This is a genomic window from Finegoldia magna ATCC 29328, from assembly GCF_000010185.1.
In the GTDB taxonomy this organism is placed as follows: Bacteria; Bacillota; Clostridia; order Tissierellales; family Peptoniphilaceae; genus Finegoldia; species Finegoldia magna_H.
Genome location: NC_010376.1, coordinates 1 through 57,671, shown reverse-complemented (window position 1 = coordinate 57,671; position 57,671 = coordinate 1). Strand labels below are relative to the sequence as shown.

Here is a 57,671-nt window from a genome sequence, read left to right as displayed (position 1 = left end):
TCCAGTGCCTGCTGCTTCAGAGTCTTCAACCTTTAATTCAGGAATTTCAACCCAAGCATTAGGATTTACATAGTAAACCTTATCGTCTTTGTTTTTAAAGTCTTTGTTTGGTTTAATTGTAACTTTGATATATCTGTTTTCTGTATTGTCTTTTAAAATGTCTTTTAAGCCACCGTCTTTTGCTTCTTTTCCTTCAGCTTCTTTTAAGAATAGTGGTTTGTCGCCAGCCTTGTTAAGAGCTTCGTAGACGTTCTTGTAAACTGTAATTGGTATATCAAGTTCTTGTGGGTCTTTACCATTTGTAAAAGTAACCTTAGCCTTGACATTCACTGTGCGAACAAGTTCTTCTGTGTCGGCTCTTTTCTTTTCGTTTACAAGATTGAACACATCTTCGTCTGACTTTAATTCATTTCCAGCTTCATCGAATAGTTTTATTTCAGTTCCTGCTGGAAGTGGTTTTACTTGGTCTTTTTCTCTCCAAACAAGTTGTTTCTTTAACTGTTCAATAGTAGGAGCAAAGTCGTTAGTCCATTTTCCATTAGGATCTTTGAATGCTTCTGTTCTTACTAGGCCAGATGCTGATAAGCCTGACCATTCGAAGTATGCTGTAAATTCGTGAGCTTCGTTTATGATTGTGTTTTTATTTAATAGTGGTTTGTTGTCCCATTTAGTAAATTTCTTGCCAGTTTCTGGTGTTACATAATACTTGCCAGCAACTTTTTCTTCGCCGTCTTTAAGTTCTTGTGGAACTGGAAGCAAATCTGACTTAAGTCCTTTGATTACATCGTAGTGTAATTCTTTTACAGATTTTCCGTCCTTGTCAGTGAACGCTCCACCCTTGTCTTTTTCATCAATCTTGTATGTCACTCTGACATAACCTTTCGGTGGATCAACATTTCCTGGAACTTCTATTACTCTTACGTCTTTATAATAGAAGGTAATTTCTTTTTTACCTGTGCCGTTGATGCCTAAGAATTCATTTGTTTTTTCATTTACATCAAAGAATAGTTGTTGTTGTGGTGCACTTACAAGTTTCCAACCTGGTATTTGCCTATAGTTTCTTGCGTCGTAGTGACGGTTACCATTTTTAACAAGTTCTTGTTTAATAATAGCCGCACCATCTTCTGTTTCTTTGCCTTTAAATCTTTCATCTATATAGTTGACCTTGTATTCACGTTGTCTGAATGGTCTGTAGAAGAAGTGGAATTCATTTCCCTTGTAAGCAGGGTTATCAATCATTTCTCCTGTGTTAGGATCTTTGATCTTTTCTGGTTCTATACGTTGGTTTTGGAAGTAGGTGTTGTTGAATTTGAATTCATCATTATATTTTTTATATAATTCTTTGATTTTTTCATCTGTTGTCTTTTCTAATTCTTCATTAGGAGCAAGGATTAATGTTTCGCCTTGTTTATCCCCAACAGTTGCTGTGTAGTAACCAGTCCTCTTATCTTCTAGCCATTCTGTTATTTCCTTATCTTTTTTACAATCCTTGTCTAGAATGTGATGAACAACTTTTACGTCTACTCTTTGGTTTGGATTCCAAATAGCTTTCAAATACACTGGTCCTACAACGTCATTTCCGAATGTATAAAGTTCTGGTACCCCATATTTATCACGATAAGAAGTGTCAACTTCATCTGTATAATCGCCCTTATTATCTTTCTTGTAACGAACGACTTCCCAACCCATAAAATCGTAGCCTTTTCTTTCAGGTTTTACTGGTTCTACAAGTTTTTGTCGTTGGATTACTGTAAAGATTTGCTTGCCATCTTTTGTTGTAGGTTCTTCTTTTAAATAGCCTTTTTTCGCATAGGTGTTGACTTCTTCTTGTCCAATGTCACCTTCTTGGATTTTCTTGCGTTCAGTTGTTAAGTTCTCTTCTTTAATATTTCTTAATTTTCCACCGTTCGGATCAAATGTTACTTTCCACTTGTAATCTGGTTCTCCCCATTTTGCGTAAAGGTTAACTGGGTGGAAAGGCATTGTTTCTTTTGGATTTTCCCAAACAAGTTTTGTTCCTGCTGGGTCTAGTGCCCATCCTTTGAATACCATTTGATCTGAAAGATTGTCCGGTCTTTTAACCTTTAGTTTGCCATCTTTTGGATCAGTGAATACAAGATCTGTTAGTCCTAGTGTTTGTAGGTTTTTAGGATCGTCCAAGAAGTTTTTCGGGTCATCTTTAAAATACTCTTTATCTTCCCTATCTAGTTTTGAATCTACCAAATCAGGGCTCAAAACCTTTAATGGAAATTCGTAGAAAGTATCTAATGAGTTAGTAGGTTTAAAATAACTATCATCCCTAATAATTGATGGGTCGTAATTAAATCTCAATGGATACTTGTTACGAGTGTAGTGGAATTGAAGATATCCGTTTTCTGTAAATTCTTGACCATCTTCCTTTACGTCCCCAAATTCATCGGAATCGCTAAAAAAGTGTGATATAAAATCTAGTTGACCTATAGGAAGTTTAGTTCCGTAGTTGTTATAGTATGACCCACAAGTGTTAGGAGTGATTTCATCACGCTCATCATTTAAATCATTAATTCTTTCCTCATTCACACGGCCATCTTCCTCGCTTCCCTCTGCAATTGTTGGCCAAGCGCTTCTAGGGTTATATCCATAAGGCGTGAAGCCTGTAACTTTCGGATACTTGTGGCCATAGTCAGAAGCTTCTGTATCCGCCTTGGTTCTAACAAGGTCGTAGCGTATAATGGTTTCGCCTTTCTTGAAACCGTCCATCCAAAAGTCCATGTGGTGTGGGATGGATGGCGAATCCTGTTTTATACCGAAGGAAAGAGTTTTAAAATCGAACCACTTCAAATCTATGCTTGTTCCATCACCCTTATCTATCGGTTTCGCATAGCCGCCCCACGAATCGTAGTTTGCCATGTCCAGGAATTCGTCGGCATTTAATCTATAAGGTGGCGTGTCTAAATGCGTCGGCCAATTTGGCCTAGTATAGTTTGGTCCCCAACCAAAACTTTGATAACCAGGAGTGAATCCTTTGGTTTGTTTGGCATCGTTAGGCCACTTATACATCATCTCATTGAATCTTGCCTTGTAGTGGTATGGCTTACCAGGGCCGCCTAACATGACAGCTTCTCCTTTTGCCTTGTCGTATCCCCAAATTTCAGGGTAGATGGTGTTTTTTTCAGGTTGTGCATTGGACTTTGTAAAGTATAGGTCGTAGACTTGTCTGTCGTAGTATATGTTGTAGACAGTCTTGCCTGTTGCATCCACAGACTTAACTAGGTTTACATTTGCAGGGTCCTTGTTTTGGTCGGCCGTTAAATCTTTGTTGTAAACATAGAACTTGTTTAGAAAAAGGTCATGTCCACGATTAAATTTTGTGCCGGCCCATATCTTATTTAGACGAGCTTGGTCTAGGTCTGGGAATTTTAATCCATTTACAGGTTCTTTATCGAGTTCCGGTCTCATACCTGTGTCTTTGTCCTTATAGACACGAGTGCTCATATAGTCGTACTTATCTTGTAGTGATGCACCATCGGCATGGTCAGCCTTTTCTGCCCAGAATTGGATTGCGTAGTCTGCCTTTTTCTTGTCCTCCCACACTGCTGTGAATTTTAATCTTTCTCTTGATTTTATATCCGTGCCCAATAAAAGTGCTGGCATTTTAAGATGAACATCAAGGTCAAGTGCAGGTTTTCCGTCGGCTTTATTAATAATTTGTCCCTTTGGATAATTTTTACCATCTTTATCCTTTATCTCGTGTGATGGCATCCAACCTTTGAATACGCAACCTTCTTTTGTCGGGATATTTTCCTTTTCTATTTTTGGAATTTCTTGGTCATAGTAATAAGTTCTAGTTGGAAGAGCTGTTCCACCCATTGTGTCGAAATCCACGTTGTAGTGTGCACGATTGTAGCGGTATTCCAACATGAAATCTGTCGCATCTTCTGGAACTCTCATTGTAATGAAATCTGATTCCGGCACGAATCCTCTTCTATCGTTTTCATTCAATGGACTTACTTCCATCGTAGAACCAGTATTACCATTTTGTGTTGTAATCTTTTCTGGCTTATCTTCTCCACCAGGATTTGTATATTTCGTAAAATCTTTCATATCTTGGAAGAGGTGCTTTATTTTTATTGAATTTGACTTTGCCTTGTATCTGAAGTCTTCATCTGCAGAATATTTCAATCCATTTGTTTTATCGCCTGTTTCGTTTTTACCATTTGCTGCATTTTTTACAGTATCGTAGGTGATTGTAAATGTGTCATCTAGATGTGACTTATCATATCCCGCAAGATCAGGCAATGTGATTTCTTTCTTCACCTTAGCTTTTTCTTCTGGTGATGCGGCTTCTCCCACGCTTGCGATGTAAGGTTGGTAATTTATCTCGTACTTGTCGCCTTTTTGAACCTTGTATTCTTTGCGCAAAGTGTAGATAGCCTGCTGTTTTGGATTTTCAATCAAATCCGCTGCCGTCTTCCCCTCTTCTGGTTTTGCCACCTTAACAGGTGTTTTGTTGTTTATGATTTCGCTTCTATTATTTGACAAATTATCGTGATTACCATTTGCTGCCAATAAGTGTACTGGCATTGATGTCAAAATCATTATAAAAGTCATTAAAAAGCATAGAAATCTTCTAATTTCTTTTCTAATCGAATGTCTCATAACACCACTTCCTAAAATTTATTTTAAAATAATTTTGCCTATAGTTAGGCTTATCATACTTATATCACAAAATCAGTGTTTTTTCAAGATTTTGTATTGGTATTCAATGTTTTTTTTTGAAAATATAATGTGAAATAAAAATCTATCGGAATTTTCTGCAATAAATTTTCACAATTAATTTTAAATTTTCAAGAAATATGTAACCGTTTGTATTTGGAAAAATTTAGGAAATTATTTTTTTGAAATAAAAGTTCAATTTATCTTGTCACATTATATGATATGCTTTCTATTATTCTTATATTAATTTGTACTCCGCGTTACAACGTGCAAAAATTTCTTGTATAAAAATTAGTATTATGTTTAATTTTTTGCAATAAATTTTTCCACGAAAAAAGGACTCCATCAAAGAGTCCTCATTAATTATTTCCATCACTTAAAATATCCAAATAATGTTGCAATCTTTCATTTAAATACTTTGAAAACAAATTCTCCATTGTCTTTGTGCTGTGCTTTTCATGATAATCATCAAAAGCTTTGTAGTAAGTCAATCTATCTTTGAATTTAATATCAATTGGTGGATATCCTGCCTTCATCAATTCCAAATTCACCAGAAGCCTACCAGTTCTGCCATTTCCATCTATAAATGGATGTATGCTCTCAAACTCAATGTGAAAACGCGCGAGTTTTGAAACAATATGTTCAGTATTTTTCTTATAATTGTGCATAAGTTCGTTCATTTTCGGCTCAATCAAATACGGTTGAACAGGTTCATTGGTAGCGCCCATAATTTTTACTGGAACTCTACGGTACACGCCACGGTCTTGTATTTTGTCCGATAATACCAAATAATGAATTTGCTTAATCACATTTTCATTCAAATCCGCCTCTTTTTCCACAAGCTCTCTTACAAAATCAAAAGCCTCCTTGTGACCTATAACTTCCAAGTGATCTTTCAAAGGTTTCTTATCAATCGTAAGTCCTTTTAAAACCAAATCAGTCTCTCTCAAAGTCAAAGTATTTCCTTCAATCGCATTTGAATTATAAGTGTATTCAACTGCAAATTCTTCGTTCAATCTGGCTACTTCCCCTTCAGTCAAACGCCTTTTCTTATCCAACTCTTGTTTTTTTAAATCAATTTGAGAAAGCAAGCTGTTCGTTGATTTGTATCGGCTGTCGGAAGGTTTTTGTGCATCAATCGGTATCTTCCATAGTCTTCCATCTTGAAAAGCTCCATCAATTTTGCCTTGAGCACACAACGCTCTCACTCTTCTATCTGAAATTTTCCATTTTTCTGCAACTTGTTTTACAGTTAAATACACACATATCCCTCCAATCTTTATTTAATTATATATTCTTATCGGAATAATAACAACCTTATCGGAATAATACACTTGCATTTATCGGAATGATAGATTCTCCCAAGAAAAAAAGAGCCCCTTTAAGAGCTCTCATTATATCAACCTATTTTACTTCTTCAGCGCTTTCCCATAAACCATGGATATTGCAATAACTTAATGCGAATACTTTACCTGGTTTAGTAGATTTTACATAAGCGTGAGCGTGTGGTTTAGTGAATACTTCGCCTTCACCATGAGCTGCTGCTTGGTAAGATGCTACTTCTACTGGGAATTTTTCTCCTTCTGGTTGGAAGAATACTTTAATCCATGCAATGTGGTGTTCGAATGTGTTTGGGTGTTCGATTTCTTCACCTACGATTGCGCATACTTTAAATCCGTCATCTTTTTTATCAATATGAATTACTGGAACGTGTTTTTCTGCTTTCCAATCTCCAGATTGAACTGTTTCTGTTAATTTAGCCATTATATTACCCCCTATAAAATTTCTTACAGATTATTTATACCCCAATTACACTAAACTAATCATTAATTACATCTGGGTTTAATTCTTCAAGTCGGTTAATATTTTTATTCAAAAGCATCATAACGCAAATGATAAGAAGAATAGTTCCACAAATCACAAATAACAGCCCAATTCCTCTGCCATTTCCCACTCCAATGATTTTTGCGATGAAAGTGTCAGATAATTTGCCGCCTTTTATCAAGAGTGGGTTGAACACATTATCCGCCAAAAAACCAGCCAAAATAATCGCTATAGGAGTGATAATCTTCATCAGACAATCGACCAATGAACCAACTCTTCCAAGCATTTTAGTTTCTATTTTCAACTGCATCAGTGAACCGAAAGTTCCATTCGCATAAGGAGTAGGAATCATAAATAAGAAAAATCCCACAGCAATCACAACCCAACTGTAATTTATTCCCATAACAACCAAACCAATTGAGCAAATTATTAAACTAAGGAAAATCGATCTTACCTTGTTTTTTTCGCTTGGAATTGCTCCCGAAATTACTCCACCTAACACCATCGCAATTCCCGACACAGAGTTTACAAGTCCGTATATTTTCGTATCGAAATTACTCATTACCAACGGACCAACCAAAACCATAGCTATATTTGCCACAAAATTCAATATTGAAAACACGACTATTATTTGTATAAATCCTTGCTTTTGTTTCAACACTTCAAAAGCTATTTTCAAATCACTTACAATTGTCTTGGTAAAATTAGATTCCTTAACTTCTTCGATTTCTTGCTCGATTTTTTGTGGTAAAATCGTCAAAATAGCGACGAAGAAAGTTACAAAATCAATCGCAAATAATCCCGTAAGTCCTATAAATGGAAATAACGCACCTGCAATCAACGGCGCAAGCATATTTTGAATTGCTCTGATAAGTTGCATAAAACCATTTGCGCGTGGAATATCCTTCTTTTCAACCAAAAGTGGAATTGTCGCATTAAATGCAGGATTTTGAAATGTTCCTAAAGTTTGCGACAAAAATGTCAATGGATACACCATCCACACTTTCATACTTCCCGTCGCAAGTAAAATCATAAGTATAACTTTAAGTACAGCATCAAGTGAATCGGTTAACACTATAATATGTTTTCGTTGTTTTCTGTCTGCCATTGATCCTGCAAATGGCGCAAATATAATTCCCGGTAAAATTTGTACTAAAAACGTCATCGCAAAAGTCGTGGCACTTTTTGTCATCATGAAAATCCACAACGATAATCCAAATGATGAAATTCCCGACCCAAGCATAGACACAAATTGCCCAAACCATACCACCATAAATTTTTTAAATTTTTCGTTCATTAGAATCCCCTATATTGTAATTTCATCCTTGCTTTTTTCATAAAATGATAAGACACTGCATATAAAAGTATCAAATTCAACACAATTTTCTTCATATCCGCTTGATTTCCCACAATTATTTTTCTGATTTCTTGTGTTATTGTGAGTTTGTAGCCAAATATCAAAAACGCTGTTGTGATAAATCCAGTAAATGATGCGACACGTTCGTAAATAAATGTGAGTGCCATGAATAAGAAGAACACGCCATACATTAGAATTAATGAAAAGATTATCGCTAGTATTAAATTAGGCTTGAATTGTATTATCCCATTTAATCCATTTCCCGATAATGTAATCACAATCGCAAATAAAATCGCCGCTTTTACTAACCACACAATGCTTCTTTTGAAATAAATCATCGTGATGCTGGTTCTAGATGAAATCATATTAATCAGCCCGTCGCTTTTGATTTCAAATTCTATGGATTTAACGAGTTCAAATAATACTGTTTGCAACAAATACCATATCAAAAAATACGTGAACGATTCGTTGTTCCAATTGTCCGTTGATTTTAGCATAAATGAAACGCCTGCAAGCATGATAATATCCGATATTAGCTTTGAGAAAAATTCTATCTTATAGTTTTTGTTTTCATCGATGTATTTTCGTAATTCTCCGTATTTATATCCCATACAAATTACCTCTTTTCATGCTTTTTTGAATGTTTTTGTCGTATGAAATCTTGACCAAAACGGACAATACAACAGCTTGTATCAAAAGTTGTACTATCAAATCATATCTCACATTATTCAGTTGTAATTGTGTGAAGATTGTACGTGCATTGTTAAATGGGAATATTATTTTATTAATAAATAAAAGCAATTTATTGTTGACTTTTACTGTAATATCTCCGAAAAACAACATATATGTTTCTGCCAAGGCGACAAAACTTCCAAGTCTTTTATATAATAATGTGAAGCTTGATAAGAAAGTGCCCAATTGATAAAGTATGAACACAGACACAACCATCACTAAAATCATTATAGGAATGTGGTTGAATTTCGAATAATCAAAGTCTACTGATACAAATATCAGTGTGAATATCACGATTACTTTTATCGTATTCATCAAACATTCCACTAAATTTCTGTACAAAACAACAGATAGTATCCCCGTTTTTGATTGGACAATTAATATCAGTGTTCTGTCTGTTATTTCGTTTTGTATCAAAAATGTTGGTGATTCAATCGCATAAGTCGCATAATACCACAATATCATCATCAAAAACACGATTTCTTTTTCTTTTACAAACAGTCCATCTATGATGAAAAGTGACATCAAAAGCACTGCGATGTTTGCAAATATGACGTTGAATTTATATTTTTTGATTTCTGAGAAATCTCTGTTAAATTCCAATAACAATTTACTAAACATTTGAAATCACCCTGAAATACACATCTTCTGCCGTCAAAGATTCTTTTCTCATGCTTATGATGTCACAGTTTTTAAGTAGAAATTCCTTCTCAGCTTCATCGTAAACCGACAATATAATTGAATTGTCGGTAAATTCGTATTTCGTTTTCTTCAAATTATCTAGTAGATTTCTGTCGGTGTTTTCTATTTCAATGATGTCTTTTTGTAAATCTTTTGAATCAAACAACTGTTTGGATGGTTTATCCAGTACAATTTTCCCTTCATTTATTAGAATTAATCTGGAGTTGATGTTTTTCATAAATGATAGGTCGTGACTTGTGAAGATGACTGTCTTTTGGTCTTCAACTGCTATTTTGTGTAGGAAATTCAACAAAATATTCATGCTATTGATATCCAAACCATTGGTAGGTTCATCTAAGCAAATTATGTCGGGATTGGTTAGAAGTGTCACTATGAGCGAAAGTTTTTGACGATTTCCTTGCGATAATTCTGATACTTTTTTGTCTTTGAATTCTGTAAAATCGAGTTTGCTCATCAAATTATGCACTTCATCTTCATTGTAATTAACGTGGTTTAGTCCGAGAAAATACATGATGTTTTCAGTGGCTGTTAAATAATCGTAATATCCTCCACCACTTTCAAGTACAAGTTTGGTGTGTTCTCTGATTTTAGAATTTTTGTTGGATATATTATCAACACTGCATTCTCCTTGATCTTGGTACAATAATCCACACAAAATCTTGATTAGTGTGCTTTTCCCTGAGCCGTTTTTCCCTATAATTGAAACTATTTCGCCCTTTTCTATTTGTAAATTCTCAACGTCAAGTACAGTATTTCCGTCGAATGATTTTTTAATATTATTAAATTGTATATACATTTGTTGCCTCTTATCTATGTAAAATGGCACCCATTACAGTGCCATTTATATTATTTGTCGTATTTTTCGATGTCATCGATTACTTTGCCGATGTATTCTATGGTGTCTTTGAGTGGTTTATCTGTTGTGATGTCTACTCCTGCAGCTTTTGCGATTCCCACAGAATCTTCTGTAGAGCCTAATGCCAATGCTTTGAGCCATCTGTCTGCTGCTGGTTTTCCTTCTTCTACAATCATTTTGGATACTTGTGTCCCGATTGTTAGTCCTGCGGAGTATGTGTATGGATACAATCCCATGTAGTAGTGAGGTTGTCTCATCCATGTTAATTCCGATCCTTCGTTGATTTCAACGTCTTCTCCCCAGAATTTTTGTAGTGTTTCTTTGAAGATTCTTGACAAATCATCGGCTGTGAATCCTTCTTTTTTATCGATTAGTTTGTACACTTCTCTTTGGTAGTATCCTTCGATGAAGTGTGTGACGAAGTTGTGGAAGTAGGTTCTAGAGATTATTTGTCCCGACAAGTATCTTCTTTCTTGGTCAGTTGTTGCTTTTTCTAACAAGTATCTGCTCATGATGAGTTCGTTTGTTGTGGATGGTGATTCCACGAAATACATTGATGGGTCGTTGTCCAACACGTTTTGTGTTTTTTGTGAGATGTAGGATTGTCCTGCATGTCCCAATTCGTGCGACAATACGATGGCTTCTGTTAGTTTGCCAGTCCAAGATATCAACACGTATGGGTGTGCCAAGAATGGCGATGCGCAGAATGCTCCTGTTGATTTTCCGAATGTGTTTACGAAATCAATCCATTTTTCGTCAAATGCACGATCGAGCATTTTGGAATAATCTTCTCCTAGGATTGATAGACCGTCTTTTAGTAAATTCCTTGCATCTTCAACTGAAATGTTTTTAGAGAATGAGTTTTCCACATCTAGCTTCAAGTCCATGAATGTAACTTGGTCCAAATCGTATTCTTTTTTGATGATTTGGGCGTATTTTCTCATGTGTTTCGGAAGTTCTTGCATGATTACATCTAGTTGTCTGTCGTACAATTCACGAGAGATGTTTTGTCTGTCCAACAAGAAATCTATCACTGAATCGTATCCTCTTAGTTCACTTTCTGCCTTTTCTGCTTGGCAATGTGACAGATAAATCATCGCTGTTGTGTTTTTGTATTTTGCAAGTTCGTTGTAGAACACTTCGTATGATTTTCTTCTCAAATCTGTGTCAGGGTCGTTGTCGTAAACTCCTTCGAACAAATTGTAAGTCATTTCGTATTTTTTGCCATTTACTTCGAAATCAGGGAATGTGATGTCGTGAATTTTCGTTGTGTTGTAGATTTCGTAGAATGAGCTAAATGTTTGCGAGAATTTGCTTATAGCATTTTCCACTTCTTTGGATAAGATGTGTTCTTTTTTCTTCAACAAATCGTCGATGTATCTTGTATTGTTGGTGTCGTTTTTCACTTCTTCAAGTGTTTGTTCGTCAACTTGTACGAGTTCTGTTTCAAAAAAGCTCATTTTGTTTTCGATATCTGCGATTTTTGTGAATGTAGCCATGGCTCTTTTTTGGGACTTTTCGTTGTGGCCGTCTGCTTCCACATCAAGTGATGCGTAGTGTGCGATGCGGTCGATATTAGCCACGATATCTCTGTAATCGTCCATTGCGTTTTTAATGATGTCTGCTGATTTGAGTTTGTTTTCGTAATTTTTCTTGAAATCATCCGCCATCAAATCAATTGTCTTCACTGCTTTTTCGAATTCTTCTTCTGTTTTATATAGTGCCGATAAATCCCACATGTATTGTGGGTCTGCTTCTTCTCTTTTGCAATATTTTAGTATATCCATTAGATTGCCCAGTTTCCTTCCTTAAATACTTCTATTTCTTTGCCGTCTGCTGTAGTTCCAACTATTCTCATGTCTTTTGATCCAACCATGAAATCCACGTGAATCAATGAATCATTGATTCCATTTTCCTTCAATTCATCATCTGTCATGTCCACTCCTCCTTCTACACAAGTTGGGTAAGCTTGGCCAAATGCAAGGTGACATGATGCGTTTTCGTCGTACAATGTTTTGATGAATGTGACGTTTGATTTAGAAATTGGTGATTCGTAAGGAACAAGTGCCACTTCTCCCAAGTATTTTCCATTTTCGTCAGTGTCGAACATATTCTTCAAAGTTTCCTTGCCAACTTCTGCATCGAAGTCCACAACTTTTCCATTTTTAAATTCAAATCTCATCTTGTCGATTGTGTTGCCACCGTAATTCAATGGTTTGGTGCTGTAAACAACGCCGTTTACCTTGTCTTTGTGAGGTGCTGTGAACACTTCTTCTGTTGGAATGTTTGGAACAAAAACATTTCCGTAATTATCTGTAGATTGTGCAGCCATCCACACGTGTCCTTTTGGAAGTTCGATTGTCAAATCAGTTCCCAATGAGTTTGTGTAGTGAAGCTTCACGAATTGGTGTTTGTTCATAAACTCTGCGTGTTTGTCCATTGTGTCCAAATGTTCATCCCACGCTTTGATTGGATCTTCTGTATCAGAACGTGTTGCCTTGAAGATTTGATCCCACAATTTTTCTACAGCTTCTTCTTCTGAAAGTTCTGGGAATACTCTCTTCGCCCAGCCAACACTTGGAGCTGCGACAACACACCAGCTGTTGATGTCATTCATTGTGTATTTTTGAATTGGTTTCATCTTTTCAGCAAAAACCTTGGATCTCATTTGAACTCTGTCGGCATCCACGCCCTTCAAATTTTCAGGATCTTGGCAAGATACAGATATCACACCTGCCTTTTTTTCAAAATAGTATTTGGATTTTTCTACGATAAAATCTGGAACGTCCTTCAACGCTTCTTCTGATGCGTTTTCGTAGTACATTCTGTTGATTTCATCGTCATTCCACTCCATGATAACTTCGCTTGCGCCTTTTTCGTAAGCGTATTTTACCAAAAGTCTTGCAAAATCAGCTCTCTCAACTGCGCAACGAATCACAAGCGGTCTATCGTTTGCATTGATTCCTTTTTCAATTATCAATCTTGCGTAATTGTTTAGTTTTTTATCAAAATTTTCCATTATATTCCTCCTTATATCACTAATAATATTATATGGTTTTCCCGATATTTTTTCAATTTTATGGAAATAAAATATTTGTTAAATACGTAAAAATACTTGTTTTTGATTGACTTTAAGCTGTTCTTATACTAAAATCTAGTTATATATGAAAGGATGAATTTATGATTAAATACGCAATTTTTGATATGGATGGAACTTTAATCAACTCCATGTACAAATGGAACCGAGTTATCTTGGATTACATTGACGATTTGGGAATAAAACCTGATGATGATTTTATCAAGAAGATCAAAACCAAAACACTTTTGACATCTATTGATTACATTCACGAAACTTTTGATATTAAAAAAACCACAGACGATGGTTTGAATTTTATATATTACACAATTAGAAACGGATATATGAACGAATTTGATTTGAAGCCGGGCGTTGTGGATATGCTCGAAAAGCTAAAATCTATGGGTATTAAAATGTGCGTTGCAACTGCAACAGAAGACCATTTGGCAATTCCTGCTCTTGAAAAACAAGGGATATTGGATTATTTTGAATTCGTGCAAACTTGTAAATCCGTAGGTTACCACAAATACGAAAACGAGTATTGGAATAATGCTCTTGAAAAATTAGGCTCTAATGTTGACAACACAATTGTATTTGAAGATGCATTGTACTGCATCGATACGGTTGACAAGATGGGATTTAAAGTCGTGGGAATTACTGACGAATCCACTGTCAATGATTACGATGTGATTGATGAAAAAGTCGAGCAACACATCGAATCATACGATGAATTGGACTACGATTTGTTCAAATAGGAGATGGAATGAGTAAAATAATTTACATGTTCATATTGTCCATGCTTCCTGTCTTGGAAATCAGAGGGTCGATGATTTACGCACTTGCAAACAACATCAACCCAGCACTTGCATTCTTCTTGTCTGTGATTGGCAACATCTTGCCGATACCATTTTTGATTTTGTTGACACAAAAAGTACTACAATGGTTGGATACAATCGACACTTTCAAACCATTTGTGGATTGGATTAACAAAAAAGCACAAGAAAAAAGCAAAACAATCGACAAGTACGGAAGATTGGGGCTATATATTTTGGTGGCAATCCCACTTCCTGGAACAGGCGCTTGGACTGGCGCATTGGTGGCATCATTTTTGGGATTGAGTCCTAAAAAAAGCATGCTTCCAATAACACTTGGAGTTATCACAGCGGGAACTATCGTGATGCTTTCAACAATGGGTGTGTTGAATGTAATTAAATAATGACAATCAAAAAAAGACCTTCGTAGGTCTTTTTTTAGATTTCTCTTTTTTGTTTGTTCAAATACAAATACGCCAACACTATTATTCCCAACGAGAATAAAATCATCATTCTTTCGTCTTTGCTTCCTGATTCTGGGAGTTTTTCATCGACGTGTTCCTTCTTTTCTACCACAAGTGATTTCTTGGATAAATCAGATTGCGACAATACTACATCGAACTCACGAACTTGTCCTTCTATCAAATGAACTGCGCCGACTCCATTTTCTGTCAATCTATCTTCATTATTCACTGTAAGCACGTAATTTCCAGGAAACAAATTGTCGAACACAACTTTTCCTTCTTCGTTCGTGTACTGGAATGCATACATATCTGTTCTTCTGTCTTTTAATGAAACGAGGACTTTTTCTTGTGGTTTGTCTGCTTTTTTCACGTTGATTATAAGTGCTGATTCGAACTCTTTTTTCATTTTTTCGTTTATTTGTGAACTGTAGATTGATTCTTCGGAGTTCGGATTAATTTCGATGTCATCTATCTTGAAATTGTCATGTTCTTCAAAATATTCGCTCATTTTGTCGACATACACTTCGTATTTGCCAGTATCTTCCACTTCAAAATGCGCATATCCGAACACATCTGTTTTTGAGATGTATTTTTTATTTCCAGATTGTAATCTGACTTCTATTTCTTTGAGGGCAATGCCGTATTTATCAGTAATCCTATAGGTTACCTTGTAGGTCTTATCCTTGTCTTCCTTGGTCTTTCCAAATATAGTCTTGGTATTCACGACATTGTTTTCGAGTGTGATGACATCTTCATCGAAGAAATATCCCGACGGAGCAGACACGATTTTTATCGTGTGTTCAGTAGGAGCAAGCCCACGAAATTGGATTTCTCCTTTCTCGTTGGTTTGGTTCTCACGAGATTTCCCCGTCTCGACATCCGTCACAATTAGCTCTACCTTTGGTATAGGTCTGCTTTTTTTATCCAAGACTGTGATTTTGAATGTAGCGTTGTTTTCGTCGAGCACTTGTTTTACGGCAAATGACAAGTTCGCTTTGAAATTTTGCATTATTTTCTTGCTGACACTATCGTTTTGATGTCTATTTGGATTTATTATATTGTCTATCTTATCTATTTCAGATGCATTGGTGATTTGCGGTATCATCATTATCACCACTAGAACGAATAGTATTTTCTTCAAAATTTTCATAACACTTCTCCTATTTAATAATATATCACAAAAGAAGCGTGTTTTCTTGTATTTGCATAAAAAAATCGCACGATATTATCGTGCGACTTTTCTACTCTATTTAATCAATTCTTTTACAACTGATTCATCTATTGAGTTTTCTCCACCAAATACATTAACTTTTTCAAATTTTGAGTCTTTGATAGCTTGTTTTGTGCTTTCTGGTACTTCGTTTGATTCTGCTAATAATATTGGGCAATCAATGGAGCCTATTACTAAGCTGTCTGCAAAGTTTGTTCCGTTTGCGATGTTAACTTCTGATCTATCTTTGAAGCCGTATTCGTAAATTTTCTTTGCTGTTTCGTAACGGTTTGCTCCGGCAATTCTTGTAGCGTTTGGTAGTTTGTTTGCTACTTCTTTGGAGATTGTCTTTTCTCCTCCTACAATTATTGCTTTATTGATTTGTTTCAATACTTCTTGTGTTGCTTTTGGTATGTTGTTTGGTTGTACAAGTAGTATTGGCATGTTGTTTTTGTTTGCTAGTGGTGCTACTGTCAATGCGTCTGCGAATGTTTCTCCGCTTGCGATGACCGCTTGTGTTGTTCCTGTGCGTTTGATTATTTCTTGTGCAATCTTAGCGCTTGTTTCGTATCTGTCAGATCCAGCTATTGTTTGTACGTTGTATTTTGATAGGCTGTTTTTAGCTTCATCTACTGATTGTTCTCCACCTATTACAACTACATTTTTTGCTCCTAATCTCTTGATTTCTTGTGCTACTACTGAGTCTAATTGATCTTTTTTAACTAGCAAGATTGGTGCTTTTAATGCTTTTGATAATGCTGATGCTGATAAGCTGTCTGCGAATTTTTCGTAGTTTGCTATGATTACTGTTTCAGCAGATTTGTAGTATTTCTTGGATACTTCTACTGCTGTGTTGATTCTGTCAACTCCTGCAACTCTTGTTGTTTCTTTTGTTGTTTCTTTTGTTGTTTGAGCTGGTGTTGGTGTTCCAGGTACACTTGGTGTTGGTGTTGGTGTTGGTGCTGGTGTTGGTGTTGGTGCTGGTGTTGGTGCTGGTGTTGGTGTCACTGTGCCAGGTTGATCTGGATCTTTGTCGCCAGGTTTGTCACCAGGTTGATCTGGATCTTTGTCACCAGGTTTGTCGCCAGGTTTTTCTGGCTTTGCTGGATCTTCTTTGCCAGGTTTTTCTGGTTTTGCTGGGTCTTCCTTGCCTGGTTTTTCTGGTTTTGTTGGATCTTCCTTGCCTGGTTTTTCTGGTTTTGTTGGATCTTCTTTGCCTGGTTTGTCGCCTGGTTTTTCTTCACCTGGTGTTGTTCCCTCACCTGGTTTTTTGGAATCATCTTTCTTTACTAATATTTTTGCAGTTACTTTGAAATCGCTAATATTTTCAATTTTTTTGTCAGATTCTAATACACCTTCAATAATATAATCTCCTTCTTTTTGTTCATATAATGGTGTAGATTTTGTCCATTTAATTCCAATTTCATTTTCTACTTCTTGAACAACTGGTTTGTCAACAGAAGGTGCGTACATATCTAATCTTTTATCTGTTTCATTGATTATTCTTCCCACAAAATATTTTTCTTCTATGGATTTTCCATAATCAAATGTCTTTTCAGTTACATTTCCTTCTTTGTTCAAGCTATATTCTAACTTTAATTTATCGTCTTTTATCGTTACTTTTATTGTTTCGTTGATTATTTTTCCACTAACTGAAGGTTTTAATGTGTAAGTGCTTGCATTTTTTAATCCCGAAAACTCAGCTATGCCATCTTTTGTATTGGCTGAAAGCTCTTGATTCCATATTAGTGATGGTTTAAGTTTTACTACTGTTCCGTCAACAACTGGCTTATTGCTATTATCCAATATCTTGAATTTTAATTTTTTATCCTTATATCCTAGATTGCTTGTTTCTTTTTTATTGGCAACTTCCTTTTTAACCAATACACTCGTTTTTTTCGGCAATTCTTTTATTACATCTTCATACTTAGGAGCATCTTTTAACTTATACTCTTTTGTTACAAGCAATCTAACTCTGGTATTTCCCCATGGTTGTTGAATTATTGTGTATTTTGCATCGTCTTGTTCTTTTTGCGGAACTTGTTGTTCTTCTATTTCTTGATTATCACTACCAAATACAACAATATTTGGGTTTAGCTTTTTAAATTCTGATTGTGGAATTTTATTGTTAGTTAATGTAATTTTTTCTAATTTTTTCAATTTAGTTAAAGGTGTCAATTCGCTTATATTATGGCTTGAAAAACTCAATTCTTTTAGTTCCACCATATTTTCTATTGGTTTTAGTGAATTAATTTTTGGTGTTTCCTTGTCCGTAACATAATTATATCTAAATTGATTGCTAATATCTAAGAATCTTAGATTAGTCAAATCTTTTAACGCTTCAATATTGTCAATATTATTGTATGCAACACTCAGATACCTTAATTCTTTTAACGATTTTAATGGACTTAAATCTGAAACGTTAGTTGAGTTAGCGTGTAGCGATCTTAGTTTAGTTTTATCCGCGAAATTAGCTAAACTTCCCAATGAAGTTCCGTGTACATCGGCTTGTTCAAGATTTTTCAAATTTTTCAAGAAATCAAAGTTTTTAACTTCGTAGTTATTTCTTATATCCAAGTATCTGATTTTTGTTAAGTCTTTTAATGGGCTCAAATCTTTAATAGGTTGATTTACCAATGAAATCCATTCTAAATTAGATGCGTATTCTAGCCCTTTAATAGATTTGATTTGTACCTTTATTTCACTAGTATTATGACAAGTGCATTCTTCAGGAGAAAGATAAATAAGATGTTTCATCATTTCTGCTGTAACGCCTTGTGTATCATCTCCTTTTCTGTGATAAAGTGCATTTATTGTTTTTCTTAAATTTGCATCTTCTACTACATTTTCTCCATTAAACAATTTTTCTTCATTGTTTTTTATATACTCATTGTCAATGTCTAATGAGTGTTCTGGCATAACTGCACTCCAGTCATTATAAGATTCATCTTTTTTCTTTTCTTGTTTTATGGTCACTTTTGCGGTTACCTTAAAGTCATTGATATTGTCAATTTTTTTGTCAGATTTTAAAGTTCCTTCAAAGACGTAAGTTCCTTCTTTTTGTTCGTATGCTGGTGTGGAATTGTTCCATTCAATATTAAGACTTTCAGTAATTTCCTCAGATTTGTTTGCATCTTCTTTGACTTCGTATGGTTCTAATCTCTTAGCTGAAGGGTCAATTATCCTTCCAACAAAATATTTGCTGTCAATTTTATCCCCATAATCAAAGTTTTTTTCTGTAATATTACCAGCATTATTTAATGAATAACTTTCTTTTAATTTGCCTTTTTTTACAGTAAATTGTAGCTTTTCATTGATTTCTTTTGTAGCTGGTTTTAAAGTGTATGTTGTTCCATCAACTAATTTTTTAAATACGGCAATTCCTTTTTCAGTCTTTGCAGTTAAAAATGGGTAAATAGCTTGAAAAACTGTCGTTAATTTTACTTCAGTTCCATCAACAACAGGCTTATTTTTGTCATCGAGTATCAACAGTTTCAATTCCCCATCTTTGAATCCAAGATTTTCTAGCGAGTTATCTTCTTTTGAATTTGATTGGATTTTCGCTTTTATTGTTTTTGGTAAGGCGTTCTTTAATTCCTCCAATTTTGGCGCATCTTTGTGTTCATAACTTTTTTCAAAAATTTGTTGAGTTGATTCTGGTTTATCATTTAGACTTATGATTTTTAACATTGAATCTTCTGGTTTGCTTTCTGGTTCTGTAGTTTTTTTAACTTCTTGAGGTTGCTTACCTAATATTTCTATATCTGAATTTAGTTTTTTAAATTCAGAGTCTTTGATTTTGTTATTTGTCAATGTCACTTTTTTTAATTTAGTTAACTTTGTCAATGGTGTGAGGTCTGATACATTGTGACTTGAAAATGCCAACTCGCTAAGTTCTGCTAATCCTTCCAATGGTTTTAATGAATCTATCATTGGTCTTTCAACGCCAGCAATATAATCAAATCTATTTTGATTGCTTATATCTAAGAATCTTAGATTAGTCAAATCTTTTAGCGCTTCAATATTGTCAATTTTGTTGAATGACAAGTTCAAATATCTAAGTTCTTTTAAGTCTTTGAGAGGTTTCAAATCCGAAATTTTACAAGATTGCAAATTTAAACTCCTCAATTTAGACTTTCCAACAAAATTAGATAAGTCTACGTGATATACCTCATGCATATCAACTTGTTCCAAGTTATTTAATTTTTTTAGAAATTCAAAATCTTTTACTTTATCATTGTTTCTTATGTCAAGAAGTCTGATTTTAGTTAAGTCTTTTAATGGGCTCAAATCTTCGATTGGCTGATTTACCAATGATGCCCATTCCAAATTTGTCGCATATTCAATTCCCTTTAATGATTTTACTTGAAAATCCTTTTCACCAGGATTGTGTGCTACGCATTTTTCTGGAGAAAGTTCAATTATATGTTTCATCATTTCTGCTGTAACATCTAATTTTTTTAAATCCCCTTTTCTTTTGTACATATAATTGACAGCTTCCCTTAAATTAGGGTCTTCAACTACATTTTCCCCATTAAATAATTCATCCTTGTGAGAATCAATATAAGATTGGTCAACATCTAATAGTTTAGTCGGTAGCTTTGCATTCCAATCGTTATATCCTTCTTCTGCTGCTATTGCCATTACAGATGTATTAAAAACCATCAGAAAAGCAATAATAATAGATAAAATTTTTCTCATATTCTCTCCTTTATTTTTTATTATAAACCACTAAATTTATACTTCTTGTGGTATTATTAATTCGATTCAATATTTTCTATAAATATATAATAAATTTATTCTAAAATATTCCTTAATATTTTAACATTAACAATTATTATTTTATATTAATCATTTATTGTAATTTTAAATAAATTACCAAAAAAACAATACATTTTTGTTTAATAAATGTATAAGTTTTTTAAATAACTACGATTTTCAGCCATTGTTATTTGAAATTTATTTATTTAATATTTCTATAAATAAATCTATTTTTGCGCAAAAAAATCGCACGATATTATCGTGCGACTTTTTAACTCTATTTAATCAATTCTTTTACAACTGATTCACCTATTGAGTTTTCTCCACCAAATACATTAACTTTTTCAAATTTTGAGTCTTTGATAGCTTGTTTTGTGCTTTCAGGTACTTCGTTTGATTCTGCTAATAATATTGGGCAATCAATGGAGCCTATTACTAAGCTGTCTGCAAAGTTTGTTCCGTTTGCGATGTTAACTTCTTTTCTATCTTTGAAGCCGTATTCGTAGATTTTCTTTGCTGTTTCGTAACGGTTTGCTCCTGCAATTCTTGTAGGGTTTGGTAGTTTGTTTGCTACTTCGTTGGAGATTGTTTTTTCTCCACCTACTATTATTACTTTGTTGATTTGTTTCAATACTTCTTGTGTTGCTTTTGGTATGTTGTTTGGTTGTACAAGTAGTATTGGCATGTTATGTTTGTTTGCTAGTGGTGCCACTGTCAATGCGTCTGCGAATGTTTCGCCACTTGCGATGACCGCTTGTGTTGTTCCTGTGCGTTTGATGATTTCTTGTGCAATCTTAGCGCTTGTTTCGTATCTGTCAGATCCAGCTATTGTTTGTACGTTGTATTTTGCTAGGCTGTTTTTAGCTTTATCTACTGAGTGGTCTCCACCTATTACAACTACATTTTTAGCGCCTAATCTGTTGATTTCTTGTGCTACTACTGAGTCTAATTGATCTTTTTGTACTAGCAAGATTGGTGCTTTTAATGCTTTTGATAATGCTGATGCTGATAAGCTGTCTGCGAATTTTTCGTAGTTTGCTATGATTACTGTTTCAGCTGAGTTGTAGTATTTCTTGGATACTTCTACTGCTGTGTTGATTCTGTCAACTCCTGCAACTCTTGTTGTAGCTTTTGTTGTTTGAGCTGGTGTTTTTGGTGCTGGAGTTGGAGTTCCAGGTACACTTGGTGTTGTTGTTCCTGGGTTAGCTGGGTTTTCCTTGCCTGGTTTTGTTGGATCTTCTTTGCCTGGCTTTGTTGGATCTTCTTTTCCTGGTTTTGTTGGATCTTCTTTGCCTGGCTTTGTTGGATCTTCTTTACCTGGCTTTGTTGGATCTTCCTTGCCTGGTTTTGTTGGGTCTTCCTTGCCTGGTTTTGTTGGATCTTCTTTACCTGGTTTTGTTGGATTTTCTTTACCAGCTTCTTGAATCTTAGCAATTTCATCTTTGATTTCTTTAGCTAATTTATCAACTTCTTCTTGAGTTGCGTCTTCTTTCTTAGTTAAGTCTTCAGCTTTTTTGATCAAATCTTGTAATGCTTTTTGTTGTTCGTCAGTTAATTTAACTTCCTTCTTGTCTAACAAGTTTTGTGCATCTTCTTTTTGACCGATAAGTTGTTTCTTATCAACTTTCTTAACTTCTTTTTCTTTAATCTTAGCCAAAGCATCTGTCAATTTCTTGTTAACTGCATCAACCTTGTCTTGTGGTTGTTGTTCGGTAATAGCAGTTTTTGCTTCTTCGATTAATTTTTTAAGTTCAGCTATTTGTTCATCAGTTACATCGTATTTTTCAGAAACTGATACTATTGAATTTGCTTTCAACATATTGTCTGCCAATTCTTTTGTATTAACAGGGTCTTTTTCATTAGGGTCTTTTCTGTTGATTACAACTTCTTGTAATGTTTCGTTTCCAGCATCGTCGTATGCTTTGATTTGGAATTTGTTTTCGCCAACTTCCAATGGAACTTCTACTTCGAATTCTCCGTCAACGCCTTCTTTAAGCTCGAAGTTATCCCAAGTCTTGTCAACTCTTGAAAGCATATTTCCGTCAAGATACATTTCCAAGTAAGTCATGTTTTCGTGACCTTTTACTTTGATCTTAGCCATTGGAGCTTTTTCATCTTTGTGTTCTACAGTGTATTCAACTGTTGGAGCAACGAAGTCTTTTCTGATTCTTCTGATGATAGTATCTTGGATGCCATCTCCTCTGACATTTTCACCTTCAGCTTTGATTTGCAATTCGTAAACAGATCCATCTTCTAAGTTAGAGATATCTAATTCGTGATCGAATGAGAAATTGCTGTCTCCTTCTTTGTTAACTTTGATTTCTTGAACTTCTGTTCCTTCAACCTTCTTACCATCTTTTGTGATAGTCAATGTCAAATGATCTAATTGTTTGATCTTAGTTACATTACCTTTCACATGGATCTTCTTGTAAGCATCAGGGTTTTTTTCATCTTCGTATTTACCAAATGCTGCATAGTAATCAGGGTTTTCAACTTTGATTACAGGTAAGTTGTAAACTGTTTGATCTTTTACTTCTTGTTTTTCTTCAGGTTTTTCTTCTGGTTTTTCTTCTTTCTTTTCTTCAGCTTTTACGATAACTGGAATTGTGTAGTAAATTTTCTTACCGTCAATTTTAACTTCTACTTTTAATCCAAATTCACCAGGTTCTTTTGTATCAACATTCTTAACTATTCTAACCTTTGCGTCTTTTGGTAAGAAGTCAAGGTGTGCTTTTACTTGTTCTGTTATAAGAGGTTTATCCCCAACTTTCAATTCAATTGGTTTAATCGCTTCAACTTTAACTGGAACTGTGTAGTTTGTTTGTTCTTCGCCATTTTTAACTGAAACTACAATCGTAAATTCGCCAGGTTTTTCTGTGTTTTCAATATTTCTTAAAATCTTGAATTCTGCATTTTCAGGAATATCTTTGACTTTTGCTTTGATTTGTTTTTTAACTTGTTCTTCTGTTGGAACTGGATCACCAACCATTATTTTAATTGGATCGATTTGTACATCAGAAGATTTAACTTGAGTGTCAACATCTTTTCCATCTACATTTCTTGCATTATCCCAAGCGTAAATGCTTAAGTTAGCCAAGTCAAATCCATCAGCTATTTTGAATTCATAAGAATAATCTCTTACGATTCCAATATCATCGTATCTATGATCTTCTCGAACTTGTTGTTCGTGCCATTCACCAGTTTTAATGTTTTCATATCCTACGCTAAATACACCTGATCCGTCGTCGTGTGCAGTTACAGTTATAGTTCCTTTTTCTGGATTGTATGTGCCTTTTAATTTAGGTGCTGTGTTATCTAATACTATGTTGTATTGATATTTTTGTTCCTTAGCATTCTTGTAGTCTACATGACCTGTGATTTGGTAGATGTAATTTCCTTCTTCAACAGGTTTTCCTTTTGAGTCTTTGAAATCCCAAGCAGCTCCACCAGGAACGTATTCGAATCTGTATTGGTTGTCTCCACCTTTGTACAATCCATTTACTTTTAGAAGAATTGGGTCGATGAATAAGTTTCTCAATGTTTTGCCATCTTTGTCCAAGATGTCGTATTTTACATCAAGAGCGTTTCTCATAATTGTGATTACTGGTGCAACTTCAACATTCATTCCTTCTTGTTTATTTGAATTTACGAATACAGTTGGTTTGCCATCGACATTCCAAGCGTTCCAGTAGTTCCATCCACCTTTTTCTTGTCTTCTCATAAATCCTGATTTGTCTATTCCACCATTATCATATACTAATGGTTTGTAGTTAACTTTGTCGCTGAAATCAGGCATGTTATCCAAGAATTGTGGTTGTGACCAATTTCCTTTAAATCCAGTATAAGGAACTGAAAGTGTAGGATGATCAGTGTCTGATTCGAACATTACATATCCTTGTGCAAATTGGTTCTTGTCAATTTTGTCTGTAGATATTGTTGCAGTGTAAGTTACTTCACTTTTAGCTTTTACCGTAACTTTTGGTAATGTTTCTTTTTTTACTTCGGATGAATGTTCAGTGTATCTACCATCTTTAACTTCATCTTTTAATGAGATATATTTTGGTGTAAATGTGATGTCCTTATCAGAGTAGTTTTTCAATTTGAATGTTGCTTTGAAGTCTTCACCAACTTCACCTAATTCCAATTTACCGTCTGGTTTTGTATCTTTTCCACCTGTAGCTGTTACAGTTACATATGTCTCAGCAACATTTTTAAGGTTTACAAGTCCTGCACCTTGTTGTTTTGGTGTGTAGTATGAAGCGCCTTTTACTTCTGTGTCTTTTATTGGAGTTGCTGTGTTCATCATTACCAAAACTGTCAAGAATTCTTGCCTTGGATCTGGTTTACCATCTTTTCTAACTAACAAACCATCTTTGTACAATCTTTGCATTACTAATGCACTTGCACCTGCAACTTGTGGAGTTGCCATTGATGTACCACTCATCATTGTGTATTGGTTATTGTTAATTGTTGAGTAGATTTGTCCACCAACACCTGCGATGTCTGGTTTCAATCTCAAATCAGGTGTTATTCCCCAAGATGAGAACTCACTCATTTGTCCAGCTTTTGGGTTTGCAACAGATTGTACTTTTGTGATGTTGATTAGTTGATTTGGTTTTTTTAATAATTCAATTAATTTTAATCCGTCATCATGACTAATGAATACTGAAGGGAAATCTTTGTTTTCCATGCCAGACATAAATGATAAGTTACTGCCATCTTTAGAGTTAAAAATTATGATACCTTTTGCACCTAATGATGCAGCTAATTCAGCTTTGTCATTAAAGGATGCTCCTCCTCTTTCCGCAAGGACGATTTTATTTTTAACTACTTTGTCACCGTAATCTTTCTTTTGATCATTTCCTTTTCCAACATAAACGAATGGTAGCATTCCTGTTGTTGTCTTTTCGTTTTCGCCTTCTGCAGTACCTGTAGGAATCTCAACGACTTTGTCATTATCTTTATATTCAACAACTCTTCCTCTCATATTTATGTTTTCCATAGATGCTACTGAATATGATGGATCTGCAACTGCAGGGTGTCCTGTAGTACCAAAGTCAGGGTTTATCGCTAAGTTAGTCTTTCCTTCGCCGCCCCAGTTTGTAACACGGTCATTACCCATAGCAACTGCGCATACAACGCCGGCTTTTTTGGCTCTCTTGAATGCATCGTTTGTAGGAGATACTCCTTCTCTACTGTAACCTGAACCCATTCCCAAACTCATGTTCAATACGTCTGCACCAAGTTTTACGGAATCGTCAATCGCTTTCAACCATACTTCTTCGTAAACTGTAGATACTAATGCATCGTTGCTGAACACCTTCATCGCTAATAATTGTGCATTTGGTGCTACTCCTCTTACTCCTCCAGTTTCTGTATTACCATTTGCAGCAACTATACCAGCTACGTGCATTCCGTGATATCCACCGATACCAGAATCTCTGATTTCTTGAGATTCATCAGCATAGTTGTATCCATAAGGAATCTTGTTGCTGAACCATTTACCTTTTAATTTGTTTGCATCAATAACTTTCTGAACGTCTTCTTTGCTCTTATATTTTTGAAAATCATTAGATTCTAATTGAATATCCTTGTGAGTAGGATCCACACCAGTATCTATAATACTAATTAACATTCCTTGTCCAGTAAAATTGTATTTACTGTCCCACAAAGTATCAGCCTTAATCATTTTTGGAGCTGAAGCCAAAGATGGAGATGCTCCTACTTTTGGTCTTTCGGCCTTCATTTGAGTTGTGACTTTTTTAACTCCTGGTTGTTTTCTCAATTTGTCGATGTCTTTTGCTTTTACTTTTGCTGAGAAGCCTGTGATAACTGCAGAGAATTCATCGTCCTTGTCAACTTTAACGTTTTCTTTCTTCAACTTAGTTTCGATTTTTTCTGAAGTTTTCTTTACCTCTGCTTCAGATGCCTTCACAGCTTTTGAGAATCTCGCACTTTTTACGTTTGGTTCTCTTTCGATAGCAGTCTTGTCACTTGTTTCTACGATTACTTTGACTTCTTGGTCTGCCTTTACGCCTTGTTCTTGAAGTTTAGCATATGTAGTACTGTCTGTTTGGTTAGTTGCAAATGTTGTTGCACTTGGTAATGCCAATGAAAACAATAACACACCAGCTAAAAACTTTTTGGAATATGGTTTCATATTTCCCTCCTATTTCTTATATGCAAAAACGGCAAGAAATTTGCGATTTTGCTCATACCATAATTTTACTTAACTAGCTAAAAAATGTCAAACTATTTATAAATTTCAAAATTAATAAATATACTTCTATCGTTTTCATTAAAATAATGAATTAAAATCTTATAATCCGTAAATTAACTTGTTTTATCGAGACAAATTACTGATAAATTTTATTACTCATTGTTTTTATATTGTTTAACTGAATAATAATGAGTAAAATGGTCGAGTTTGTTACATTATTTTCCATAAATATTTTTCGTATAAATTGATGTTCAAAATCTGTTACCATAAAATTTTCAAATTTTGTTACTATAAACCACTACATAAATACTCTATAATAGAAAAACAGGAGGACGATATGAACACTAAAAAAATTACTACAGCAGCGATTTTTATAGCGCTTACAACTTTTTTCACAATGATAGTCAAAATTCCTGTGTCACCTGCGATGGGTTACGTTAATCTCGGAGATTTCATTATATTATTATCCACTGTCGCATTTGGACCAATTATCGGAATGATTGCCGCTGCGTTTGGATCAGCCTTGGCGGATTTATTGCTCGGCTATGCAGCATTTGCACCATTTACATTCGTTGTCAAAGGTTTGATGGCTCTTGTAATGGGATTGTTCTTGAAAAAAGTCAACAATCAAAAAACATCCACAGTTCTAACTGCGGGAGTTATCTGTGAATTGGTGATGGTTGTTGGATATTACTTCACATCTGTAATTCTTTACGGAAACAAAACAGCAATCGCTACAATTCTTCCAAACTCAGTACAAGCCGCTGTGAATTTTGTGATATTCGCACTTATTTGGAAGAGATTTTTGAAAATAACAGAATCTATGTTGAAAAATTAAATACAAACCAAAAAAACACAGCCTGTCACTAATTGTGATGAGCTGTGTTTTGTTTTTTGTCATTTATATATTAATAATCCCAAAACTTAGAATCATAACATACCACCTTAAAATTTCTAATGGACTGTATGAAAAGGCGCATAGAACAATTATAAAAATTATATGTGGAATTGCGAGTAAAATGCATAAAGTAACCACAACCCAATTTTTCTTTACAAACAAGATTGCAAAGATAACTAACCACGCCCATATTGAAAATGGTATAAACATCGTAATTTCAGCAAAGTAATTACTTTCAAAAAAGTTAATTACACTATTTTCACTTGGATTATGAACAATTGTTATTATAATTCCAATCGTAAAAATTAACACCGAAATTATTGTGCCTATATAAAAAATTTTTTTCTTACTTATATCCTTCATTGTCACACCTCTTATTTTGTATTAGAAACCATGTGAAGAATTTTCTGCCTTTATCTTATGTAAAAATATTATTGTATTAATTTAAGAAAACGTTTTTATTTTTGTTAATTTTATTTTATCATGTTTTTATATTGATGTAAATAATTTTCTTTTGTTTTATTTTGTCTATTTTTAAAATCATTTAATGACGCAAAATGTTTTATAAATCTGTATGTTTACATATTCTACAAACCAAAAAACACAGCCTGTCACTAATAGTGATAAGCTGTGTTTTGTTTTTTGTTAAATACGAAAAGTATCACGTGTGCGAGGATAATTCCACACACTACATCTATAATGCTGTGTTGTTTGACAAGCATGGTGCTGATGCAAATTCCCACACTCCACAACAAGAAAAAAGCCTTCGATTTCTTGTTGTCTTTCAATATTTTTCTGAATTGATTGTAAATTATCACGGTTGTCGATACGTGGATGCTCGGACACACGTTATTCGGGGCATCAATTCCCTGAATTTTTCTGATTATCCACGAACAAATATCATTTCCAGTGATGTCTGTAACTCTGATGTCAAGTGCTGTCGGATATATCACATAAATTATCAGTGATATAAACATCGCAGCAAACATCGGGATGATTATGTTGTATAGATTGTCGTACGATTTTTTCTTTAATAGATAGACAAATGGTATCACTAGCATCAAAAACCACGACGAGTAAATAAGTATCGCAGGTTTATAAAAAGGAATGTAGTCGTCTAGTTTCGAATATACTATGTGATAATTTCTGTTGGGTATTTTTTCCATTGAAAAAAACCACACCAAATAGACCGCATAGACTGCTAGTATGAATTTGAGTGGGTTTTGATCGTAAATTCGTTTAATGTTTTTCATTTTAATAAAAGTTTCTTCTTTGATATCCTCTTGCTATCGCTATGATTGGCTTGTAGTCTGTGATTTGCGATAGAATTTTGTTTTTCACAATGTCCACAATTTCCTTGTCTTCCATTTTTTCATCGATGTCTACTCTGATGTCGAATATCATCTCGTCGCCTTCTTTTTTCGGACAAATTCTAAAATCGTTCAATATCCAATCTTCGTTGACATCTTTGATGATTTTTTCGACAATTTCGTGTAAATTTTGAACTTTCGGATTGTTGACTGCCAACGGATCCATGTGAATTGTCGAATACACGCCCTTTTTCTCAATCAAATCCCTCTCGATTTGGTCTACTAATGAGTGAAGTTTGATGAATTCTTCAGAGCTGTCAACTTGGACATCCGCAGTTATGAAAATGTAACCTGGACCGTAATCGTGAACTCTCAAATCGTGTGCGCCGTAAATTCCGCCATATGATGTGATGAAATCAGTGATTTCACGTTCGAATTTTGCGGATGCACCCGTTCCCAAAAGTTTGTCCACAGTGTCTGTTATCATTTCGTATCCGTTTTTGATGATGATAAGTCCACCTAAAAGTCCGATGTATGCATCTATATTAAGTGATGTCAATTTGAACACAACAACTGAGATAAGTACGATGGATGTTGAAATACAGTCGCTTCTTGAATCGACAGATGTTGCCATCAACAAATCGGAGTCGATTTTCTTGGAAATTTTGTGGTAAAATTTGCTAAGCCAAAACTTCGCCACAATCGCTATTATTAGAACTACCAACGAGTAGACGTTGAATGTGATGACTTCCGGATGGATAATCTTTTTAAATGATGCAACTACAAGTTTAATACCGATGTAGATGACCAAAATCGTAATCAACGACGAGAAGATGTACTCCAATCTCGAGTGACCGTACGGATGTTTCTCGTCTGCAGGTTTCGTACTCATACTGAAACTTAGAACCATAAGAACGATGCTGAAACAGTCCGACAAGTTGTTGATGGCATCGGCCATTATCGCGATGGAATTGGTCAATAATCCTATTATTAGTTTTGTTGAAAACAAGAATAGGTTGATGAATAATCCCACTGCGCTGCTCAAATTTCCGTAAGATCTACGAGTAGCGAAGCTTTGCGTGTCTTCGTAATTTCTCACAAATTTTTGAATCAAATAATCTATCATAAATTCCTTCCTTAAAATATAATTATCATATTATTATATCAAAGTTTGGCAATAATTTTCAAAATTTATTAAAATTTTACAGTTTCCTTCAGAATAATCAACTTGTCTCCTGCGTTTAACGTGACACTTCCCGTAGGAACGATGATTTCGCCGTTTTTTCCCTGAATCATCACCACAAGTTCGGAATCAATCATGTCGATATCCTTCAATTTTTTACCATTCCAGTTGTTCTTGTCGCTGATTGTGATTTCAATCAAACCGTAGCCTGTCGGATCGAAATACGATTTTCCTCCAATAACAACAGTGTCATTCGCACAAATCACAGTATCTCCACGTGGAATTACAAGTTTGTTGTTACGAATAATTTTCGCCACGATAATATCGAAATTAAGCCCAATCTCTTTAACTTTCTTACCAACAAGCTCACTATGCTCGTTAATTTGTGTTTCAATAAATCCGACATCACTTTTCGAGCTGTAGTAGTTGAAAGTTTTAAGCACCGTATCATCAGGATCAATCATATCAGTTTTCCTGCAAATAATCGGGAAAAGTGAACCTTGTATCAAACAAGACAACAAACAAATCACGAAAATTATGTGGAACAAATCGACGGATAATTTGGCGTTACTGTTGATTACCATAATAGCAAACGCAATCGCAGCCGCTCCTCTGAAGCCCGCAGCAGAAATTACGATGAGCTGATTTTTCTTGTAGCCAAATGGTTTCAAAAGCAAAATACTTGCCAATGGTCTCGCAATAATTGTGATGAAAACCATCACCAAGAAAGCCACAGGAATTGCCTTCACGATACTTTGTGGATTTGCCAACAGTCCCAATAAAAAGAACAAGCCAATCTGCATTATTCCCGAAAAACCATCGAAGAAGAACACGACCTCTTTTTTCCTGTAATATTCCAAATTCCCAATCATAATCCCCAGAACATACACTGACAAGAACGCATTTCCACCCAAATTCTTGCTAATCGCAAAGGTTAAAAGTGCGCAGGAAATGATGAGAACTGTGAACAGTCCATCTTCTGAAAAATCGATCTTGAAAATCAATTTTTCGGTCAATTTTGCCATCACAAATCCAATCAATAGCCCGATACCAACTTGAAGAAGAATTAGTTTGAACACAGAAGTCTTGGAGCCTACCAAAATCGACAAGAAAATCATAGTCATTGTGTAAGCTGTCGGGTCGTTGGAACCACTTTCGATTTCAAGCATGGATGCTGTGGAATATTTGAGGTTCAAATTCTTGCTTCGTAAAATCGAACTCACCGAAGCAAAATCCGTAGAACCAACAACTGATCCCAAAAGCATAGACTCCACGAAACTGATTTTAAGCACGAAATAACAAAAAACTCCCGTAAGAACAGATGTCAACACGACACCTGCACTTGCCATGATGACTCCTTGTGTTGTCACTGGTTTTGCCATTTTCAAATTTGTACCGAAACCACCGTAAAACATGATAAACAACAGAGCAACGCTCGAAAATTCGTCAACAAATTTGAAATTATTGAAATCTTTACCGAAAAAATTAAACGATATTCCTAGTAGGATAAACAATAAAAACGATGGAATACCGAATTTATCTGAAAATTTTACAGCCAAAAGCGCCAATAACAGCACAATGGCAACAATTAAAATATACATAAACCCTCCTTGGAAGATTGATAAATTAATAAAAAATATTAAATTAATTATAGTATATCATAATAAATTATCGGTTTTTTTTGAAAAATAAATATATATCGCACAATTTTTTCGCCATTTATAGAAAATGACACAAATTTGGCATAAAAACAGCCTACTTATAAATTATTTCAATAAATGAAATACAAGTTTTACGATATAATTAATATATAGAATAATTTAGGAGGGATTACATAATGAAGAAATTCATTAAAGCTTTAACATTGTTTGCCATGATTTTAGTATTGGCAACTGGTTGTCAAAAGGCTGCTCCAGGAGCTGCAAAAGGTCCTGGTACTGCAAAAGACGGTAACGAACAAAAAATTGAAACTGCAAGTATGAAACTTGTAAACGCTGTTAACAAAGGTGGATATGAACTTGTATCTACAGAAGACTTGAATTCATGGGTTGAACAAAAGAAAGACATGGTTATAGTTGACACTATGCCTGCCAAATCTTTCGACAAAAACAGAATTCCTGGCGCTGTAAATGCTGAATTGCCTATGAAAGCAGACGAATTAAAACCAGAACAAAAAGAAGCTTTCTTGAAAGCTTTGGGCGAAGATAAGAACAAAACTGTTGTTGTATATTGTGGTTTTGTTGGCTGTGCTAGAAGTGATGTCGGCGCAGTTCTTGCAAAAGAAGCTGGATTTACAAATGTATATCGTCACCCAGGTGGAATTGTTGCTTGGATGGATGCAGGATATAAAATCGAAGGTTCTGCAGCAAAATAAGATATTTAATTGGGCAATATTTAATATATTGCCTAATTTTATGCCAAAAAATACAAAGGGGGATGTTTTTTGAAAAAAGCATTAAAAATTTTACTTTTATTGGTATTTGTAATTAGTTTATCAGCTTGTGCTAAGAATAATACACAAGAAACTAAACAAGAAGAAACTAAAAAGGAAGATTCTAATAAGGTAGAAATCAAAAAAGAAGAAAAGAAGGAAGAAAACTTCTCAGAAAGAAAAGGTACTTTGACAACTAATGTTGATTTGTCAAAATACGAAAAGGGTAAATCTGTAAAATTGTGGTTACCAATTCCACAAGATTCAGAATACCAAAAGATTACTAATGTTAAGGTAGATTTGGATGAAGCTCACGCTAAACAACAACAAACTACTGACAAATTAGGAAACAAAATGCTTTATGTTGAATGGGACAAGGAAGCTACTGATCGTAAGGTTTCTCTTTCTTTTGATGCTGATCGTAAAGAAATCAAAAGAGGTGAACTTGCTGAAAAAGAAGACCAAGCTAAAAAGGACGAACTTAAGGAATTCTTGCAACCAAACAGCATGATGCCTGTTGATGGTAAAGTAAAAGAACTTGCCGACAAAATCACTGAAGGTAAGACTACTGATTTGGACAAGGTAAAAGCAATCTACGAATGGACTATCGCTAACATGAACCGTGACGAATCTGTAAAAGGTTGCGGTACTGGTGAAGTTGAAAAATTATTGGATCATCCACAAGGAAAATGTACTGATATCCACTCAGTTTTCGTGTCTTTGTGTAGAGCAGCTGGCGTTCCTGCACGTGAAATCTTCGGTGTAAGAATGAGCAAAAAGCCATCTGATGATGAAACTAAAGGTCAACACTGCTGGTCTGAATTCTACCTTCAAGGTCATGGTTGGGTAAAGGCAGATCCAGGCGATGTTTTGAAGGCTGTTTTGAAACAAAAACTAGACAAATCTGATGAAAAAACAAAAGAACTTGCTGATTATTATTGGGGCGGAATGGATTCACTTCGTGTAGCATTGACTACAGGTCGTGATCTTGTACTTGAACCAAAACAAGACGACAAGCCACTTAATAACTTCGGTTATCCATATGCTGAAGTAGAAGGTAAAGCACTTGATTATTACAATCCAGCAGATTTTGAATATAATATCAAATTTGAAGAAGCAAAATAAATTGTAAAAGAAAATCGGCTCTTAGTGAGCCGATTTTTTATTTTTCAAAATAGGGTATAAATCTTATAACTAATTATTGAAAGAAGGAATCGTTGTGGAATTTAAAAATTTAGGCGGAATGTCTGTCACTCAGAGAGTAAAATCTGTAGAACAACCTCGTGGTGGATACATAAAACCAAGTGATTTCGAAGAAAATGTGCTTGGAGATTATGATGAAAGTATTTTCGACGATATCAATGTGCATGCGAGTTTGATTGGGATGGCGGTGGATTATTTGTCAAGGTTTATGCTTAGTAAAGACTTGGTTGAATCTTTTAAGATTTCGATATATGGTGCGATAAGTATTAAAAAAGAAGAAGATGCTGCTATTTTGTTGAATAATGTGACAGGTCTTGATGATACATCGATTTTCAACGCTATTAAATTGACTGGTTTTGATGTTGTGCTTCGAGCAGGTGTTCAAAATTATGTTCCTGTTGAAAGTATCAATCCAAATGAACAAGCAATTGCTGCGACAAGAATTTTGGTTGAACGTACGTTGAAGTTTTTCGATATTTACGGCCCTATTGTATCAGACGGTTTTACATTTGAAGGTGGATATACTGATGTGATATCAACTGGTGATGGTGATTATTTGACTAATGATACGTTGTGGGATTTAAAGGTGTTGAAGAACAAATTTAATAAGAATCACACTCTTCAAATTCTGATTTATTGGAGAATGGGTTTGCGTAGCGATTATGAAGCTTTCAAAAATGTTAAATATTTGGGGATTTTTAATCCACGAAAAAACACTGCCTATCGTTTTGATGTGGAGAAATTATCAGATGATATAATAAAAGAAATCGATGAGAAAGTTATTGGATACGAAAATTAATCAATCGAGTAGGGTTAATAGACGGGTATGTAAAAAATCGGCTCTTATGAGCCGATTTTTTTAAATGTTTGCTGAGTTTTTCTCAGTTGTGTTTTGGTTTTTTTCTGTAGTAGGATGTTGTTTGTCTTCTGGTATTTGTTTTTTGTTATTTTCTTTATTTTCTTGTTGTTTTTCTTCAACTTTATCTTCTACAGGTTTGTTGTTTGTTGGTTCAGCTGTTTCTTTTTCGCCAATTTTTTCGTTTGTTTCATCAACTGTTTCTTCTGATTCTTCTACTTCTTCTGATTGTTGTTTTTCAAGTTCTTCGTCACTTGGTATTTGAGGAAGTTGTCCTTTGAAGATTATTTGTCCGTTTTTCTTTTCAAATTGGCTTATGTGGAAACTATTTGTCGTGTCATTTGAATAAATGTCGACAGTTTCTTGTCCTATTGAGAAGATTCTTGATGAATCGTTTATTTTATAGTGAGATTTCAAGAATTCTATTACTTCTTCGATATTCAAGTCTGATTTGTATGTCAAATCTTCTTGTGGATGTTGGAATTTGTATTTCAATGTTGCGACTACATCTTTTGCAGTGAATCCTTTCAATGCTCCGGATTTTTCCATTTTTACCAAATCTTTTATGCTTAGTGCATGGTAGTGGTCTCCATGTAACCAGTAAAATACGTTGTCTTGTTTGTCTTCTGTTCCCATGATTGCGATTCCATCAGTCAATTTTCCATATCCTGTCATGTTTCGTAGATTGTCGTTTAATACTGCTTCGATTCCTTCAACTTTGTTTGGTTTTATATCGTCGTAGTTGAATACATCTGTGTCTTCTACTTCTACATTTCCCACATCGATGTAATCTTTGATATATTCTGCATTTGGGTAGTGGTCTTTCGGATTTACTCTGACTACTGCGACTTCTTCATCTCCTCTGTACAAATGCCAATGATCTTTGTGGTCTACGATTTTTGTGATATTTTCTGGCCATTTGAATTCATTATTGTTTTGTGAATTATTGTTTTGTGAATTGTTGTGAGTTCCTTCGTAGTTTCCAAAATATGCATTTGGATAAAGGTCTTGTGGGTTGGTGTATGTTATCGCTTCGTTTCCGTTGGAGTCGTAAATGTGATAGTGGTCTTCGTGTTTTAAAATTTTTACGATGTCAAATCTGTTAATTTCATTTACTGTTCCATCTTTTCCCAAAACTTTTGTTATTTTTAATTCTTGTATTTTTTGTTCTCTTGTTTTTTCTGTTGGTTGTTCTTCTTTTTTATCTGGTTTGTTGTTTTGTGGTGTGTCTGTTGGGTTTTCAGGCAGATTTTCTTGTGGTTTGTTGTCTTTGTTGTCTTTTCTTGGTTGTTGTGGTTGTTGTGTGTTTTCTTGTGTGTGGCTACCTACATATGTTCCAACTGCTACATCTGGATATTTGGAAGATGGATCTTCATATGTTATGAATTCTTCGCCATTTTTTGTGTAGATGTGCCAATGATCGCCGTGTTTTAGAATTTTAACTACATTGTGTTTTTTCTTGTTGTCTTCTACTTTTACAAGATTTTCGTCTTTTATTAGCTTGTCTGAATTTTGTTTGGCGAGAGTTTTCTTAGAAGATTGTTTTTGTTTTTGTCTATCTTCTCGGATGATTTTTTCAATCATTTGTTTTCTGTTGGCGTGAGTTCCAACGTACTGTCCGTACTCAGCGTTTGGATACAAGCTTCTTGGGTCTGTGTATGACACGAATTCATTGCCTTTTGATGTGTAGATGTGATAATGGTCACCGTGTTTTAAGATTTTGATGACTCTTTCGTCATTTTTTTCGATTGTTTGTTTTATTTTTTGTTTTTCGTGTGCTATTGTTCTAGCATCCATTCTTTTGCTGTTGTGTTTTCTGTGATCACCGTGACTTCCTACATATGTTCCTACTTTTATGTGTGGAAACATTGCTGATGGGTCTTCGTAAGTTAGATATTCTCCACCATTTCTTAAATAAACGTGCCAATGATCGCCGTGTTTTTTGATTGCAACGACGTTTTCGCCTTTGAGTCTGTTTTTACCGACAACGCTTACCATTTCAAAGTTGGATGTGTTTTGTAATTTGCTAGGGTCTTTGTATGTGATTTTTTCCCTGCCGTCTTTGGTGAACACGTGCCAATGGTCTCCGTGTTTTACGATTTTTGCGATATCTTCTTTTTTGATTTCAGAGTCTATCAACACTTCTGTTGTCTTGTCTTTTTTTATTGTAGATTGTTTGTTGCTGTCAGTTGTTTGTTCAACTTTTTTTGTAGACTCGTTTGTTTGTTCTGACTTTTTTTCTGGTTTAGAAAAAAGTGAACAAGAACTCAAAATGGTTGAGCATAAAACCACAGCCAATATTATTTTTTTATTACTATTTTTCATTTTTACTCCTATTTTCTCTTTATTATTAATGAAATTATCAACCAAATGACTGATAACAATACAATTACAGATCCCGGTCTAAGGTTTAATGCATACGATATGAAAAGACCCAAATACACGAAAATAACCGAAAATATTATTGAAACGATTAACGTGTTCTTGTAAGTTTTTGTGTATTGCATAGCGCTAATACTCGGTAATACCAATAGTGATGACACTATGAGGGAACCTATTGTTTTCGCTGAAATTGATATAGCTATTGCCGACAAAAATGTCACGCAAAAATTTATAAATTTTATATTAATGCCTAATATGCTAGCGGCTTTCTGATCGAAAATACTCAAGTACAAGCTCTTATACAATAGACTATAAGAAATCAAAACGAAAGCTGACACAGCTATTACCAAATAAAATTCTTCATCACTTATGGTTACAATTGATCCAAACAAATACGATGAGATGCTGTTGGTGTTTTTCACCATGGATGAAAATATCCCTGCAAGACCAATGGATGCCGCAAGTATTATAACCGTTGATATTTCCTGATATGATTTCAACCTATTTCTGATAACTTCAATAGACAGCCCTGCAAAAACACAGGCGATGATTGCCGCCAACAGTGGATTGAATCCCAATGCAAGTCCAATAGTTAGTCCTGCAAGTGATGAATGAGAAAGCGTATCTCCAATCATCGATAGCCTTTTTAATAGAACGACCTGTCCCATACAAGGAAGTATTATTGCTATCAACCCTCCAACGATAAATGCTCGTTGCATAAATTCGTATTCAAATATATCCATATTCTCCTCACAGACTAATCTCGTTATTATTTATTATCATTGACTTTTTATCTTTGATTTTAATAGCATAATCAATGTATTTTTTCGCCAAATCAAGCTGATGAGTTATCACAACAACAGTTTTGTTTTGATTTTTGAGAGTTGACAAGTTTTGGAAAAATTCATCTGCAAACTTCTTGTCTATACCACTTGTAGGCTCGTCCAAGAAAATAATCTTCGCATCTTTTATAAGTGCCAAGACAATTCCAAGCCTTTGAAGTTGTCCACCAGACAATTCATCCAATGCCTTCTTCCTGTGTTCAAAAAGTCCCACTTGTTTTAAATATATACTTGCATCAGTCTTTTTCTTCAAAAAAGACAAATGAATCTTCACAGCTTCCTCAATCGTAGTCGGAAAATTCCTATACGATAAAACAGAATTTTGGGAAATATACGCCAAATCTCTAAAATGATTATCCTCTTTTATATCTGTACCAAAAAGTTTTATCTCTCCATCGTAGTTATTGAGATTGTGCAAGATAAGATTCATCAAAGTAGACTTACCAGCGCCATTCTCACCAACTATTGCGACAAAATCTCCTTCTTTTACGGAAAAATTCACATTATCTAAAATCAGATTTTTGTCGTATGCAAAAGATAAATCACTGACAGAAATTACATCACTACTCATTAAAAGCTTCCACAAGTGATTTTAGATTTTCTTCCATAAGCTTCAAATATCCCTTGGCAACTTGATTTTCATCTAGATTTTCCATAGTGTGCAAAGTAGATGTTTTCGTGTTGGTGTTTTTTGCCAAAGTCTCTGCAACTTTTGGTGTAGCCTTTCCTTCAAAAAATATTGTAGAAATATGCTTATCCTTCACAAAATCAGCAATAGTTTTGAGTTGTTTTGCAGTAGGTTCATCCTCTGGAGAAATACCAGTCACAGCAACTTGTTTCAAACCATAATCATCTGCCAAATAATTAAATGCAGCATGAGAAACCACGAAATACTTCTCCTTGCTCTTTACCTTAGAAAGTTCTTGCTCGAATTTTTTATCCAACAAATCAAATTTGGCTGTGGAATCTTCTAAATTTTTCTTATAGAAATTTTCGTTTTCTGGATCAATCGCAGACACCTTCTCATAAATAGTATTCAACATTTTTTCAGCATTCTTTACTGAAAGCCAAGTGTGTGGATTGATAGCTTTCATATCAGAACCCTCACTTGAAGAATCCAACAAAGTTAGCCCCTTAGATAAATCCAAAAACTTTCCATCATCATTCATAGATTTTTTCAAATCATCAACAAAAGACTCCATTCCAGCGCCATTGTAGACAACCAAATCTCCCTTTAAAATATCCTTCATATTATCTGTCGTAAGCTCGAATGAATGCGGCTCTTCGTTCGTCTTGATAATAGTCTTGACATCCATCTTGTCTTGTACAATCATCTTCGTCAAATCTGCTACAGGAAAAAATGTCGCATAAATTGTCTTCTTTCCATTGGTTTTGTTCGTATCTTCTTGTTTTGTGTCTTGAGTTTTTGAATCTTGTTTGCTACAAGCAGTCACAAAAACCAAAACTAGCGCCAAAAGCACCAATAATTTTCTAAATTTTTTTATCATAAACTCCTCCTTAAATGCAAATTATTTGCAACAACTAATATAATACACCAATTGATAATGATTCACAAGTATTTTTTAAAATTTTTTAATTTCCAAACAATTGCACATAAAAAACGGTAAATCTCGTATGAGACTTACCGTTTTGTTGGTTTAATTTTAGGAAATGATATATGAAATTAAGGTTATCTGTTAAAGTTTGTGAGAATAGCGTTGAGCTTTTCAATGGAGATTTTGATATCTTCTAATCTGGATTCAACTCTGATTAGAAGAAATGCTGTCACTGAAATGGGAAAGCCTACGTTACCGACAAAACTTAAAAATTCGTCCATTTGTTAATCCTATTGTATATTCATTGGTTTCTTGTCTACAGTTATGATATCTGCTGAGATTTTCTTGTTGAAGGCAGCAGTTTTACCAGCGAATACTTCTGTTTGTAAGATTTGATCCATTGCATTTTTGATTTGTTCATCAGTTTTTGCACGATCATAGTTTGTTAAATTGATTGTCATTGTTTCATTTGAATCATTGCCTATCTTGATTTGTAAATATTCTTGCATTTAAATACCTCCTAAAGTTCTTTTTCTTCTACTACAAATATGCGTTTTTCAGATGCAGAAATCAATGAATTGATTGCATCTGCTGCGTTTTTCAATTTTTCATCAGTAACATTTGATGCTAAATTGCTGAATGTTTTGGAAGTTTTCTTGTTTTTTCCATCTACATTGTTTAATGAAGTGATTTTTAATTTTTTCATTTTCACTCCCCCTTTCATTTATACATACATTTGGGGGTGTGATTTTACTATTCTGATTTGAAAAATTTGGGTATAATGTAATTAACACAAGAAAGGTTGTGAAATTTATGAAAAGGTTATTCAAAATTCTACTTACAATTGTAATCGTCTACTTAATTGTCGGATGGACTATTAATCATCCAGTTCAATATTTTTGTGGAAAACACAGGCTGTATTCTTTTATGCAACAGCAAGGAACTAATAAAGATAATATTTTGAAAATTTCATCAAGTTATGATTATAAAGCCGGTAATCATGAATTTAATGTGATTTTTAAGGATGATCCATTGGTTGAATACCGTTACAGTTATCATTTGACTCATTTTAGCTTGTCTAATTTGACGCATTTGTTTGAAGATACCAACAAAATCAGTGTTGATATTTACGAATACGCTACAGGAAGTCCTATCGGAAACACCTATTTCAAAAAGGCAAAATACATGAAATACACTGATGGATGGCATTAAGAGGTGAATATGAAAAATAAATTATACAAATTTATCAAAATTGTGATCTGTATTTTTGTGATTTACAATGTTGTGTGGTGGGTTGTTGATCATCCAATTCAAAGCTATTTCGCAAACAAAAAACTTGACCAAGTCCTCACTTTACAAGGAACCGACAGATCCAACATCAAATCTATAGAAAAATATAATTATGCAAATGATAATACTACACGTTTTACAATATATTTCAAAGATGATCCCAATACACAATACGAGTACCGATATTTCTTGTACTCCAATGTTTATTTGAATCCTAGGAAAAATAACTACAACAAAATGTTTTGTTTTGCTTATGATATGAAACTAAAAAAAGAAAAAAACATGTACGACAATCACAACTACCTTGCAAGAAAGCCGTTTGCTGATTATATTAAATATAAAAAATGTTTAAATACTTGGAAATAATTAACCACTAAAAAAGCTCATCTAATAAGATGAGCTTGTTGCTTTTATAAATTGTAGTAAAATTGATGTCGTATTATTTCACATTCAATTCTTTTTCTAGTGCTTCAGTGAGAATTTTTGAGAAATTAATATTTTTATATTGTCCGAGCATGTTCAAGTGATTTGGTATAGTAAGTGTTTTTTTGGTATTAACAACTTTTACCTTCGAAAATTCGTAAGGTAACCACACGTTTACATATACAACAAATTCTCCTTCTTTGAGTTCTTTCATTATATCTTCTATATTAGAAGCTTTCTTGTATTCATCTTCTTCAAAATCATAAAAAATTAATCCGAAAACTTCTTTGATATTTTTCAACGCTTCTTCGATTGTATCTCCTTCTGCATAAATTTCTTCATAATCATAGCATTGAGCAAAATATCTACCATCTTCCTTGCTCATTACAACTGGATACAAAATATCATTTTTCATAATATCACACTCCTAAATTTCGAGAGATAGTGGCTGGTTTACCAACCAGCCTGTTTGTATATGCTCTTTAAAGTTTTTGTTGTAAAATCTTTTTGTGGATGCGCAACAGTTACAATCCCTTTTTTCACAGGATGTTTAAACTTGTGATGACTGCCATTGACGCTAACCAAATACCAGCCATCTTTTTTGAGCATTTTTATTATCTCTCTTGAGGTTTTTGACGTCATAGTTAGACTTCATAATTATAATAGCACGTATAAAACACGTGTCAATATTGTGGACTAAATTTGTTTATTTTGCCAACAAAATAAGCTCATCTAATAAGATGAGCTTGTTGTTTTTATAAATTGTAGTAGCGCAACGACTGACGATAGGATGATGGCTACGTTGTAATCTTATTGGTTTTTTCTATAAATTAAAAAATGGTATAATATAGTAAATAAGCAGGTGATTTAATGACACAAAAATCTGAAAGTATAGAAATAATGTTCATACTAACACTAATCGGAGGATTCTTGGATAGCTACAGCTACATCACTCGTGGAGGAGTGTTCGCATTCGCACAAACAGGAAATCTCGTGTTACTCTCGATAAATATTTGCTACGGAAATTTGGACAAAATAGCCCGCTACATCATGCCTATTATCGCATTCATATTGGGAACAACTCTGGTTAGAATTTTTGAGAAAAAATACAAATACATGAAAATCGTACATTGGAGACAAGTAATCATAGTGTTCGAAGGAATAATCCTAGCATTAGTTGGATTTGTACCAGAAAATTTGAACAAATTAGCATGCCTTTTAATATCATTCGTCTGCGCAATGCAAATCGAAGCGTTTAGAAGATTCAATGGTGTTGATTTGATGACAACAATGTGTACAGGAAATTTGAAAAAAGCAACCGACAGACTCATCGACTACTTCTACACAAAAGATAAAAATCTTCTCAAAGCATCATTTACAACATATGCTGCGATCTTGATTTTCATCATGGGATGTACAATCGGAACACTCACATCGTTTGTTTTCTCTACCAAATCAATCTTCATACTTCCTGTAGTCATACTCATTGCATTCATCATAATGCATGAAACAGAAAGGAGCAAAAAATGAAACAAATGAAAAATCCAAATGAAACAAATGGATATGTAATGCTCTACACAATGCAAGATAAAAGATCACTAGACGTATTGAAAAAAGAAAAAAGATTCATCAACAAATTGGAATACGCAAGTGAACACTTGGGAGACATCTACGAATTTTTCAGAGAAAAATACACGTATTTCGTCAAACAAGCAGAAACAATCGTCCCCAAACCAGACGATGTAAAACTACCGATTTGGTGTTCAGTCAGTAACAGAAACTGCATGAGACCAGACGAAAACTCCGTAGCATATTGTTTAAAAGTTCCTGCAGAAAAGATAGTCTATCTTGACGGATCAAAATGGGACTACGTCCTCAACAATCATTACGTCCCAACAGATGAAGACGATTTGAAACAATACTACAAATACTTGAAAGACCATAGAATGCCCAACCCATTTATAATAGGCTCCGAAGATTATAGATATTTGTATCCTGAAGAATACAAAAAAATATATGAAAGCTATAAAAAAATATTCGACATAGATAATTGGAACATATTCCAAGTCCAAGGAAACATCTGGGAAATCACAGAAGACATGATCATCAAAGTATTCTACCATGACGACCCAATAGATATATCAGAAGAAAATTTAATAGACTATTTGTAAAATGAAAAAATCATCTAAAGCTAAGAATATCATACGGAGTATAGATATTCGTGCTTGATGATTTTTTGTTTTACACACTGAAACAATATAAATGAAAAGGAAATGAAAAATATGGAATTTATTATTAAAGAAATACAAAATAAAAAAGAAAAAGAAAAAATATCAAGAGAAATCTTGAATGACTTGCCAGAATGGTTCGGCATGCCAGAAAGCACCGAAGAATATATCGTAGATTCGCAAAACAAACCATTTATAGCGTGTTTTCTAGAAGAAAATCCCGTTGGTTTTGTCGTTTTAAATAATACAAGCCCAGATTGTGCGGATATATTTGTAATGGGAATCAAAAAGAAATTCCACCGTCAAGGACTAGGCAAAAAATTAAATGAAGCCTATGAAAATTTAGCTAGAAAACTAGGATACACCTATTCCCAAGTAAAAACAGTAGAAACAGGCCACTACCAAGAATACGACATAACCAACAGCTTTTACCAAGCCATGGGCTATAAAAAACTAGAAGTATTCCCAGATTTATGGGATCAATGGAACCCTTGCCAAATTTATATAAAATTCCTTGGCAAATAAAAAAATCATCCAAAGCTAAGAATATCATACGGAGAAAATAACTATAAATCCAAGTGAAATAAGCCGTCAAGAAATCGCACTGTTTGAGCGATAGCGAGTTTGCGATTTTAGGCTTATGAGCTTAGGATTTATTTATTTTCGTAGTCTAGATATTCGTGCTTGATGATTTTTTTAATTTCGAACCGAAACTACATTTGTAGATAAAAAAACAGTTAAGCATATGTTCAATATGCTTAACTGCGTAAATTTATATATTAGCAATTCCTTACTTCTTTTCTCTTTTCTTAAAAAACACAAAAAATGCACCAGTAATTACGATTAAACAAGCGATGCTTATTAAAATATGCTCGTTGTCTATTCCCGCTTGTGGCAATATTTGTGTACTTGCCAACATTATATTATTTTCTGTTTGACCGTAGCTTATGTTGTATCCAATTTGCATCAGAAACATCATCACTGCTAGCACATATATCGTTAATTTCTTTTTCATATTCTCCCCCCATTACCCTCACACCTATTATATATTTTGTACTAATATTTTTCAATATAAAATATTTTTTTCTAACACATTTTAGTAGGGTCGACGTATTCGTCAAATTCTTCTTCTGTCAGAATTTCCAAATCGAGCGCTGCTTGTTTTAATGTTGTGTTGTTTTTGTGCGCGTATTTTGCGATGGTACTTGCTTTGTCGTATCCAATTTTCGTGTTAAGAGCTGTGACTAGCATCAACGAATTGTTCAAATAATAATCGATGACTTCTCTGTTTGCTTTGAGTCCTCGAAGACAATTGTCCGTAAAAGATTTCGTAGCGTCTTTGATTAATCTTACAGATTGCAATGCGTTGTAAATAATCACAGGCATGTAGACGTTGAGTTCGTAGTTTCCTTGGCTTGCTGCGACTTGAATTGTCGTGTTGTTGCCCATTATTTGCACACAAACCATTGTCAATGCTTCTGCTTGTGTTGGATTTACTTTGCCAGGCATGATTGATGATCCTGGTTCATTTGCAGGAATTGACAATTCTCCTATTCCACATCTAGGCCCACTCGCCAAAAATCTCACATCATTTGCAATTTTCATCAAATTATTGGCAAGGGCTGTGATTGCTCCATGAGTAAAGCTTATTGCATCTTTTGATGTTAGTGCATGGAATTTGTTTTCTGCAGTGACGAATTTTCCGTTTGTTTGTTTGTTGATTTCATCTACTACCATTTGGTCGAATCCTTTAACTGCGTTGAGTCCAGTTCCCACAGCTGTTGCTCCAATTGCAAGTTCATTCAATGCTTTGCTTGCTTCAATGATGTGTTGTTTTCCTTTTTTAATCATGAAAAGCCATCCGGATATTTCTTGTGACAATCTTAGTGGCACTGCATCTTGCAAATGTGTACGTCCGATTTTTATGATGTCTTTGTTTTCTTCCATCAATTTTTCCAAGACTTTTTCAGTGTTTTCAAGTTCTGCGATTAATTCAGAATCAATCATGTGTTTTAATGCAATGTGGATTGCAGATGGAAATGTATCGTTGGAACTTTGGGATTTGTTCACATCATCGTTTGGATGAATGATGTTTTCTCCATACTTTTTGTTTGCGATGTGAGCGATGACTTCGTTCACATTCATGTTGGATTGCGTTCCAGATCCAGTTTGCCACACAGCAAGTGGAAATTCATTGTCGTGTTGGTGATCCAAGATTTCATCACACGCACCCACAATCAAATCCTTCTTTTCGTCTGATAATTTTTCCAATTTGTTGTTTGAAATCGCACACGCTTTTTTTAATCTTGTAAGTGCTTTGATAACTTCAAGTGGCATTTTTTCTGTTCCAATTTTAAAATTGTTGAAACTTCTTTGAGTTTGTGCTCCCCACAACACATCGTCATTTACTTCGATTTCTCCGATAGAATCCCTTTCAATTCTCATTTTTTCCTCCAATTACAATTCAAAATTTATTTGTTCTCTATTGTTAATCAAACTTTTGTATCCTAGATAAAGCGACAAGAAACTTGCAATGTTAACGCTCGCACAGATTGCAATCATCACAGAAATCTGATAAATTATCGCAGTGTTCGGGCTAACTCCGGATAGGATTTGTCCTGTCATCATTCCAGGAAGACTTATAATTCCCATCGCAATCATACTGTTCAAATTCGGTAGTATCGCCATTTCTACGGATTGATTTACGATTGGAATTAAAGCTGTATCTGCCTTTACTCCCAAATTAATCAGCGTTGTGATTTTGTTTTTGTTCAGTTTCAAATTTTCGTTTAAGTAATTGACTCCCAAATTCACAGCCGTCATCGTATTTCCGAAAAGCATTCCAGAAATTGGAATCGCGTATTGTGCATCGAAAATCGGTTTTCTGATGACAAATCCAACGTAGAAACACTCCACGAGAATTCCCGAAAATAATATACTAAGTCCTATAATCACCTTGAATTTGTCCGATAAATTATTGCCTTTGAATACTTTTAAAGTGCTGAATGTCGCCATTATCAATATGTAAATTATTACAAATAAATTGTTGTTCGCATTTATAACATAAGTTAGGATGAAACCTACGATAATAAGTTGCACAGTCATTCGAAAACTCGCTATTATCAGTGTTTTCGCTTTGTTTATGCGGCATTTTTTCATTACGAATAACACAAACAACAAAAGCAGATAAATTAACAAAAACCTCGTCCATGGTATTTTAATTATTCCCATTTCAATCTCCTAAATCTATTGTTTTGTCTGCAAATTCATCCACCAAATTTCTCGCGTGACTCACAACTACAAGAGTAATATCATTGTGTTTACAATAATCCACGATATTTTTCATCATATTAAAAGCAGTATTGCTATCCAATGCGCTTGTCGGCTCATCCAATAACAAAACCTCAGGTCTCATGCTAAGAGCAATTGCCAAGAACACTCTTTGCTTTTCCCCGCCGGAAAGTTTCTCAACATCGAGGTTTACATCGACATCGAAATCTGCGATTTTAAGAAATTTCACAATCTCATCGTCTGTTAAGTTTTCCAAATCTCGCAGTTTATAAAACTCATGGAAATTTTCTTTTATTGTCATGTCGAACAAGAAATTTTCTTGGGAAGTCATCATGATGTTTCTTCTCAATTCAACAGGCTTGATGTTCAAAATATTCGTATCTTTGTAGAAAATGCTTCCCGATTTCATCTGTAAAGTGTTATTGATAAGTTTGAGAAGAGTGGACTTTCCGCTTCCACTCTTTCCCACAATAAAAACTATTTCGTTTTTATTTATAGTAAAATCATCGTATTCCTTGATGAATTTAACATTTTCAAATCTCAATATTTCCATTTAAAATTCTAGTTGCTCCTTGAGTGCAGCCTTGAATTTTTTCAGAATTTTCTTCTCCATTCTGCTGACAGTCATTTGCGAAATATCCAATTCCTCTGCGATTACGATTTGTGTTTTCTTGTCAAAATATCTTCCCAGAAGAATTTTCCTTTCAACTTTGTTCAAATCTTGCATGCATCTGTTGATTAAATCTCTGTTTTCGAACTTCAGCATGTCCTTGTCTTCTTCTCCAATCAAATCGCTAAGATTAGTTTCCCTGTCTTCATTTGATTGATCGATCGATTGATCCAATGATTGTGGGGCGTAGACCTTCGCTCCTTCCAACACTTCCAACACTTCTTCGTTTGATATCGACAGATAATCTGCGATGTCTTCAACTGTTGGAGATTTTTGCATTGTTTGTGACAAATGAACCTTGGCTGTCGCAACTTTTTTGTTGAGCTCTTGAATTCTGCGTGGAACTCTGATGACCCAGCCTTTGTCTCTGAAATATTTTTTGATTTCTCCGACGATTGTAGGAGTTGCATAAGAGGAGAACTCGTAGCCTTTTGATGGATCGTAGCGGTCAATCGCATAAATCAGTCCGATACATGCGACTTGGTACAAATCATCGTATTCGATTCCCCTTCCTGTGTATTTTTTTGCTAATATTTCAGCGATATACAGGTTTTTTTCCACGAGAGTATCCCTTGTTTTCTTGTCTCGTGTTTCTTGGAATTTCAAGAATAATTCTTTAATATTTTCCTGTTCTTCTTTACTAATTGATTTATTCGCCATAATATTATTTCCTATTCTTGATAACTTTTATCTCACTTCCATTGATTTCGTATTCATCCATTAATGATTGGATAATCATTTCTGATATTTTATCCTTTTCGTTGTTTTCACGTGGATTTTTTCCGTCTAATTTGAAAATTAAACTTAGAGATTCATCGTCAATAATCATCGTGCAGTCGATGATTTCGGATCTATTTCTCTGCAAATTCAAGCACTCACTAGCACACAATTTGATATCTTCAATATCATCTAGTGAAAACCCACATTTCATCGCAACGAAAGATGCTGAAAGTCTTATAAGAGATACATTTTCTTTTTCATTTTGAAAACTTAATCTGAATTCTTCCATTATATCTCCTTTATTACGAAAATCTTGTCCATTTCAGTTATAGTGAACACTTTGTTGACGTGTTTTTTGATGTTATCAATGTAGATTTTGTGGTTGTTATCTTTGATTTCGTTGTACACTTTAATCAACGCACCCAATCCAGTTGAATCTATAAATGAAAGATCTGTCGCTTCTATTCTGATGTCTTTCGGATTTTTGTTGTATTCTTCCAATAAATCATCTCTGAATTCGTCACAAGTATTGATGTCCAAATCACCTTGAACACGCACAATTATCTCGTCTTTTGTGACTATATCGTAATTTAATTGCATAATTTTCTCCTTATTCTTCAAAATATTTAGCTACAGCTACTATTGCATCTTCGCCCTTATCTGTATTTTTCAACAATACCCCAGATGTATTTCTTGAAAGTGTAGATATTCCTTCTGCTTTTATTCTGATAACCTCAGCTTGTTTGCTAATCAAAAGAATCTCGTCGTCTTTTTTCAATGCCTTCGCACACGCTACATCTCCTGTTTTCTTGGCGATCTTGTAAGTTCTGATACCTTTTCCACCTCTATTTTGAGTAGTGTAGTTGGATAGTTCAGTCTTCTTACCGTAACCATTTTCACTGATAACTGCCAAGAATTCATTGTCTTTTACCAAATCAAATGAAATAACCTCATCGTCTTTGTTAAGAGTAATAGCCTTTACTCCGATGGCATTTCTCGATAAATCTCTCAATTGATCCACATTAAATTGCAAACTCATTCCTTTTTTAGTGACGATAATTACTTCTTCATTCTTTTCGACAAGTTTCACATCGATAAGCTCGTCGCCCTCATCGAATTTGATAGCTATGATACCAGTTTTTCTGATATTTTCGTACAAACTCAACGAAGTCTTCTTCACTTTGCCTTTTTTAGTGATAAATATTATAAATTGGTCGTTTTCTTTTTCCTTATCCAATGCCAAAACTTGTGTAACATTTTCGTCAGCATCTATTTGGATAAGATTGATGATGTTGGAACCTCTCGCTGTACGGCTTGCTTCTGGCACTTCGTAAGCTTTTAGTGAGTAAACTTTTCCTTTATTAGTGAAGAACAACAAATCTTGGTGAGTTGTAGTTGCGAACATATCTTTGATGAAATCTCCGTCTTTCATTCCCATAGCATTCACGCCTCGGCCACCTCTGTGTTGAACCTTGTATGCATCAGTTGAAATTCGTTTGATGTAGCCTTTGTTAGTGATAGTGATGAACATGTCTTCTTCTTCCAAAAGTTCCATGTCTTCAAAATCTCCGTCATCTCGTAGAATTTTAGTTCTTCTATCGTCTGCGTATTTTGTTCTAATTTCTGATAATTCGTCTTTGATTATTTCTAACAACATGTGTCTGTTATTCAAAATTTCTGTCAATTTTTCAATCAAAGCGCTCAATTCGTCAAATTCATTTTGTAGTTTTTCTTTTTCCAAACCTTGTAATCTTTTAAGTCTCATGTCCAAGATTGCTTGTGCTTGGATTTCTGAAAAACCAAATCTTTCCATCAATTTTTCGAGCGCATCATCATAACTTGTTCTGATAATGTGGATAATTTCATCGATATTGTCGATTGCTTTTAACAATCCTTCAACAATATGAATTCTCGCCTTCGCCTTGTTCAAATCGAATTGCGTTCTTCTTCTAACGACTATTTCTTGGTGAACAAGATAATGGTCGATTAATTGTTTCAATGTCAAAACTTTTGGAACGCCATTTACAAGGGCAAGGTTAATTATCCCAAATGTAGTTTGCATTTGAGTGTATTTGTACAAATTGTTAAGCACGATATTTGGATTGGCATCTCTTTTTGTTTCGATGACAATTCTCATACCTTTTCTGTCTGATTCATCTCTCAAATCGCTGATGCCTTCTATTTTCTTTTGTTTTACAAGATCTGCGATTTTTTTGATTAAATTGGATTTGTTGACTTGGTAAGGAATTTCTGTGACGATGATTTTGAATCTGCCCTTTGATTCCTCGATTCTAGCTTCTGCTCTTAGTCTAACTTTTCCACGTCCTGTTGTGTATGCGTTCTTGACTTCTTCAAGTCCCATGATGTTTCCACCTGTCGGAAAATCAGGAGCCTTGATGTATTTCATCAATTCTTCAATTGTTATATTTGGATTGTCAATCGTTGCTATTAGCGCATCAATTGTTTCTCCCAAATTGTGTGGAGCCATATTTGTCGCCATACCAACAGCGATACCACTGGATCCATTTACGATTAAATTTGGAAATCTTGATGGAAGTACAACTGGTTCTTGTTCTTCACCGTCGTAGTTGTCTTGGAAATCAACAGTGTCTTTGTTGATGTCACGCAACATTTCAAGTGCAAGTTTGTCCATACGTAACTCCGTGTAACGAGGTGCCGCAGCTCCGTCACCATCGATTGAACCGAAGTTACCTTGACCATCTACAAGTGGATATCTCATGTTGAAATCTTGTGCAAGTCTTACAACTGCATCGTAGATTGCACTGTCACCGTGAGGGTGATATTTACCCATTACTTCCCCTACAAGTCTTGCGGACTTGGAGTATTTTCTATCTGGGAACAATCCTTGTTGTTGCATTCCGTAAATTATACGTCTGTGAACAGGTTTCAATCCGTCTCTTACATCTGGAAGCGCACGAGATACAATTACACTCATAGAATAATCCAAATATGCACTTTCCATTTCTCTTTTCAAATCAGCTGGTTTTATATTGAGTTTTCTTTCTGTCATATTATTCTCCTAAGCGTCAATGTTTTGTGCATAAACAGCGTTTTGTTCTATAAATTCTCTTCTTGGTTCTACATTGTCTCCCATCAAAACATCGAATGTGTTGTCAAGTTCGTTCTCGTCTTCACCGTCGATTTCAACTTTGATAAGAATTCTGTGTTCAGGATTCATTGTAGTATCCCACAATTGTTCTGCGTTCATTTCACCAAGACCTTTGTATCTTTGAACTTTGATGTTACTTCTTTCACCGTATTTTTCCAACGCTTCTTCCAATTCTTGTTCTGTGTAGCAATATTCCATTACCTTAACACCTTTGATGATTCCGTAAAGTGGTGGTTGTGCGATGTATACGTGACCTTTTTCCACTAATGGCTTCATAAATCTGTACAAGAATGTAAGTAATAGAGTTCTAATATGCGCTCCGTCGACGTCGGCATCGGTCATTATTACGATTTTTCCGTAACGAAGTTTACTGATGTCGAAGTTCTTGCCGATTCCCGTTCCAAATGCAGTAATCATCGCTTTGATTTCTTCTGAATTTAGAACTCTTTCAAGGTGAGCTTTTTCTACATTCAAGATTTTACCTCTCAATGGCAAAATAGCTTGGAATTTGTTGTCCCTGCCACCTTTTGCAGAACCACCGGCAGAATCCCCTTCGACAAGGAAGATTTCGTTGTATTCGATGTCTGAGCTTTGGCAGTCGGCAAGTTTTCCAGGAAGTGTCGTATTGTCAAGCACTGATTTTTTACGAACCAAATCCCTCGCACGTCTGGCTGCAAGTCTTGCTTTTTGTGATGCCAATGCTTTTTGGATAATTGTTCTGACGATTTTTGGATTTTCTTCAAAATAAAAACTCAAATGCTCATACACAACGCTGTCTACAACAGTTCTAGCTTCTGAGTTACCCAATTTTCCTTTAGTTTGTCCTTCGAATTGTGGATTGTTTAGTTTTACTGAAACAACCGCAGTGATACCTTCTCTGACATCATCTCCAGACAAATTATCGTCTTTTTCTTTTAATATATTTTTGTTTCTTGCATAATCGTTAAGTGCACGCGTAAGTGCGGATTTGAATCCTACAACATGCGTTCCGCCGTCAACTGTTTTGATGTTGTTAGTAAAGGAAACTATCGTTTCGTTGTAGCTTTCAGTGTATTGCATAGCTATTTCAACTTTTGTAGTGTCCTTTTCTCCTTCGATATACATTACCTCGTGATCCAAAGGCTTTTTCGATTTGTTGATGTATTCTACAAATGATTTGATACCACCTTCGTAGTGGAACAATTCCTTGTAGCCGTCTCTTTCATCAGAAAATTCAATCTTCACGCCCTTATTCAAAAACGCCATTTCTCTGAATCTTTTTGCAAGAACATTCTTGTCGAAATTCAACGTTTCAAAAATCGTATCATCCGGCATGAATTCAATCGTAGTTCCAGTTCCTCTGACATTTTCTTTTACAACAGTAAGTCCTGTTACAGTTTTTCCTTTTTCAAATCTTTGCTCATACATCTTGCCGTCTCTTTTTACTCTGGCAATAAGGTATGTACTTAAAGCATTTACACAACTTACCCCAACTCCGTGAAGACCACCTGAGTATTGATAAGCATCGTTTGAAAATTTACCACCTGCGTGAAGCACTGTAAGTACAGTTTCAAGAGTTGATTTACCTGTTTTTGGGTGTGTTTCAACAGGAATACCAGAACCGTCATCTTCTACGATAATGGAATTGTCTTTTTTAATAGTAACCTTAATCAAATCACACACGCCAGCCAACGCCTCGTCAATCGAGTTGTCGACTACTTCGTAAACCAAATGGTGTAGACCTTTTTCATCTGTAGAACCGATATACATCCCTGGTCTGACACGAACCGGTTCCAATCCTTCTAATACTGTAATCTGATCTGCAGTATATTCTCTATTTTTCTTCATTATATTCCTTTCATAAAGTTATTCATCAAATAATTGCCACTGATATTTGACTTGTAAACTCCTCTATTAGTTATGACTATAGACCTTATAGTAATGCTCTCATCCTCATTCACAAATTCCACGTTTTTCGTATAATCCAAATCATCCTTCTTGAAATCTGTGAAGAATTTGTCCGAAACATTAACCACAGCTATAATCTCTTTTTCATCAATTAATGTGTTGTTGCCAATATCCAAATACATATCATTCACCTATTTTTATCGTGTACAAACCTTCTGGTGCTCTTTCTGATGTAGTCAGAAAAGCTTGGAAATCCTTGATATATCTGATGATGTAGTTGATTCTGTAATCGTCAAGTTCACTGAACACATCATCCAACAAAATAATTGGCATTCTATCATTATAAAATCTACTCAAATCCAATTGCGCAAGCTTCATCGATAAAATAGCAGTTCTCACCTGAGCCTGAGATGCAAAAAACTTAGCCTGTTTGTCGTTGATTAAAATATCCAAATCATCACGATGGATACCTAAATTAGTTTGCTTATTTTCCAAGTCCTTTTCCAAAATATCTCTCAAACTCTTGTAATAAGTGTTTTTTTGATCAGTCATATCCTCTACATATCTAATCGAAAATTTATTTTCCATGTACAAATCGTCATTCTCATCACTCAAATTCTTGCACACATTTTTTGCGATAAGATGAAGTCTTTCGACATAACTTTTTCTCTTGTGCATAATGTATGAACCAAAATCTGATAATTGAATATTCAACGCCTTCAACTGCTCATTAAAATACGAATTGTATCTGTGGTTTTTGATGAGCTTGTTTCTCTCATCCAACACTTGATTGTATTGTTTCAAAACAGTCCTGTAATAATTGTCCACACCACTTATGGACTCATCCAAGAATTTTCTTCTCAACGATTTCGACTCTTTAATTATCTTCAAATCGTCTGGCTTAAACACAATACACTCAAAATATTCGTTGTATTCTTTGATAGTATTCACAAAAGCTTCGTTCACATTGAGTATCTTTTCGTTACTTTTAATAGTAATATCTATCTTATCCTCAAAACCATCATCGTAGACATCCATGACAATACGAGCCTCATCTTCACCGAACTTAATCAAATGAGAATTGGTATTGGTTTTGAAACTTTTTCCCTTCAAAGCTACATTAATAGCTTCCAAAATATTAGTCTTACCCGAGGCATTTCTGCCTACAATAAGATTTAGACCATCACAAAAATCCAATTCTATTTCACAGAAATTCCTGTAATTATATAATTTTAATTTTTGAACGATCATTATTCGACTACGTACTTCTCTCCTTCAAATTCCACAACATCTCCTGGATAAAGTTTCTTGCCGCGTCTTGTTTCAACCTCGTCATTTACCTTAACCAACGATTCTTTTATGAGTTCTTTCGCCATGCCACCAGTTTGTGCGATGGATGCGAATTTTAGAAACTGTTCCAATTTAATAAACTCAGATTCTATTTTGACACTAATCATTATTACCTCCTGCAAGTTTTACTGGAAGGACAAGATAAGTGTAATTCGTATCGTTAAGTGGCTTGAAAACCATCGGTCTCAAACTTCCACTCATATTCAATGTAATATCGTCATCATCTATTACCTTCAACCCATCCAACAAATACTTCGCATTAAAAGCTATCCTCAAATCCTCTCCACCGATTTCGCACTTCACATACTCATCCACCTTACCAATATCAGTATTAGATGAAATGTGCAATTCATTTCCCGAGAAATCAAGCTTAACCAAGTTTGCCTTGTCTTCTTTTGCCATCAAAGACGCTCTTTCCAATGCCATTTGCAAAGCTCTCTTTTCTATAGTAACAACAGTTGAGAAATCTTGTTTCATAACTTGATTGTAGTCGATGTATTGACCATCGATTAGTCTAGAATAAACATCAGTGTTTTCCAATTTGAAAATAATATTTCCAGTAATAATGTTAAGAGTGATTTCCCCTTCTTCCAAAATCTTGTAGACTTCATTCAAAGCTCTCGCAGGAACAATGGCCTTCATTTCGAATTCACTCACATTACTCAAACAATCAAGTGAAACTCTGTAACCATCCAATGCCACAAACTCGATTCTATCATTCATAATATTGAACAAAACACCAGTCAAATCCGGCCTTGTTTGGTCCATACTCGTAGCAAATGATGTTTTTCTGATAGAATCTCTAAGTTCAGATTGTTCCAAAGTCAATTTAACATCCTTATCTATATAAGGAAGAGATGGAAATTCGTTGGAATCTTGACCTTGAATGTTAAATTCCGTAGACAAACATTTGATATTGATGTTATTATCGTCAACTTCTATATATATATCGGCGTCTGGAAGTTTTCTTATTATATTACCTATCATTGACGAGTTGATTACAATTTGTCCTTTTTCGTAGATTTCACAATTTGCTCTCGTATCCACGATAAGTTCCAAATCAGTCGCCACAAGGCGTAGACAGTTTTCTTCTGCAATGAACAAAATTCCCTCTAATATCTGAATAGTTGTCCTAGATGACACCGCTTTTTGGGCAATGTTGATATGTTTTAGTAATTCTTTTTGAGATATTTTTAATTTCATATTTTACCTTTCGTTTATACAAATAATAATAATAGTTAGTAATAGTAGTAGTAGGGCTGTTTGTATTGTGGATAACTCAAGTTTGTTTGTAATTTGTGGTGTTTTGTCTATTGATAAAGGTGTGTATATCATTGGCACAAACTGTGCTGTTATCAACATTATCAACTTTTCACAATTTTAGTTTAACACTTTAAAGTTATCAACAACTTATCCACATAGTTATTAATATTAAAATGTGGATAGAAAACTTTAAAATACACTTATCCACAATTTTTAAGTTTAATATATTAAGAATTTTGAATGTAATTGATTAGATTTTCAATTTCTTCGTCAAATTCTGAATTTTTCTTGATATCACTCTCAATTTTCTTGATTCCATGCATAACTGTTGAGTGATCCTTGCCAAAACTTGAAGCAATACTAACCAACGAAATATCCAACAATTTTCTGGACACATACATTGCTATTTGCCTTGGATATGCTATTTGTTTGGAGCGTTTCTTGGATAAAAGATCATCTAAAGTGACATTGTATCTATCACACACGCACTCAATGATTAAATCTATAGTTACAGGTCTCAATTGAGTTTCGGCGATAAGTTGTTTTAATACGTTTTTCGCCAAATCCAATGTAATGTTGCCATCTCCTATCAGAGTTTTCTGACCTACAACATTCATTACTGCCCCTTCCAACTCACGAATATTGCTTTTGACATTCATAGCGATATAATCGATTATTTCAGGTGGAAGTGATGTATTATTTCTATCCAAATACTCGTTTACAATGGCCACACGCGTTTCGTAATCTGGTGGTTGAATGTCTGCCATCAATCCCCACTCAAAACGAGACACCAACCTCTCTTCCAATGTTTTGATCTCTTTTGGAGGTCTATCACTGGAAAGGATGATTTGCTTGTTGTGGTTGTACAATTCATTGAATGTGTGGAAAAACTCCTCTTGTGTACCTTGTTTTCCAGCAATAAATTGAATATCGTCAATTAGAAGCACGTCTATATTTCGGTATTTTTGTCTAAATTGTGAATTCTTTTTCGTAGATTTATCTCCAATTGAAGAAATAAGCTCGTTTGTAAATGATTCACTCGTAGTGTAAATAACCCTCGCTTTTGGGTTGTTTTTAAGTATTTCGTGAGCAATGGCATGCATCAAGTGAGTCTTCCCCAATCCGGCTTTTCCATGGATAAACAATGGATTGTATGCTGTGGCTGGGTTTTGTGCGACTGCAAGTGCTGCAGCTAATGCTAGTTCGTTGTTTTTGCCTTTTACAAATGTATCGAATTTGTATTTGGCGATTAAATTCTTGCCGTAAGGGCTAAAATCTGTTTGTTCTTCTGCCTGTTCTTGTGTTTGTTCTGGTTGGGTTGCTACAGGATCTTCAATCTTGTATTTTTCCTCAGATTCATCTTCATTTACTAGAATTGATCGTTGACCATCAATATTTTGGTTTTGAATTATATTTTCGTCTTTGTAGTTATCCATTTCGTAACGGTCTATGATGACTACTTTTCTCTTGACATTACTGATGAAATCCAAGTATTTTTGAATATCGTCGTAGTATTTGTTATAGATTGTTTTTTTGGTAAATCTATTTGGAGAAAGCAAAATAAATTCAGTATTTGTTAAATAAAGAGGTTTTAATGGTGCAATCCACGTGTTGAAGTTCAAATCCGACATTTCCTGTTTAAATGTGTTAGAGATTTTTAACCAGAGTTCATCTTTGTCGGTCATTTTTCACCTCGTTTTTTTAGTTATCAACAAGTTTATCCACAAAATGATAAGTTATCCACATGAAATAAATAGCTATTTTTCAAATTAAACAAAAAAAATTTATAATTTATTCACATTTGCACAACTTATCCACAATGTTTTATAGAAAAATAATTGTGGATATTAAATTAGAATATACAGCAAATTCGTTAAGTTTTGAAACAAGAATTCACATATTATCCACAACTTATCCACAATTTGTTAATAAATGCGTACTTTTCATACTTTTTGATACTTTAATTATAGCAAATCATATCTTTTATTACAAATTTATTGAAATTTTTGATAAATGGTTTCGTGGTTTAAAAAACTTATCCCCAAAATG

Annotated in this window: 49 protein-coding genes (1 of these 49 running past the window's edge); 11 read left to right on the top strand and 38 right to left on the bottom strand. The window is 34.5% G+C overall.

Annotated elements, in window-relative coordinates; all coding sequences use genetic code 11:
* From FMG_RS00245 to FMG_RS00205, 9 genes are all read right to left on the bottom strand, one after another.
* A protein-coding gene (locus FMG_RS00245; protein ID WP_012290133.1) for an InlB B-repeat-containing protein crosses the window boundary here: on the bottom strand, positions 1-4,638 show its 5' portion. It extends 2,646 nt beyond the left edge of the window; only the first 4,638 of its 7,284 coding nucleotides appear in the window; its start codon is at positions 4,636-4,638; its stop codon lies beyond the left edge, outside the window.
* A gap of 416 nt (positions 4,639-5,054) precedes the next feature.
* Complete coding sequence (locus FMG_RS00240; protein ID WP_012290132.1) at positions 5,055-5,957, bottom strand: Fic family protein; 903 nt, start codon at positions 5,955-5,957, stop codon at positions 5,055-5,057.
* Positions 5,958-6,099: 142 nt separating this feature from the next.
* Positions 6,100-6,459, bottom strand: coding sequence for a desulfoferrodoxin family protein (locus FMG_RS00235; protein WP_002835885.1), 360 nt, complete (start codon positions 6,457-6,459; stop codon positions 6,100-6,102).
* 55 nt (positions 6,460-6,514) lie between these two features.
* Positions 6,515-7,816, bottom strand: coding sequence for an MFS transporter (locus FMG_RS00230; RefSeq protein ID WP_012290131.1), 1,302 nt, complete (start codon positions 7,814-7,816; stop codon positions 6,515-6,517).
* Positions 7,816-8,487 (bottom strand): hypothetical protein, encoded by a 672-nt coding sequence (locus FMG_RS00225; RefSeq protein WP_012290130.1) that lies wholly within the window; start codon positions 8,485-8,487, stop codon positions 7,816-7,818. Before FMG_RS00225 ends, FMG_RS00230 begins: the two co-directional genes overlap by 1 nt.
* Positions 8,477-9,229, bottom strand: coding sequence for a hypothetical protein (locus FMG_RS00220; protein ID WP_012290129.1), 753 nt, complete (start codon positions 9,227-9,229; stop codon positions 8,477-8,479). The genes FMG_RS00225 and FMG_RS00220 overlap by 11 nt, the downstream gene beginning before the upstream one ends.
* A complete protein-coding gene (locus FMG_RS00215; protein WP_012290128.1) occupies positions 9,222-10,106 on the bottom strand; it encodes an ABC transporter ATP-binding protein in 885 nt (294 codons plus the stop codon). Before FMG_RS00215 ends, FMG_RS00220 begins: the two co-directional genes overlap by 8 nt.
* Before the next feature lie 50 nt (positions 10,107-10,156).
* Positions 10,157-11,953: an oligoendopeptidase F gene (gene pepF, locus FMG_RS00210; RefSeq protein WP_012290127.1), complete on the bottom strand. Its 1,797-nt coding sequence runs from the start codon at positions 11,951-11,953 to the stop codon at positions 10,157-10,159.
* On the bottom strand, positions 11,953-13,185 hold the full coding sequence (locus FMG_RS00205; RefSeq protein ID WP_012290126.1) for an aminopeptidase: 1,233 nt from the start codon (positions 13,183-13,185) through the stop codon (positions 11,953-11,955). The genes pepF and FMG_RS00205 overlap by 1 nt, the downstream gene beginning before the upstream one ends.
* A gap of 161 nt (positions 13,186-13,346) precedes the next feature.
* Between FMG_RS00205 and FMG_RS00200 the strand changes: the two genes are divergently transcribed.
* A complete protein-coding gene (locus tag FMG_RS00200; protein ID WP_012290125.1) occupies positions 13,347-13,997 on the top strand; it encodes an HAD family hydrolase in 651 nt (216 codons plus the stop codon).
* A gap of 8 nt (positions 13,998-14,005) precedes the next feature.
* On the top strand, positions 14,006-14,458 hold the full coding sequence (locus tag FMG_RS00195; RefSeq protein WP_012290124.1) for a COG2426 family protein: 453 nt from the start codon (positions 14,006-14,008) through the stop codon (positions 14,456-14,458).
* Between the two features lie 34 nt (positions 14,459-14,492).
* Here the strand turns inward: FMG_RS00195 and FMG_RS00190 are convergent, their stop codons facing one another.
* The 3 genes from FMG_RS00190 to FMG_RS00180 form a co-directional block, all read right to left on the bottom strand.
* The gene (locus FMG_RS00190) at positions 14,493-15,668 is read right to left on the bottom strand and encodes an MSCRAMM family protein (protein WP_012290123.1); all 1,176 of its coding nucleotides are present in this window, start codon (positions 15,666-15,668) and stop codon (positions 14,493-14,495) included.
* 96 nt (positions 15,669-15,764) lie between these two features.
* Positions 15,765-20,429 (bottom strand): cell wall-binding repeat-containing protein, encoded by a 4,665-nt coding sequence (locus tag FMG_RS09690; RefSeq protein WP_012290122.1) that lies wholly within the window; start codon positions 20,427-20,429, stop codon positions 15,765-15,767.
* A 337-nt stretch (positions 20,430-20,766) separates the two neighbouring features.
* On the bottom strand, positions 20,767-26,649 hold the full coding sequence (locus FMG_RS00180; RefSeq protein WP_012290121.1) for a cell wall-binding repeat-containing protein: 5,883 nt from the start codon (positions 26,647-26,649) through the stop codon (positions 20,767-20,769).
* Between the two features lie 397 nt (positions 26,650-27,046).
* Here FMG_RS00180 and FMG_RS00175 point away from each other — a divergent pair, with 397 nt between their 5' ends.
* Entirely contained in the window at positions 27,047-27,547 is a 501-nt protein-coding gene (locus FMG_RS00175) for an ECF transporter S component (RefSeq protein WP_012290120.1), read from the top strand.
* A gap of 674 nt (positions 27,548-28,221) precedes the next feature.
* Here the strand turns inward: FMG_RS00175 and FMG_RS00165 are convergent.
* The 3 genes from FMG_RS00165 to FMG_RS00155 form a co-directional block, all read right to left on the bottom strand.
* Entirely contained in the window at positions 28,222-28,860 is a 639-nt protein-coding gene (locus FMG_RS00165; RefSeq protein WP_012290118.1) for a phosphatase PAP2 family protein, read from the bottom strand.
* A gap of 1 nt (position 28,861) precedes the next feature.
* On the bottom strand, positions 28,862-30,043 hold the full coding sequence (locus tag FMG_RS00160) for a cation diffusion facilitator family transporter (protein ID WP_012290117.1): 1,182 nt from the start codon (positions 30,041-30,043) through the stop codon (positions 28,862-28,864).
* Between the two features lie 68 nt (positions 30,044-30,111).
* Complete coding sequence (locus FMG_RS00155) at positions 30,112-31,701, bottom strand: potassium/proton antiporter (RefSeq protein ID WP_012290116.1); 1,590 nt, start codon at positions 31,699-31,701, stop codon at positions 30,112-30,114.
* A gap of 236 nt (positions 31,702-31,937) precedes the next feature.
* Between FMG_RS00155 and FMG_RS00150 the strand changes: the two genes are divergently transcribed.
* The 3 genes from FMG_RS00150 to FMG_RS00140 all read left to right on the top strand — a co-directional run bounded on the left by FMG_RS00150 (position 31,938) and on the right by FMG_RS00140 (position 34,533).
* Positions 31,938-32,474 carry a rhodanese-like domain-containing protein gene (locus FMG_RS00150; protein WP_002839880.1) on the top strand — a complete coding sequence of 179 codons (537 nt, stop codon included), beginning with the start codon at positions 31,938-31,940 and terminating at the stop codon, positions 32,472-32,474.
* Between the two features lie 69 nt (positions 32,475-32,543).
* Entirely contained in the window at positions 32,544-33,656 is a 1,113-nt protein-coding gene (locus FMG_RS00145) for a transglutaminase-like domain-containing protein (RefSeq protein WP_012290115.1), read from the top strand.
* 94 nt (positions 33,657-33,750) lie between these two features.
* Entirely contained in the window at positions 33,751-34,533 is a 783-nt protein-coding gene (locus tag FMG_RS00140) for a hypothetical protein (protein ID WP_012290114.1), read from the top strand.
* A 60-nt stretch (positions 34,534-34,593) separates the two neighbouring features.
* Here the strand turns inward: FMG_RS00140 and FMG_RS00135 are convergent, their stop codons facing one another.
* From FMG_RS00135 to FMG_RS00110, 7 genes are all read right to left on the bottom strand, one after another.
* On the bottom strand, positions 34,594-36,915 hold the full coding sequence (locus tag FMG_RS00135) for a hypothetical protein (RefSeq protein WP_012290113.1): 2,322 nt from the start codon (positions 36,913-36,915) through the stop codon (positions 34,594-34,596).
* An 8-nt stretch (positions 36,916-36,923) separates the two neighbouring features.
* Complete coding sequence (locus FMG_RS00130; protein ID WP_002840978.1) at positions 36,924-37,715, bottom strand: metal ABC transporter permease; 792 nt, start codon at positions 37,713-37,715, stop codon at positions 36,924-36,926.
* A 7-nt stretch (positions 37,716-37,722) separates the two neighbouring features.
* Positions 37,723-38,385, bottom strand: a complete 663-nt coding sequence (locus tag FMG_RS00125) for a metal ABC transporter ATP-binding protein (protein WP_002835915.1) — start codon at positions 38,383-38,385, stop codon at positions 37,723-37,725.
* Positions 38,378-39,322 carry a metal ABC transporter solute-binding protein, Zn/Mn family gene (locus tag FMG_RS00120; protein ID WP_012290112.1) on the bottom strand — a complete coding sequence of 315 codons (945 nt, stop codon included), beginning with the start codon at positions 39,320-39,322 and terminating at the stop codon, positions 38,378-38,380. Before FMG_RS00120 ends, FMG_RS00125 begins: the two co-directional genes overlap by 8 nt.
* Before the next feature lie 182 nt (positions 39,323-39,504).
* Positions 39,505-39,651 carry a YvrJ family protein gene (locus FMG_RS09560; RefSeq protein WP_002837622.1) on the bottom strand — a complete coding sequence of 49 codons (147 nt, stop codon included), beginning with the start codon at positions 39,649-39,651 and terminating at the stop codon, positions 39,505-39,507.
* A gap of 9 nt (positions 39,652-39,660) precedes the next feature.
* Positions 39,661-39,879: a DUF2922 domain-containing protein gene (locus FMG_RS00115; protein WP_012290111.1), complete on the bottom strand. Its 219-nt coding sequence runs from the start codon at positions 39,877-39,879 to the stop codon at positions 39,661-39,663.
* 11 nt (positions 39,880-39,890) lie between these two features.
* Positions 39,891-40,076 carry a hypothetical protein gene (locus tag FMG_RS00110; RefSeq protein WP_002837608.1) on the bottom strand — a complete coding sequence of 62 codons (186 nt, stop codon included), beginning with the start codon at positions 40,074-40,076 and terminating at the stop codon, positions 39,891-39,893.
* A gap of 107 nt (positions 40,077-40,183) precedes the next feature.
* Between FMG_RS00110 and FMG_RS00105 the strand changes: the two genes are divergently transcribed.
* Both FMG_RS00105 and FMG_RS00100 read left to right on the top strand, forming a co-directional pair.
* Positions 40,184-40,582: a DUF3139 domain-containing protein gene (locus tag FMG_RS00105; protein WP_012290110.1), complete on the top strand. Its 399-nt coding sequence runs from the start codon at positions 40,184-40,186 to the stop codon at positions 40,580-40,582.
* A 9-nt stretch (positions 40,583-40,591) separates the two neighbouring features.
* Complete coding sequence (locus FMG_RS00100; RefSeq protein ID WP_002837615.1) at positions 40,592-41,026, top strand: DUF3139 domain-containing protein; 435 nt, start codon at positions 40,592-40,594, stop codon at positions 41,024-41,026.
* Between the two features lie 73 nt (positions 41,027-41,099).
* Here FMG_RS00100 and FMG_RS00095 read toward each other — a convergent pair whose 3' ends face one another.
* Entirely contained in the window at positions 41,100-41,498 is a 399-nt protein-coding gene (locus tag FMG_RS00095) for a type II toxin-antitoxin system HicB family antitoxin (protein WP_012290109.1), read from the bottom strand.
* Positions 41,499-41,536: 38 nt separating this feature from the next.
* Entirely contained in the window at positions 41,537-41,725 is a 189-nt protein-coding gene (locus FMG_RS00090; protein WP_002835924.1) for a type II toxin-antitoxin system HicA family toxin, read from the bottom strand.
* Between the two features lie 228 nt (positions 41,726-41,953).
* On the opposite strand from FMG_RS00090, the gene FMG_RS00085 reads away from it, so the two are divergent.
* From FMG_RS00085 to FMG_RS00075, 3 genes are all read left to right on the top strand, one after another.
* Positions 41,954-42,613, top strand: coding sequence for a YoaK family protein (locus FMG_RS00085; protein WP_002837584.1), 660 nt, complete (start codon positions 41,954-41,956; stop codon positions 42,611-42,613).
* Positions 42,610-43,254, top strand: coding sequence for a DUF3841 domain-containing protein (locus FMG_RS00080; protein ID WP_012290108.1), 645 nt, complete (start codon positions 42,610-42,612; stop codon positions 43,252-43,254). The genes FMG_RS00085 and FMG_RS00080 overlap by 4 nt, the downstream gene beginning before the upstream one ends.
* A gap of 111 nt (positions 43,255-43,365) precedes the next feature.
* Positions 43,366-43,836: a GNAT family N-acetyltransferase gene (locus tag FMG_RS00075; RefSeq protein ID WP_012290107.1), complete on the top strand. Its 471-nt coding sequence runs from the start codon at positions 43,366-43,368 to the stop codon at positions 43,834-43,836.
* 265 nt (positions 43,837-44,101) lie between these two features.
* Here the strand turns inward: FMG_RS00075 and FMG_RS00070 are convergent, their stop codons facing one another.
* The 14 genes from FMG_RS00070 to dnaA all read right to left on the bottom strand — a co-directional run bounded on the left by FMG_RS00070 (position 44,102) and on the right by dnaA (position 57,307).
* Positions 44,102-44,326 (bottom strand): LPXTG cell wall anchor domain-containing protein, encoded by a 225-nt coding sequence (locus tag FMG_RS00070; RefSeq protein ID WP_227930493.1) that lies wholly within the window; start codon positions 44,324-44,326, stop codon positions 44,102-44,104.
* Positions 44,327-44,397: 71 nt separating this feature from the next.
* Entirely contained in the window at positions 44,398-45,756 is a 1,359-nt protein-coding gene (gene fumC, locus FMG_RS00065; protein ID WP_012290105.1) for a class II fumarate hydratase, read from the bottom strand.
* Positions 45,757-45,768: 12 nt separating this feature from the next.
* Positions 45,769-46,542, bottom strand: coding sequence for an ABC transporter permease (locus FMG_RS00060; RefSeq protein ID WP_002837591.1), 774 nt, complete (start codon positions 46,540-46,542; stop codon positions 45,769-45,771).
* Between the two features lies 1 nt (position 46,543).
* The gene (locus tag FMG_RS00055) at positions 46,544-47,155 is read right to left on the bottom strand and encodes an ABC transporter ATP-binding protein (RefSeq protein WP_002837606.1); all 612 of its coding nucleotides are present in this window, start codon (positions 47,153-47,155) and stop codon (positions 46,544-46,546) included.
* Positions 47,156-47,932: a SigB/SigF/SigG family RNA polymerase sigma factor gene (locus FMG_RS00050; RefSeq protein WP_002837597.1), complete on the bottom strand. Its 777-nt coding sequence runs from the start codon at positions 47,930-47,932 to the stop codon at positions 47,156-47,158. It lies immediately after the preceding gene.
* A 4-nt stretch (positions 47,933-47,936) separates the two neighbouring features.
* Positions 47,937-48,281 carry an ATP-binding protein gene (locus tag FMG_RS00045; protein WP_002837594.1) on the bottom strand — a complete coding sequence of 115 codons (345 nt, stop codon included), beginning with the start codon at positions 48,279-48,281 and terminating at the stop codon, positions 47,937-47,939.
* Entirely contained in the window at positions 48,281-48,592 is a 312-nt protein-coding gene (locus FMG_RS00040; RefSeq protein WP_002837630.1) for an STAS domain-containing protein, read from the bottom strand. The genes FMG_RS00045 and FMG_RS00040 overlap by 1 nt, the downstream gene beginning before the upstream one ends.
* Positions 48,593-48,602: 10 nt before the next feature.
* A complete protein-coding gene (gyrA, locus tag FMG_RS00035) occupies positions 48,603-51,023 on the bottom strand; it encodes a DNA gyrase subunit A (RefSeq protein ID WP_002840807.1) in 2,421 nt (806 codons plus the stop codon).
* 9 nt (positions 51,024-51,032) lie between these two features.
* The gene (gyrB, locus tag FMG_RS00030; RefSeq protein ID WP_012290104.1) at positions 51,033-52,949 is read right to left on the bottom strand and encodes a DNA topoisomerase (ATP-hydrolyzing) subunit B; all 1,917 of its coding nucleotides are present in this window, start codon (positions 52,947-52,949) and stop codon (positions 51,033-51,035) included.
* Positions 52,949-53,191: a DUF370 domain-containing protein gene (locus FMG_RS00025; RefSeq protein ID WP_041250564.1), complete on the bottom strand. Its 243-nt coding sequence runs from the start codon at positions 53,189-53,191 to the stop codon at positions 52,949-52,951. Before FMG_RS00025 ends, gyrB begins: the two co-directional genes overlap by 1 nt.
* Before the next feature lies 1 nt (position 53,192).
* Positions 53,193-54,260, bottom strand: a complete 1,068-nt coding sequence (gene recF, locus FMG_RS00020) for a DNA replication/repair protein RecF (protein WP_002839868.1) — start codon at positions 54,258-54,260, stop codon at positions 53,193-53,195.
* Positions 54,260-54,466 carry a S4 domain-containing protein YaaA gene (yaaA, locus tag FMG_RS00015; protein WP_002837593.1) on the bottom strand — a complete coding sequence of 69 codons (207 nt, stop codon included), beginning with the start codon at positions 54,464-54,466 and terminating at the stop codon, positions 54,260-54,262. Before yaaA ends, recF begins: the two co-directional genes overlap by 1 nt.
* Entirely contained in the window at positions 54,459-55,562 is a 1,104-nt protein-coding gene (dnaN, locus tag FMG_RS00010; RefSeq protein ID WP_002837618.1) for a DNA polymerase III subunit beta, read from the bottom strand. Before dnaN ends, yaaA begins: the two co-directional genes overlap by 8 nt.
* 287 nt (positions 55,563-55,849) lie before the next feature.
* Positions 55,850-57,307: a chromosomal replication initiator protein DnaA gene (dnaA, locus tag FMG_RS00005; protein WP_002839867.1), complete on the bottom strand. Its 1,458-nt coding sequence runs from the start codon at positions 57,305-57,307 to the stop codon at positions 55,850-55,852.
* Positions 57,308-57,671 lie beyond the last annotated feature (364 nt).

What these genes read in the sequence shown, in the direction of transcription:
- FMG_RS00235 (WP_002835885.1), bottom strand. Translation starts at nt 6,459, where the DNA reads ATGGCTAAATTAACAGAAACAGTTCAATCTGGAGATTGGAAAGCAGAA.
- FMG_RS00230 (WP_012290131.1), bottom strand. Translation starts at nt 7,816, where the DNA reads ATGAACGAAAAATTTAAAAAATTTATGGTGGTATGGTTTGGGCAATTT.
- FMG_RS00225 (WP_012290130.1), bottom strand. Translation starts at nt 8,487, where the DNA reads ATGGGATATAAATACGGAGAATTACGAAAATACATCGATGAAAACAAA.
- FMG_RS00220 (WP_012290129.1), bottom strand. Translation starts at nt 9,229, where the DNA reads ATGTTTAGTAAATTGTTATTGGAATTTAACAGAGATTTCTCAGAAATC.
- FMG_RS00215 (WP_012290128.1), bottom strand. Translation starts at nt 10,106, where the DNA reads ATGTATATACAATTTAATAATATTAAAAAATCATTCGACGGAAATACT.
- pepF (WP_012290127.1), bottom strand. Translation starts at nt 11,953, where the DNA reads ATGGATATACTAAAATATTGCAAAAGAGAAGAAGCAGACCCACAATAC.
- FMG_RS00205 (WP_012290126.1), bottom strand. Translation starts at nt 13,185, where the DNA reads ATGGAAAATTTTGATAAAAAACTAAACAATTACGCAAGATTGATAATT.
- FMG_RS00200 (WP_012290125.1), top strand. Translation starts at nt 13,347, where the DNA reads ATGATTAAATACGCAATTTTTGATATGGATGGAACTTTAATCAACTCC.
- FMG_RS00195 (WP_012290124.1), top strand. Translation starts at nt 14,006, where the DNA reads ATGAGTAAAATAATTTACATGTTCATATTGTCCATGCTTCCTGTCTTG.
- FMG_RS00190 (WP_012290123.1), bottom strand. Translation starts at nt 15,668, where the DNA reads ATGAAAATTTTGAAGAAAATACTATTCGTTCTAGTGGTGATAATGATG.
- FMG_RS09690 (WP_012290122.1), bottom strand. Translation starts at nt 20,429, where the DNA reads ATGAGAAAAATTTTATCTATTATTATTGCTTTTCTGATGGTTTTTAAT.
- FMG_RS00180 (WP_012290121.1), bottom strand. Translation starts at nt 26,649, where the DNA reads ATGAAACCATATTCCAAAAAGTTTTTAGCTGGTGTGTTATTGTTTTCA.
- FMG_RS00175 (WP_012290120.1), top strand. Translation starts at nt 27,047, where the DNA reads ATGAACACTAAAAAAATTACTACAGCAGCGATTTTTATAGCGCTTACA.
- FMG_RS00165 (WP_012290118.1), bottom strand. Translation starts at nt 28,860, where the DNA reads ATGAAAAACATTAAACGAATTTACGATCAAAACCCACTCAAATTCATA.
- FMG_RS00160 (WP_012290117.1), bottom strand. Translation starts at nt 30,043, where the DNA reads ATGATAGATTATTTGATTCAAAAATTTGTGAGAAATTACGAAGACACG.
- FMG_RS00155 (WP_012290116.1), bottom strand. Translation starts at nt 31,701, where the DNA reads ATGTATATTTTAATTGTTGCCATTGTGCTGTTATTGGCGCTTTTGGCT.
- FMG_RS00150 (WP_002839880.1), top strand. Translation starts at nt 31,938, where the DNA reads ATGAAGAAATTCATTAAAGCTTTAACATTGTTTGCCATGATTTTAGTA.
- FMG_RS00135 (WP_012290113.1), bottom strand. Translation starts at nt 36,915, where the DNA reads ATGAAAAATAGTAATAAAAAAATAATATTGGCTGTGGTTTTATGCTCA.
- FMG_RS00130 (WP_002840978.1), bottom strand. Translation starts at nt 37,715, where the DNA reads ATGGATATATTTGAATACGAATTTATGCAACGAGCATTTATCGTTGGA.
- FMG_RS00125 (WP_002835915.1), bottom strand. Translation starts at nt 38,385, where the DNA reads ATGAGTAGTGATGTAATTTCTGTCAGTGATTTATCTTTTGCATACGAC.
- FMG_RS00120 (WP_012290112.1), bottom strand. Translation starts at nt 39,322, where the DNA reads ATGATAAAAAAATTTAGAAAATTATTGGTGCTTTTGGCGCTAGTTTTG.
- FMG_RS09560 (WP_002837622.1), bottom strand. Translation starts at nt 39,651, where the DNA reads ATGGACGAATTTTTAAGTTTTGTCGGTAACGTAGGCTTTCCCATTTCA.
- FMG_RS00115 (WP_012290111.1), bottom strand. Translation starts at nt 39,879, where the DNA reads ATGCAAGAATATTTACAAATCAAGATAGGCAATGATTCAAATGAAACA.
- FMG_RS00110 (WP_002837608.1), bottom strand. Translation starts at nt 40,076, where the DNA reads ATGAAAAAATTAAAAATCACTTCATTAAACAATGTAGATGGAAAAAAC.
- FMG_RS00105 (WP_012290110.1), top strand. Translation starts at nt 40,184, where the DNA reads ATGAAAAGGTTATTCAAAATTCTACTTACAATTGTAATCGTCTACTTA.
- FMG_RS00100 (WP_002837615.1), top strand. Translation starts at nt 40,592, where the DNA reads ATGAAAAATAAATTATACAAATTTATCAAAATTGTGATCTGTATTTTT.
- FMG_RS00095 (WP_012290109.1), bottom strand. Translation starts at nt 41,498, where the DNA reads ATGAAAAATGATATTTTGTATCCAGTTGTAATGAGCAAGGAAGATGGT.
- FMG_RS00090 (WP_002835924.1), bottom strand. Translation starts at nt 41,725, where the DNA reads ATGACGTCAAAAACCTCAAGAGAGATAATAAAAATGCTCAAAAAAGAT.
- FMG_RS00085 (WP_002837584.1), top strand. Translation starts at nt 41,954, where the DNA reads ATGACACAAAAATCTGAAAGTATAGAAATAATGTTCATACTAACACTA.
- FMG_RS00080 (WP_012290108.1), top strand. Translation starts at nt 42,610, where the DNA reads ATGAAACAAATGAAAAATCCAAATGAAACAAATGGATATGTAATGCTC.
- FMG_RS00075 (WP_012290107.1), top strand. Translation starts at nt 43,366, where the DNA reads ATGGAATTTATTATTAAAGAAATACAAAATAAAAAAGAAAAAGAAAAA.
- FMG_RS00070 (WP_227930493.1), bottom strand. Translation starts at nt 44,326, where the DNA reads ATGAAAAAGAAATTAACGATATATGTGCTAGCAGTGATGATGTTTCTG.
- fumC (WP_012290105.1), bottom strand. Translation starts at nt 45,756, where the DNA reads ATGAGAATTGAAAGGGATTCTATCGGAGAAATCGAAGTAAATGACGAT.
- FMG_RS00060 (WP_002837591.1), bottom strand. Translation starts at nt 46,542, where the DNA reads ATGGGAATAATTAAAATACCATGGACGAGGTTTTTGTTAATTTATCTG.
- FMG_RS00055 (WP_002837606.1), bottom strand. Translation starts at nt 47,155, where the DNA reads ATGGAAATATTGAGATTTGAAAATGTTAAATTCATCAAGGAATACGAT.
- FMG_RS00050 (WP_002837597.1), bottom strand. Translation starts at nt 47,932, where the DNA reads ATGGCGAATAAATCAATTAGTAAAGAAGAACAGGAAAATATTAAAGAA.
- FMG_RS00045 (WP_002837594.1), bottom strand. Translation starts at nt 48,281, where the DNA reads ATGGAAGAATTCAGATTAAGTTTTCAAAATGAAAAAGAAAATGTATCT.
- FMG_RS00040 (WP_002837630.1), bottom strand. Translation starts at nt 48,592, where the DNA reads ATGCAATTAAATTACGATATAGTCACAAAAGACGAGATAATTGTGCGT.
- gyrA (WP_002840807.1), bottom strand. Translation starts at nt 51,023, where the DNA reads ATGACAGAAAGAAAACTCAATATAAAACCAGCTGATTTGAAAAGAGAA.
- gyrB (WP_012290104.1), bottom strand. Translation starts at nt 52,949, where the DNA reads ATGAAGAAAAATAGAGAATATACTGCAGATCAGATTACAGTATTAGAA.
- FMG_RS00025 (WP_041250564.1), bottom strand. Translation starts at nt 53,191, where the DNA reads ATGTATTTGGATATTGGCAACAACACATTAATTGATGAAAAAGAGATT.
- recF (WP_002839868.1), bottom strand. Translation starts at nt 54,260, where the DNA reads ATGATCGTTCAAAAATTAAAATTATATAATTACAGGAATTTCTGTGAA.
- yaaA (WP_002837593.1), bottom strand. Translation starts at nt 54,466, where the DNA reads ATGATTAGTGTCAAAATAGAATCTGAGTTTATTAAATTGGAACAGTTT.
- dnaN (WP_002837618.1), bottom strand. Translation starts at nt 55,562, where the DNA reads ATGAAATTAAAAATATCTCAAAAAGAATTACTAAAACATATCAACATT.
- dnaA (WP_002839867.1), bottom strand. Translation starts at nt 57,307, where the DNA reads ATGACCGACAAAGATGAACTCTGGTTAAAAATCTCTAACACATTTAAA.